Source organism: Acinetobacter sp. ACIN00229 (genome assembly GCF_016106645.1).
In the GTDB taxonomy this organism is placed as follows: Bacteria; Pseudomonadota; Gammaproteobacteria; order Pseudomonadales; family Moraxellaceae; genus Acinetobacter; species Acinetobacter oleivorans.
In genome coordinates, this window is record NZ_JADWOM010000028.1 from 1 (window position 1) to 40,646 (window position 40,646).

The following is a 40,646-nucleotide window of genomic DNA, read 5'->3' on the forward strand; positions in this document are numbered from 1 at the left end:
GAACAGTTCAACGTGAATCGTGCAGATCAGGACCAGTTTGCCTTGGTGAGCCAACAACGCACCGCAAGCGCGCAAGCCAAAGGCTTTTTTTCTAAAGAAATCGTGGCAGTTGAGATCCCTCAGCGTAAGGGTGATGCTGTTGTGATTGATACCGATGAACATCCACGTGCATCAACCACCCTTGAAGCTTTAAACAAACTTAAACCTGTGGTTAAAGCAGATGGTTCTGTGACTGCGGGGAATGCTTCAGGTATTAATGATGGTGCAGCGGCTCTATTGATTGCTTCCGATGAGGCAGTTCAGGCCTACAATCTAAAACCACGTGCCAAGATCATTGCTTCAACAGCAGTTGGTGTAGAACCACGCATTATGGGTTTTGCTCCGGCACCAGCGATTAAAAAATTACTGAAACAAGCTAATCTGACTTTAGATCAGATGGATGTGATTGAGCTCAATGAAGCCTTTGCTGCCCAAGCTTTAGCCGTGACACGTGATTTAGGTTTGCCAGACAACTCTGACAAGGTAAATCCAAACGGTGGTGCAATTGCTTTGGGTCATCCACTTGGTGCATCAGGTGCACGCTTAGTGACTACAGCCCTAAACCAGCTTGAGCAAACAGGTGGTCGTTACGCCTTGTGCTCAATGTGTATTGGTGTAGGCCAAGGCATCGCATTGATTATTGAGAGAGTCTAATCATGAGCCAGTTATATGCCAGCTTGTTTTATCAAAAAGACGTCACTGACATCTTTAGTGACTCATCTTTAATCACATATATGATTCAGGTTGAAGTTGCGTTAGCTCAAGCACAGGCAAAAGTTGGCGTGATTCCTCAAAGTGCGGCTAATACCATTGCTCAAGTAGCTGAACAGGCAATAGAAAAGTTTGATTTTCCAGCGTTGGCTGTAGCAACTGGCTTAGCTGGAAATATCGCAATTCCCTTTGTAAAGCAGCTTACAGCAATTGTTAAAGATGTGGATGAAGATGCTTCACGTTATGTGCATTGGGGCGCAACAAGTCAGGATATTTTAGACACAGCTTGTATTTTGCAATGTCGCGATGCGTTAAATATTGTGGAAGCACGACTTCAACACTGCTACACCACTGCATTACAACAAGCTAAGCAATATCGTCATCAAGTCATGATTGGACGTACATGGTTACAGCAAGCTTTACCAATTACTTTAGGGCATAAACTCGCTCGTTGGGCTTCTGCATTTAAGCGTGATTTAGATCGTATACAAGCTATGAAATCACGTGTACTCACTGCTCAGTTAGGTGGTGCTGTGGGTTCATTAGCTTCTTTGCAAGATCAAGGTTCACTTGTGGTCAGTGCATTTGCTCAGCAGCTGAATCTGACTGTACCGACAAGCACATGGCATGGTGAGCGCGACCGTATTGTAGAAATCGCAAGTGTGCTTGGCATGATTGTTGGGAATACAGGCAAGATGGCACGTGATTGGTCACTCATGATGCAAACTGAAATTGCCGAATTGTTTGAACCAACTGCAAAGGGCCGTGGTGGTTCATCAACCATGCCTCATAAGCGGAATCCAGTTGCAGCAGCTTCAGTACTTGCAGCAGCAAATCGTGTACCAGCACTTATGTCTAGCATCTATCAAAGCATGGTGCAGGAACATGAGCGTAGCTTAGGCGCATGGCATGCAGAATGGCTGGCAATCCCTGAAATTTTTCAGCTTTGTGCTGGAGCATTAACTCGTACTGGTGAAGTTTTACAAGGTTTTGAAGTTAATGCTGAGCATATGCAGCAGAACCTTGACTGTACCAACGGGCTGATTATGGCCGAAGCTGTGATGATGGCACTTGCTCCAAAAATTGGACGTTTAAATGCTCATCATGTTGTTGAAGCAGCTTGTAAAACAGCCGTGGCTCAAAAGCAGCATTTATCTGAGGTTGTTAGTCAGTTAGATGAAGTAAAAGAACATTTTAGTCAAACAGAAATTTTGGAAATATTTAAAGCAGAAAACTATTTGGGCAACATTCAAGCTCAAATTGATGCTGTTCTGCAAGAAGCACAAGGAGGAGACATAAAGTGAAACAGCTTATAACCAATCGACAAGGTAAACAGCTCGCTGTATATACCGATGGATTAAAAGATGCTCCAGCACTTGTGTTATCTAACTCGTTAGGAACAGATCATGGAATGTGGCAGCCGCAAGTAGATGAGCTTAAAAGTCATTTTAATGTCATTACATACGACACACGTGGTCATGGCGAAAGTGATGTGATCGCTGAAACATCTTTACAAAATTTAGGTGAAGATGTTGCTGATATTTTAGATGCCTTAAATATTGAAAAAGCTCATTTTTGTGGCATTTCAATGGGCGGAATTACAGGGCTTTGGTTAGCTATCCATTACCCAGAGCGCTTTCTAAGCATTACTGTCGCAAATTCGGCGGCAAAAATTGGACAGGCTGAGGCGTGGTTGAGTCGCGCAGAATCAGTAGAACAAAATGGACTGGCTGAATTGGTTAAAACTACGCATACACGTTGGTTTAGTGAAAAATTCGACTATCAACATAATGTGGTTGCACAAACGACGATTCAAAGTCTGGCAAACACACCAGCACAAGGTTATGCCAATGCGTGTCGTGCTTTAGCACATGCTGATTTAAGAGATGAAATTGCACAAATCCAGATCCCGGTATTGCTGGTTGCAGGGACATATGATCCGGTAACTACAGTAGCAGATGCTGAGTTTATGCAGAATGCTATTAAGAACAGTCAAATTGCTAAATTGGAAGCATCTCATCTTTCTAATATCGAGCAACCGCAAAGATTTACTCAGGAATTGACTAGGTTTATTCAGCAAATCTAATAGCTTAGTAGTTTAAAAGGAATTGGCCTTAAGGAGGCAAACATGGCGTCTCAGGATTACGCTGCACCAAATAAAAGTATCGATGCTCAAGCATTAATTAATGATGCTCCACTCAGTAAGTATCAATGGATGATTGCAATCATCTGTTTCTTAATTATTTTTACTGATGGTATCGATACTGCTGCAATGGGTTTTATCGCTCCAGCTTTGGCTCAAGACTGGGGTGTTGATCGCTCTCAGTTAGGCCCAGTGATGAGTGCTGCACTTGGTGGAATGATTATTGGAGCTTTGGTTTCTGGCCCAACAGCTGACCGTTTTGGTCGAAAAATCGTTTTAGCTTTTTCGATGCTTGTGTTTGGTGGTTTTACTTTAGCATCTGCTTATGCAACCAACTTAGATAGCCTTGTCGTTTTACGCTTTTTGACAGGTATTGGTTTGGGTGCAGCGATGCCAAATGCCACCACATTATTCTCTGAATACTGTCCAACACGCATTCGTTCACTGCTGGTGACATGTATGTTCTGTGGCTACAACCTAGGTATGGCAACAGGTGGCTTTATTAGTAGCTGGCTCATCCCGACCTACGGTTGGCACAGTCTATTTTTACTTGGCGGCTGGTCACCTTTGATCTTAATGGTTTTAGTGATTTTTGTCTTACCTGAGTCTTACCGCTTTTTAATTGTTAAAGGTAAAAACCCTGAAAAAGTACGCAAGATTTTAAATCATATCGCGCCAACTCAAGTTCAAAATGCGACTGCATTCCATGTACCTGAAGAGAAAACTGAAACAGCTCAAAAGAAAAATGTCTTTGGAATTATGTTTTCTAAACCATATGCAAAAGGAACACTTTTACTTTGGTTGACCTATTTCATGGGCTTAGTGGTTGTTTACTTGCTTACAAGCTGGTTACCAACACTCATGCGTGAAACAGGTGCTTCAATGGAGCGTGCTGCATTTATTGGTGGATTGTTCCAGTTTGGTGGTGTGGTAAGTGCATTGTTCATCGGTTGGGCGATGGATAAATTTAACCCGAACCGAGTTATTGCCATTTTCTACTTTGCTGCGGGTCTATTTGCGATTGCTGTTGGTCAAAGCTTAGGAAATTCAACATTACTTGCTGTATTGGTTCTTTGTGCAGGTATCGCAATTAACGGTGCGCAATCTTCAATGCCAGCTTTAAGTGCTCGTTTTTATCCAACGCAGTGCCGTGCAACAGGTGTGTCTTGGATGACGGGTATTGGTCGTTTCGGCGCAGTATTTGGTGCTTGGATTGGAGCTGTGCTACTCGGTAATGATTGGTCGTTTACTGCCATTCTCAGTTTATTACTAATTCCAGCGACTGCTGCGGCTGTTGCTGTATTTGTTAAATCACTTGTTGCGCATACCGATGCAACTTAATAGAGGTCTATCACAATGAATGATGAACAACGCTATAAACAAGGCATTGAGGTGCGGACTGAAGTTTTGGGTGAAAAGCATGTTGGTCGGTCTTTGCAAAACTTAAATGACTTTAACCAAGATTTTCAAAACTTTATTAGCCGTTACGCATGGGGTGAGGTGTGGTCTCGTCCGGGCCTACCGCGTCATACACGTAGTTTAGTGACGATCGCAATTTTATTGGCGCTTGGCCGCGAAGATGAACTACGCATGCATTTACGTGCTTGTTTCAACAATGGTGTAACTAAAGAAGATTTAAAAGAGTTGATCTTACATAGCTCGCTCTATGCAGGTTTACCTGCTGCAAATGCTGCAATGCATATGGCCGAAGAAGTCTTTAAAGAGTTGGGAATAGAAGTCAACTCAGTTGCAGCAAAAGAACAGGATTAAGGAGATAAAGATGTCACAACATAGCTGGGGTGCTTACGCCCAACGTAATACAGAAGACCATCCACCTGCATATGCAGAAGGTTATAAGACAAGTGTTTTACGTTCGCCAAAAAATGCATTGATTTCTATTAATGAGACTTTAACTGAAGTTACTTCACCGCATTTTTCTTCAAATTTGTTTGGCCCAAAAGATAACGATTTGATTTTGAACTATGCCAAAGATGGTTTACCAATTGGTGAGCGTGTCATTGTTCATGGTTATGTCCGTGACCAGTTTGGTCGTCCTGTTAAAAATGCACTTTTAGAAGTATGGCAAGCCAATGCTTCTGGTCGTTATCGCCATCCAAACGATAAGTTTATTGGTGCAATGGACCCTAACTTCGGTGGTTGTGGTCGTACATTAACTGACGAAAATGGTTTTTATATTTTCCGTACCATTAAACCAGGTCCATATCCGTGGCGTAACCGTATTAATGAATGGCGCCCAGCTCATATTCACTTCTCTTTAATTGCTGATGGTTGGGCTCAGCGCCTAATTTCGCAGTTTTATTTTGAAGGCGATACGCTCATTGACACTTGCCCGATTTTAAAAACGATTCCTTCTGAAGATCAACGTCGTGCATTGATTGCACTAGAAGATAAAAACAACTTTATCGAAGCAGATAGCCGTTGTTACCGTTTTGACATCACTTTACGTGGTCGTCGAGCGACTTACTTCGAAAATGATTTGACTTAATCGGGAGCACGAGCATGAATAACTGGAATTTTCAGGAATTAAAAGAAACTCCATCTCAAACAGGTGGTCCTTACGTCCACATTGGTTTATTGCCACAACAAGCAAATATTGAAGTGTTTGAAAACAACTTTAATAACCAGTTAGTACAAGACCAAACCAAAGGCGAGCGTATTCGTCTTGAAGGTCAGGTATTTGACGGATTAGGTTTACCGCTGCGCGATGTGCTGATCGAAATTTGGCAAGCTGATGCGAATGGTATTTACCCAAGTCAGGCAGATACGCGTGAGCAAAAAGCTGATCCTGCATTTCAGGGTTGGGGACGTACTGGCGCTGACTTTGAAACAGGCGTTTGGAGCTTTAATACAATTAAGCCAGGTGCTACAGCCGGTCGTAAAGGTTCAACTCAAGCACCGCATATTGCATTAGTCATTTTCGCTCGCGGTATTAACTTAGGTCTTCATACACGTGTTTATTTTGAAGATGAAGCCGAGGCAAATGGCAATGACCCAATTTTAAATAGCATTGAGTGGGCACCGCGTCGCCAAACGCTTATTGCAAAACGTTTTGAAGAAAATGGTGAAATTGTTTACCGCTTTGATATTCGTATTCAAGGCGATAACGAAACAGTATTTTTTGATATTTAAGAAACACCTAAGGCTACACATGATTGTCCATGGATGCGTGTAGCCTTTTTAAAGGATGGTATGACAGAGATGAAAATGAAAACATTATTAAGCTTAAGTTTGCTTGCACTCCCATTTTTTACAGCACAGGTGAATGCTGAACCTGTTGCTTTAGCTACTCAAACACAACCTGCGACTACAGCAGTTAAAACAATTGTTCCAATTACAGCAAAGACCAAAGAACAAGCTTTAGCGCAAGCTCAAGTGATTGCAAATACAGCAGATGCTGATTTGGCAGAGTTCCGTATCGACTTACTCAGTTTTGCGAGTGATACGAAACAAGTGATTGCATTGGGGCATGAATTAAAAAAGATTTTAGGTAATAAGCCGCTAATCGCCACAATTCGCACTAAAAATGAAGGTGGTCAGCTTGAAATTAGCGATGTTGATTATGGTAAGACTTATCAGGCTTATTTAAAAAATCCGTTCATGGACTGGTTAGATGTTGAAATGTTCCGTGATCAAAAAGTAGTTTCAGATATTGTTCAAAAAGCACATCAAAAGAAAGTGCTGATTGTGATGTCTAATCATGACTTCCAAAAAACGCCAAGCCAAGATGAAATTGAAAAACGCCTGTTAAAACAAGATCAAATGGGCGCAGATATTCTAAAAATTGCCGTAATGCCAAAATCTAAACAAGACGTTTTCACTTTAATGAACGCAACTTTAAAAGTAAGTCAGCAAACCACTAAACAATTGTTAACGATGTCAATGGGACAACTTGGTACGATTTCTCGTGTTGCGACTGCCAATATGGGTGGAAGTTATAGCTTTGGCATGATTGGGCAGGCTTCTGCACCAGGACAAATTGATGTGACTAAGCTCAAACAGATTTTAAAAACCGTTCAACCAACAAACCCATAAATCATAAGGATATGATGAAATGAATACATTACGTTTAACTACTCTTGCATTAGGTTTGATGGTTTCAGGAATAACTGCAGCACAAACTTATGTTGTTGATCGTTATCAAGACGATAGCAATAAAGGCTCTTTACGCTGGGCAATTGAACAAGCCAATGCAAACCCAAGCGAAGCTAGCGAGATCTTGATTCAGGCGGTAGGCAAAGCGCCTTATGCGATTAAATTAAATAGTGCACTTCCTGAAATTAAAGCACCCATCAAAATTATTGGTACACAGTGGGATAAAACTGGCGAATACATCGCAATTGATGGTTCAAACTATATTAAAGGCGAAGGTGCAAAAGCTTGTCCCGGTGCAAACCCTGAGCAGTACGGCACCAATGTACGTACTATGACTTTACCGGGATTGGTACTACGTGACGTCAACAATGTCACTTTAAAAGGTTTAGACATTCATCGTTTCTGTATTGGTGTTTTGGTTAACCGTTCAAGCAATAACCTTATTCAACATAACCGTATTAGTAATAACTATGGTGGTGCCGGTGTCATGCTTACTGGTGATGACGGGCAAGGCAACCCAACGGCAACCACGACCAATAACAACAAAGTTTTAGACAATATTTTCCAAGACAATGGTGATGGTTTAGAACTGACACGTGGTGCTGCGTTTAACTTAATTGCAAATAACCATTTTGTTTCAACGAAAGCGAACCCAGAGCCATCACAAGGTATTGAAATTTTATGGGGTAATGACAATGCCGTAGTCGGTAATAAATTCGAAAACTATTCGGATGGCTTACAGATTAACTGGGGCAAGCGTAACTATATTGCCTACAACGAAATGACCAATAACTCGATTGGCTTCAACATGACAGGCGATGGCAACATTCTTGATAGCAATAGGGTGCATGGTAACCGTATTGGTGTTGCTATTCGTTCGGAAAAAGATGCAAATGCAAAAATTACATTGACTAAAAACCTGATTTGGGACAATGGTAAAGATATTAAACGCTGTGAAGCAGGTGGTTCATGTGTACCAAATCAGCGTTTAGGTGCAATTGTATTTGGTGTACCTGCACTTGAACACGAAGGTTTTGTCGGTTCTCGTGGTGGTGGCGTAGTGGTTGATCCATCTAAGCAACAAAAAACATGTACTCAACCAAATCAACAAAACTGTAATGCTCAGCCGAATCAGGGCATTAAAGCACCTAAGTTAACCGTTAATAAAGGTTCAGTTGCTGTAGAAATTAATGGATTACCAAACCAACGCTATCAAGTTGAGTTCTTTGGAAATCAAAATGCGGCATCAAAAGAAGCTGAGCAATATTTAGGAGCGGTTACCGTTGCCACAGATGCTGAAGGCAATGCAAAAGCGAATTGGAAGCCAACTCTCAAAGTTGCTTCAATTACAGCGAATGTAACTGATCGTTTTGGCGCGACGTCTGAACTTAGTTCGGCCGTACAAACTAAATAATAACAATAAGGGAAGCGCCTCAAACCGAGGCGCAGCATAGAAATATAGAAATGATAAAAGGGACTTGAAATGCCAAATATAATGAAACTGAGTGTGTTAACAATCGCTGTATTAGGCAGTCAACTTGCGCTTGCTAATGAGCCTTGGTCACAAGATCGTCAATGGTTGCTAGGCGACTGGAATGGTGAGCGCCAACAGCTAGAGCAACAAGGCTATAAATTTACAGCTTCTATCATGAGCCAAAGTGCCACAAATTTAGATGGTGGTTACAACGACAGCAATACTTTTGAAAATGCTGCGCAACTTTCTTTAGGTGCAAACTTCGATTTAGAAAAGATTGCTGGGTGGAAAGATACAACAGCGAACCTAGTCGTGACTAAACGTGACGGGAATGCGCTTACTTTGGAGCGTATTAAAGACCCGCGTTCTAGCCAATTAGGTAATGCTCAAGAGATTTATGGTCGCGGTAAAATCTGGCGTCTGTCTCAAGCATGGGTAAAGAAAGGCTTTGTTGATAATACTATACAGGCCAAAGTTGGCCGTATGGGCATGTCAGAAGACTTTAATAGTTCTCAATGTGAGTTTCAGAACTTATTGCTTTGCGGTGGGCAGCTAGGAAAATCAATTGGTTCAATTTGGTACAACTCACCAGTTGGTGTTTGGGCTGCAAACGTTAAATATCAGTTTGCGCCTGAGTGGACTTTAGGTGTCGGTGTTTATGAAGTAAATCCAGACAACATTAAAACCGAATCAAATAGTGATGGTTTTAATCTGGATATGAACAACGTGAAGGGTGCAACCATACCTGTTGAGCTCGCATGGAAACCAAAACTTGCTGCTTTTAATGGTTTACCGGGTGAATATAAAGTAGGTGCGCTGTACTCAACCGCAGAAGCGAATGATATTAAAACCGCGGGTAAAGTTCATGATGGAAAACAAAGTTTCTGGATTAATGCACAACAACAACTGACGAATAACGGCCAAGATCCGAAACGCGGTTTATATGTAAGTTTTAATGGCGTTGTAAATGATAAGGCAACGACCTTTGTTCAAAGCACCCAACAACTTGCTCTTTGGTATAAAGGGCCATTTGATAGCCGTCCAAATGATTCGATTGGTTTTGGTATTGCCAATTATTTGGTCAATGATCGTGCTAAAGATAAGCAAATCGCAACAAACGAAAGCCGTGGATATTATAGCTATGATGCGATTGCATCTGACTATATTCCAATTCAAGACGACGAGCTAAATGTCGAATTGAACTATACCTATCAATGGTCTCCGGCCGTTATGTTACGTCCAAACATTCAATATATCCATCAACCTGCTGGTGTAAAAGCGGTCGATGATGCTTGGGTGGCGGGCTTAAGCGTTAAAGTCAATTTTTAACAATGTTGATGGCTGGTTAGACATAGTTTAACTGGCCCAAATGCTTGAACTATTGTGTTCAGTATATGTGGAGTAGGATCTATGTCTGAGTCAGATTCTAAGTTTCATATCTTATTCAAAATATGGTGTTTTCTATTAGGCCTAGTTTTATTGGCTACTGGTGTTTTTTACATCGTTGGCGGTGGCAAGCTAGTTTCATTAGGTGGGTCTTGGTATTTCCTAGTCGCAGGACTGTTAATTACCATTTCTGCATTTAGTATTTTTCGTAAAAAGGCACTTGGTGTCTGGATTTTTGCGGCTGTTTTTGTTGGCACAGTCATTTGGTCATTTGTTGATGCAGGATGGGAATTCTGGCCGTTATTTTCGCGGTTAATGTTTCCTGCTGGTCTTTTTGCCGCATTGTTATTTACCTTGCCTTCAATTCGACGTTACCAATTTCAAACTAGCTTGGCATCTTCATCTTATGCAGTGGGTGGGTTAGTTGTTGTTGGTATGTTGATTGCGTTCTATCAAATGTTCCAACCGCATCCAACAGTAGCAAGTTCAGGTGAAAAGCTGCCTTTAGTACCAGTTGACCCTGCAAAAAAACAGGTGAATTGGGAAAATTATGGAAATGATGCAGGTGGTAGTCGCTTTGTTGCTCTCGATCAAATTAACCGAGATAACGTTCATAAACTAAAAGAAGCTTGGCGTTTTAGAACAGGTGATTTTACAACTGGCAGTGGTAATGGTGCTGAAGACCAAATGACTCCGCTACAAGTTGGAAATAAAGTTTTTTTATGTACGCCACATAACAACATTTTTGCGATAGATGCTGACTCGGGTAAACAACTCTGGAAAGCTGAAGTGAACTCTAAAGCTGATGCTTGGGAACGTTGCCGTGGGGTTGCATACTTTGATTCGACCAAGCCACTTGTACAACCAACTTTGGCTGGTGCAAATGCAGTAACCACAGTTGCAACCAATACAGCATGTCCGCGTCGTTTATATACCAATACACCTGATGGTCGTTTAATTGCAGTGAATGCAGATAACGGTCAGCGCTGTGCTGATTTTGGTGTAAATGGAACAGTTGATCTGTTAGAAGGTCTGGGAGCTGGAACTAAAGCTCCACGTTTTGAAGTGACTTCTGCACCGACTATTGCTGGAACAACCATTGTAGTGGGTAGCCGTATTGCCGATAACGTAGCAGCAGATATGCCGGGTGGTGTTATCCGCGGTTATGACGTCATTACTGGTAAACTTCGTTGGGCATTTGACGCACGTAATCCAGATCCTAACTATGTTCTTAAACCGGGTGAAACTTATAAACGTAGTTCTGCAAACTCATGGGCTGCAATGTCATATGACCCGCAAATGAATACGGTATTCTTACCTATGGGTAGCTCATCTGTCGACATTTGGGGGGGTAACCGTAATCCGTTAGATCATAAATACAATACTTCTGTTTTGGCGCTTGATGCGACAACAGGTAAAGAAAAGTGGGTATATCAAACTGTTCATAACGATTTATGGGACTTCGATTTACCAATGCAACCAAGTCTAGTTGATTTCCCATTGAAAGATGGTACGACTAAACCTGCTGTTGTGATTGGAACCAAATCAGGTCAATTCTTTGTGCTTGACCGTGTAACTGGTAAACCACTGACTAAAGTAATTGAACAGCCAGTTAAGCCTGCCAATATTCCGGGTGAGCAATATAGTGCAACTCAACCACGTTCAGTTGAAATGCCTCAAATTGGTAATCAGACTTTAACTGAATCAGATATGTGGGGTGCAACACCGTTTGATCAGCTCATGTGCCGTATTAACTTCAAGTCAATGCGTTACGAAGGTCTATTTACTGCACCGGGTACTGACGTTTCATTAAGCTTCCCAGGTTCTTTGGGTGGCATGAACTGGGGTAGCATTGCTTTTGATCCGACTCATCGTTATATGTTCGTCAACGATATGCGCCTTGGCTTATGGGTTCAATTAATGGAACAAACACCTGAAGATATTAAGATTCAGGCGAGTGGCGGTGAAAAAGTAAATACAGGTATGGGTGCTGTACCAATGAAAGGTACACCATATAAAGTGAATAAAAACCGCTTTATGTCTGCCTTAAGTATTCCTTGTCAGAAACCACCATTTGGTACTATGACTGCAATTGACATGAAAACTCGTCAAGTCGCATGGCAAGTACCACTGGGTACGGTTGAAGACACTGGACCTATGGGCATCAAAATGGGCTTAAAAGCACCGATCGGTATGCCAACAATTGGCGGGCCGATGGCAACTCAAGGTGGCTTGGTTTTCTTTGCAGCAACACAGGACTACTATTTACGTGCATTTGATTCATCTACAGGTAAGGAACTGTGGAAATCACGCATGCCAGTGGGTAGCCAAGGAACTCCAATAAGCTATGTTTCACCGAAAACAGGTAAACAATTTGTGGTTGTTACGGCAGGCGGAGCTCGTCAGTCTCCTGATCATGGTGATTATGTAATCGCTTATAGCTTAGAACAATAATTAAATAAGGCAAAAGAGAGCAATTCTCTTTTGCCTTTAATTTTAATATGTTTTTTATATTAAAGTACTGTGGTAAATTCTATTGTTTTAATTAGATAGATTTACCAAATAGTAAAAAAGTGCTTTAACTCATTGCAAAACCTAAAATATTCTTAAGATTGAGAATACTTGAACCATAGATGTGGCCGAATGATTAGATATTTTTCACAATGTTTTACCTATAAATAAAACTGATTTGTTTATTAAGTTTTGTTTAACTTAAGGTTGTGAATTTTAATTAGAAATAAACATTATTGTCTTTTTAGTCCTTAAAAGTCGGATTTTTTTGCTGGAAAAACCAGCGTAAATATATATTTATATTATATTTATATAATTTATAGCATTACGTTAGAATGGTCATCGCAGGTTATTACTACCCAGTAATAATTTGTATTTCAGGAATTTAAGCTTTTATTGGCTTAAGGCTCATCGCAAGATGGGCCTTTTTTTATGCTCTTTCGATCATAACATCTAATTATTATAAAAATAGCCTAAGCAATAAGCTGTATGAATTGATGAAAACAATCACAAAAAATAGTCTTTAATGACAAGAAGTGTATGATTTGATAAATTAAAGCCACTTGATAATAATAGGTGATACGATGAGATTTTTGGTTCTTGCAACTTTATCTGGTTTAGCTTTGATGGGTTGTGCTTCTGTTCAGCAAGCACCGAATACACAAGAGACAATTCGTTATGCTTCTAGTCCATGCTTTGGCGCATGTCCAATCTATTCTGTAGAAGTAACGCCTACAGGTTTAATTCGTTTTGAAGGCAAGCAATACACTAAAGCTATCGGTGTTAAAGAAATTCAAGGTAGCGTAAAAGACTATAAAAAACTTGCAGATGATCTAAAAGCTTATCGTCCTGAAACAGGTACACAATCTAAAACTGCTGGTTGTCAGCAAACGGCAACCGACATGTCTAGCTATTACATTTCATGGATTCAACCAAATGGCACGGAAACAAAATTAAGCCATTACACAGGTTGTATCTCCCCGGCAAATACTAGATTGAATAAGGTCATGGAAAAACTGCCTGAACAATTAGGCATTAAAGATCTAATTTAATGACAAAAGCCCCAAAATTTTGGGGCTTTTTCTTGTTAAGAAGAATTATAAACTCAAAAGTTTTATATTAAGTATTTCTAAAAGAATCAGCGTATAATACATATTATAAAAACATATATTGTTAAGAGTGGTTATATGTCAAATATTGTCTATGCCTTTTTGGGTGGTTTATTACTCGGCATCGCAACAGTTGGATATTTATATATAAATGGTCGTATAGCAGGAATTAGTGGATTGCTTGCTCAAGTCATTAATCCTACTAAAGATACTTTTAAAAGTTCTGCATTCTGGTTCATTGCAGGACTTGTGATTACACCTTTCATATATGGCTATTTTTATCAGCCTGAAATTGAAATTAAAGCCAATACATTTGCACTTATTTTAGCAGGTGTACTTGTTGGTTTTGGAACACGACTAGGCTCTGGATGTACAAGCGGCCATGGCATTTGTGGTATGAGCAGGCTATCAAAACGCTCGATGATAGCAACAGTAGTTTTTATGTTTGCTGGTATGTTAACCGTTTATATCATTCGTCATGTATTGGGGTAATCCTATGAAAAACATTTTTGCTTTTATATTTGGTGGTTTGTTTTCATTAGGCTTAATGATTTCGGGCATGTCGAATCCAGAAAAGGTATTAGGTTTTTTAGATATCTTTGGGCAGTGGGATATCAGCTTAATGTTTGTGATGTTAGGTGCGATTGCTGTGGCATTTATTCCATTTCAAAAGGCTATAAGAAGTCCTAAAACGCTTTTTAATGAGAAAATTCAATTACCAATGAATACACAGATTGACCAAAGGTTAATTGTAGGTGCTTTTATTTTCGGTATAGGCTGGGGAATAGCAGGGATATGTCCAGCGCCCGCTTTAACACTTATTGGATTAGGACATTTTGAAGCGCTTTATTTTATTGTGGCAATGTTATTAGGAATGTTTATTTACCGAGTCTTAAATAAAGGAAATTAAACCTATGCAACAACCTCTAGTAAAAGATTTTTTTGATGAAAACACCAATACTTTTAGCTATGTTGTTGCAGATTTAGCGACTCGTCAATGCGCGATTATTGATAGTGTGCTTGACTACGACGCAGCTTCAGCAACTACAAAAACAACCAATGCTGATTTAATTATCGATTATGTCTTGGCGCAAAACTTTAAAGTGCAATGGATTTTAGAAACCCATGTCCACGCCGACCATATGACTGCTGCCCAATATCTAAAATCTAAATTGGGCGGTGATATTGCAATTAGTCAAAAGATTTCAATCGTCCAAGAAACATTTTCCGCTATTTATAATTTTGATTTTAAGAAATTTAATGAAAATCAGCCTTTTGATTATTTGTTTGAAGATCATGAACATTTCAAAATAGGCGATATAGAAGCCTATAACATCCCTACACCAGGGCATACACCCGCTTGCTTGAGTTATGTGATTGCCGATGCTGTTTTTGTGGGAGATACTCTATTTATGCCCGATTATGGCTCAGCGAGATGCGATTTTCCTAAAGGAAGTGCAGCTGCACTTTATGATTCGGTACAAAAGCTTTATACACTTCCTGACAACATGCGCATGTTTTTATGCCATGACTATAAACCCGAAGGCCGTGATAAATATGTCTGTCAAACAGATATAAAAACTCAAAAGCAAAGCAATATTCATTTAAATCGACGCGTTTCCAAAGAGTCATTCATAAAAATGCGCCAAGAACGAGATGCAACTTTGGCAATGCCAAAATTAATTCTGCCTTCAATTCAAATTAATATGAACGGTGGAAACTTTCCGGAGCCTGAATCGAATGGCATCCGCTATTTAAAAATTCCTTTCAACTACTTCTAAAAATAGCCTAAGCATTTATTTTGGATCTTTTTTATGTTCTAAATAGCCTAAGCAAGATTTAAAGAACTTGTCTTAAGTCCCGCGAAGTCTCTTGCAATAAAGGCAAAATGTGTTGGATTAAATATTCTTCAGTTGTTTTCATAGTTGGAGAAACAATATTTAAAGCTGCAACCACTTTAAAGTCTTGTCCATAAATGGGTACGGCGAGCGCATGAACACCTAATTCGTGTTCTTCACGTGAATAACACCAATCTTGCTCTCGAATTTCTTTTAGTAACTCTAAAAATTTATCATTTTCGACATGCGTATATTTGGTTAGACGCTGAAGAGGATATTTTTGAAGCCAGTCTAATTGTTCTTGCTGGCTTAAATGTGCCAGTAAAATTTTACCCGCAGATGTCGCATGAGCAGGTAAGCGATTACCCAAGTGCAAACCATATGGATTTACACGGTCAGTTTGTTGGTGGGCGGCACTACGGGCAATGGTAATGGCCTCATAACCATCAAGCACCATCACTGAATAAATGAGAGAAGTTTGGTTAGTTAACAGATTTAATAAAGGCTGAGATACTTTTGGAAGTTGAGCTGCACCTAAATAAGCTCCTGAAAATTTAAGAACTTTCGGAGTTAAATAGTAATAGTGACCATCTGACTCAAGATAGCCTAAATATTCTAAAGTTAATAAATGACGTCTTGCTGCTGCTCGGGTAAGTCCGGTTTTTTCGGCCGCCATGGAAATATTTAAACGGTGTTGATTACTACTAAAGCTATCTAAAATCGCCATGCCTTTACCGATGCCAGCAATGTAATCTTCATGACGAATCGTTTTTTTGTTGTCCTGATTCTGGATTATCCGTTCATCTTTACTCATTACTGGTCCTTGTACGATAGAAGCTTAGTAGATCAATTTGCTTTACTGAAAAAGTTTAATAATTTCATGTCGCAAAAATTGATGTCTTAAATTATCCCTTAAATCTTCGTGCCAAAACATACCCATTTTAATATTGGTTATCTGAAAAGGCATAGAATGTAAGCAAATTTCAGGACTATAAGATAAATGCTGCAAAATCATACGAGGCATGGTCAGGATTGCGTTGGCTTGAGCTGCCAGAACTTGTAATGCCGTTGAGTAGTTTTGACAGCGCATAAATACATTTCTTGAAATTTTTTGATGCTGGTTTAAATAAATATCTTCAAGCAAAGCGCCCGTACGGCGTGATGAAACACCAATGTGTCGTCCATTAATATAACGAGATAAATCGACTTCTTTAAGTTGGCTGCAAATGACGAACTCATCTGTTACCAAATGATCAAAGGTAATTTTTGGAGATAAATATTGTTCTAGGTCAATCACGAAATCGAGCTGCTGCGTCGCCAAGTCCGCCATAATATGTTTTCGATCTAGCTTCATACTGACAAACTGCAAATCTAAATTAAGATTTTGAAAATGTTGAGCAAGCCTTGGAAGAATAATCGGTTCAATCTCATCATGAACGGCGATTTTTAAGCTTTTTAAACTGGTTGGATCAAAGACATGTTTCTGTTGGCTAATATTTTGAATCGTTAAAAGTGCTTGCTTAACAGTTGGATAAATCTGTTCTGTAAAAGGCGTTGCAGACATTTTATTGCCTACTCGTATGAATACATCATCTTCAAGTTGCTGACGTAAACGCTGCAAAGCATGACTTGCTGCTGACTGTGTAATATTGAGACTGCTTGCCGCATTTGAAATACTTTTTTGCTCATAAATTGCGATAAATAGCGGATATAAATTGATATCAATTCGATGGAAAAAACTTAAGTCTAGGCCATGCAGGTTATGAATATTATTCATGAGGTGTTATTTAATAAAATCATTTCATTCATATTAAGTTTCAAGTTATGTTGATGTAAAGACCAGATAATGATGTAAAGGAAAAAGAATGTTTGAACTCTCCAAGAAAGCTCAGGATTTTACTGAGCGAACAAGAAAATTTATTTTAGAAGAAATAGAACCTGTCGAAGCAAAATTTTGGGAAGAAGTTCATGAATTAAATCCAGATGGAAACTGGAAAAAGTGGCAGTGGCCCGAGCTTTTAGAAACTCTGAAATCCAAAGCTAAACAAGCTGGTCTTTGGAATATGTTTTTACCTGATGAAAAGCTGGGTGCAGGGTTAACTGTTCAAGAATATGCGCACATAGCTGAATTAACTGGCCGTAGTTTATTGGCACCAACCGTTTTTAACTGTAATGCACCAGATACAGGAAATATGGAATTGTTATGGCGCTATGGCAGTGAACAGCAAAAACAACAATGGTTACAGCCTTTATTGGACGGAAAAATTCGTTCGGTTTTTTGCATGACTGAACCCGATGTTGCGTCAAGCGATGCAACCAATATGCAAGCGACTGCACTCATTGATGGTAATGAAATTGTTTTAAATGGCAAAAAGTGGTGGTCGTCTGGCTTAGGTGACCCAAATGCTAAAGTCATTATTTTTATGGCACATACTCCAGATGAAACTAAAGACCGCCATCATCAACACTCTATGGTTTTAGTACCGATTGACACGGCTGGTGTCGAAATTCAACGGATGTTACCTGTGTTTGGTGACTACGATGCACCACATGGACATGGTGAGGTTCATTTTAATAATGTTCGAGTACCTATTGAAAACTTTATTGGTGGAGCGGGCCAAGGTTTTGAAATTGCACAAGGGCGTTTAGGGCCAGGGCGTATTCATCATTGCATGCGCTGTATTGGAGCTGCAGAAAAAGCTCTAGAGCTTATGATTGATAGAGGCATGTCTAGAACAGCGTTTGGTAAAGAAATTTTAAAACTCGGTGGAAACCTTGAACGTGTAGCCGATGCACGGGTAGCCATAGATCAAGCTAGACTTTTAACCTTGTATGCTGCTTATAAAATGGATACTTTAGGAAATATGGCTGCTTTAACAGAGATATCTGCAATTAAAGTAGTGGCTCCGAGTGTTTTAGAAAAAGTAGTCGACATGGCGATTCAGCTACATGGCGGTGCGGGCCTTTCAAGAGATACACCATTAACAGGTTTCTTTGCTCAAGCACGCAGTTTACGTTTAGCTGATGGTCCAGATGAAGTACATAAAGGCATGATTGCCAAATTAGAGTTGGCCAAACGTGGTTATTTCGGTCGTCATAAGAAAGTATAAGTTTAAAGGAAGTGAATATGTCGGTAATTGATGTAGGCGGTGAAGTACGTGAAGGTGAAGAGCTTGATATTGGGGCAGTTGAAAACTGGTTAAAAAACCAAGGCGTTGATTTGGTTGGCCCAGCAGTCGTTACTCAATATACTGGTGGGGCGTCGAATTGGACTTATCGTTTAAAGTATGAAAATACCGATTTAATTTTACGTCGTCCTCCAAAAGGAACTAAAGCGAAGTCGGCCCACGATATGACCCGTGAATATATGGTGCAAAAAAATCTTGCGCCTTATTATCCGGTGCTTCCTAAAATGGTGGCACTTTGTCAGGATGAGTTGGTCATTGGCTGTGATTTTTATGTCATGGAACGCATTGAAGGCATTATTCCTCGTGCAAAATTGCCACCTGAGCTTGGTTTTAATGAAGAAAATGTTCATGAGCTTTGTATAAATGTTATTGATAAGTTGATTGAGCTACATCAAGTTCCTTATGAGAACACAGCTTTAGCTGAACTAGGTAAAGGTACAGGATATTGCCGTAGACAAGTTGAAGGTTGGGATAAACGCTATGAAAAAGTCCGCACAATCAATGTTCCTTCATTTAAATATGTTCGAAAATGGCTAAACGATAATATTCCTCAAGACTCTACGACTTGTATTATTCACAATGATTGGCGTTTTGATAATGTGATTTTAGATCCAGAGCATCCAACAGAAGTGATTGGTGTATTGGATTGGGAAATGGCAACTTTGGGTGATCCATTAATGGATTTAGGTAGCGCTTTGGCCTATTGGGTTGAGCCTACGGATAATATGATTTTTAGATCAACACGCCGTCAGCCTACTCACTTAAAGGGAATGTTCTCTCGTAAGGAAGTCGTTGAGTATTATTTGCAAAAAACAGGATTGGAGCCTCAAAACTGGGCTTTTTATGAAGTGTTTGGTGTATTCCGTTTAGCAGTGATTGCCCAGCAAATCTATTACCGTTATTACCATAAACAAACTCGAAACCCTGCATTTAAAGATTTCTGGATCGTGATTCATGCGCTATATATCCGAGCTTTAAAACTTATCGCACAGCAAAAATTGCAAGAATCTGAATTTGCTCAGCAATCTCTACAGAAAATACAGGGTATTTTAAGAAAATGACCACAATTTATCTGGTAAGACACGGACAGGCATCGTTTGGTAAAAGTAACTATGATGAGCTGTCTGAAAATGGTGAGGCTCAGGCGACTTTGTTAGGTCGTTATTTTAAGCAAATATTGAAAGAACAACCGTATGTGGTTGCTGGAACTATGCAGCGCCATGAGCAGACTGCAAAGCTTGCACTTAATGAATGCTTTCCAGATGCGCTGATTCATCATAATAATTTATGGAATGAGTTTAACCATCAACAGGTTTTTGCACGCTATGAGCCGCGTTTTGAACAGCCTGAACTGCTAAAAGCTGACGTAGCACAAGAACAAAACCCACGCGCGTATCTTGCCAAAATATTTGAAGGTGCCATTGGGCGATGGACCGATGGCGATTTTCATCATGAGTATGATGAGTCTTGGCCGCATTTTAAAAATAGAGTCGAAATGGCATTACAGCAACTTTGTGATGAGTTAGCAAAAACTAAACCTCGTTATGCAGTCGTTTTTACTTCTGGCGGTGTGATTTCTGTAGCCATTGGCAAACTACTTGAACTCAGTCCCAATCGAACTTTTGCCCTGAACTGGGCAATTACCAATACAAGTCTCACCACTTTACGTTTAGTTGGAAATGAAGCTCAGGTTTTAAGTTTAAATGAACATCATTTTATAAAAGCTGAGCGTCCAGATTTACTGACATGGATTTAAAAATAAGGATAAAAGCATGGCAAAGACAATTTTAATTACAGGTGCAAGTTCTGGATTGGGCGCGGGTATGGCGCATGAATTTGCAGCCAAAGGCTATAACTTAGCGATTTGTGCACGCCGTTTAGACAGATTGGAAACTTTAAAAACTGAACTTGAAAATCAGTACGGTATTAAAGTCATTGCAAAAAGTCTGGATGTAACTAATTACGATCAGGTTTTTGAAGTATTTCGCGCATTTAAACAAGAATTTGGCTATTTAGACCGAATTATTGTAAATGCGGGAGTCGGAAATGGTCGCCGTATTGGTAAAGGTAATTTTGAAATTAACAGAGCCACAGCTGAAACAAACTTTATTTCTGCTTTAGCACAGTGTGAAGCAGCAGTTGAAATTTTTAGAGAGCAAAATGCAGGTCATTTGGTGGTGATGTCATCCATGAGTGCGATGCGTGGATTACCAAAACACTTATCGACTTATGCGGCAAGTAAAGCTGCGGTCGCTCACTTGGCCGAGGGTATTCGTGCTGAATTATTGGATACGCCAATTAAAGTTTCAACCATTTTCCCAGGCTACATTCGTACTGAAATAAATGAGGGTGCTAAACATCTACCTTTTGAGGTAGATGCCAAAACAGGATGTAAAGCTTTGGTCAAAGCTATTGAAAAACAACCTGTAAAAGCTTATGTGCCGCAGTGGCCATGGTTACCAATGAGTATTGCCATGAAGGTTTTACCATTAAAGTTGGTCAATAAATTAGGATAAAAAATTACCCCCTAAGATTTAGGGGGTATTTTTTAATTAGAACTTTTTGGTGTAATTGACAAATAAACGGTCTTCACCAAAGTCATTGCCGTGTTTTACGTTGTAATCAATCCGAATATATTGCAGGGCAACGCCTTTTAAGAAAGGCTGCTGAAATGCGTAGTTTAAAATCACATTAGACTCAGTTTCATGGTTTTTTTCACCATTGGCTGCCTTGAAATCATTTCCGTAAACATATTTCACCATCGCATTTAGGCCTGGCACATAATCTTTAAAGTCGTAGCCATACATGACATGGTAAGACTTTTCATCTTCTTTAAAGAAGCCCGTAGCATTCCAGTTAATAAAATAAGTTTCTGGTAAGAAACCATCTGGTAATGGGTAAGCTGATTCACCAATAATCTGTTGGTAACCCAAGCCAAATGTGTGGTTTTTTACTTTAACGGTTTCAAGTAATCCAATGTTCTGCGCATCAATATCAAAAGTATGGCCGTCATCTTTTGCATTAAAGTACTTAAACTTAGAGGTAAGAGCAAAAGTTGGCTGCTTCCAATTATGCTCAAGGCCAACATAGTGTTTGTTGTAGAGATCTTCTAAATTACCAAAATAATATTCACCCTTTAAAGACGGCGTAAATTGATAGCGCAGGTCAATATAATTTAACCCATCAGATTCTTTAGTAACCCCATTTGATGTGAAAGAAAACTTTTTAAAGTCTTCTTCATTTCGTGGAGACACTTTTTCCACTCGGCCAATTTCAGCATAAAGCTGATCTGAAAGTTGTGACTTTAAGTTGGTTCCCCAATACGAAGTGAGTAACTGACGACTAGCATCTACGGCAGTTACAGGTAAATCTAGCCAAAGTTCACCGACACTTAAAAGTGTTTTGTCATAACCTAGCTTTAAAGTCGCGCCGTATTTTAAATAGTCGGACGCCTGAGATCGCGTTTCTTTATTAAAAGGCAAAACTGTGTCAGCGACATGTTTGTCTGAACTCAAGCGCACGGCGTATTGAACCGATGCATCGGCCCCAATCGTGATGGGTTTGTCTGCTATAACTAGTGGGGTGTCATGCATTTTCGATTTATAAAATAATGACGCTGCCTGAGACCAACTGCCAGTATCTTTAAGTGCATCATTATCAAAATCCCGGTTGATATAGGCATTCTTTAAAGTGAATTTCCATTCATCTTCAGTTTGCTGATTCGGATTTGCGGCCCATGAGTTGCTGCACATCAGTAATAAAGTGGTAACGGCTAAAGTGTGTGGTTTAAAACGGTGAAATAATTCCATAATCCATTTCCCAGATGTATGCCAGTCCTCGGCACTACGTAATTTTGAATATTTCGGTACTCTCTAAGCGTTTGGTTAGAGAGTATATTTTGGCAATTGGTAAGATCTATTAATTTAATTTTTCAAGCTTCATACTTTCACTAAAGAATTTGCAGCCTTTAAAAAGCAGAATTAGAGCCAGTACACACGACAGACCACCTACAATAGATAAAGAAGAACCCACCATTAACGGACTACCAAAAACTTTATCTGTGATAATGGCCACCAATGTTGTACCAATACCGAGTCCAATTAAGTTGCTCACTAAAAGGAATAGGGCAGAAAGACGTGCTCTAAATTGGTTTGGGGCTAACATTTGCAGAGCAGTTGCTGAAATTACTAGAGGGAAAGATGCAAAGAACATTGCAGGAATCAGTAAGCTTACTGAAAGCCATAGCTGATCTGTTTGGGTAAAAAATGCAATTGGAATAATCAGGCCAACAATCCCAATCACACCAGTGAACATCGGTGCATCTTGGCGTCCTTTTTTAATAAACCAATCATTTAACCAACCTGCACAAAACACACCTAAGGTATTTGCGACTAACAGAATTGTGCCGAGCATGTAACCTGTTTCAGTCGGTGCGAGTTGAAACTTTCGAATATAAAATGCAGGTGTCCAGCTAGTTAGGCTGTAGAGTGCCATTGCATAAAAGGTAAAACCTAAATAATGACATGTAAATGTTTTCGAATGTTTTTTAATAAACTGAAGACATTGTGAGAATTTGACTTGGTCAACTTGTCCATTTTGATTGAGCTGTTGGCCTTTACGTGCAGGGTCTTTAACGGTCAGAATAAATAGCATACCAATAATGATGCCGGGTAAACCTACTACAAAAAAGGCAATTTGCCATGCTTTAAGTGCGCCTAATAGTGGAACTTCAATGAGTGTCACGCCTTTAAGCAAGTTAATGACATAACCGCCAACTAAAAAGGCGATACCACCACCTAAAAAAGCGCCAATTGAATAGATCCCGACAGCACGTCCTAGTTTGTCCTTACTAAACATGTCGCTGAACATTGAATAAGCGGCTGGAGATAAAGCCGCTTCACCTACACCGACCGCCATACGGCTTAAAAACAGTTGGATAAAGTTTTTACTTAAACCACAAGTGGCCGTTGCTAAACTCCAAACAATAATCCCGATTGAAATCAATTTTGGTCGTGAAAAACGATCAGCAATATAGGCTAAGGGTAAACCCATAACCGCATAAAACAGTGAGAAGGCAAGGCCATGTAACAGGCTAAATTGTGTATCTGAAAGTTGGAGATCTGCTTTGATGGGTTCAATCATCAGCGCCAGAATTTGGCGGTCAATAAATGAAAATATATATGCCAACATACAAAGTGTGACGACATACCATGCATAAGCATTGCTTTTCTTTTGTGTCCTTTCAACAGCGATATTACTTTGGTTCATACACTTAATCCTTATGTATAAAACGCTTAAAGAAATTGATATCTAACTTTTATTATTCCTCTGAAGTTTTCGATATTTCCCCCTTTTAGATAAGAATAATAAATAGGCTAGAAATGAGTAATTTGGTCTCGTACAGACCGGAAGAGTGTGTCTAAACCCAATTAGGAGTTAATGGGTTTTTAAAGATCATGGAATTATTATTTTCTTTTTATATGTAAAATTCCATTACTTATTGAGTATGTTAGAATACCTAAAAAGTATATTAAGTAAACAAATAGTAATAATTTATAGAATTAAAGACCTGATTTTTATTTGTTTTTTAGTATTAAAACTTGTTTTATAAAGAGCAGCGAGAAAAGAGGAACTGTTTCATACTGCTCTTGAGCGTATTGAACCCGATATCAAGTCAAATAATCAACTTGATGGCATGAGGTCAAATAATTTTTTTAACTGGTGATTTAAATTGTGCAGCTCATCTTCTGAAAAGGCATTTAGGATGCCCGCTAAGGTGACCACACTAATTTGATTAATCTGTTCAACCAGCTCAACACCTTTGGCCGTTAATTTCACCATCGAGATGCGTTCATCGGTGGTAGAAGAGTAGACCTCGACAATTCCATCTTCTACTAAGCGATATACAGCTTTTGTTGCCGTAGTTAACTTTAAGGTAGAAAGATTAGCGATATCGGTAATACTGGCTTCACCCAAAGCATTAGTACTTAAAATGATTTTACGGCGTGTATTATCAATACCTAGTTTTTTTATTGATTTTTCAATGAGTTGTGAATATTTTCCGTTAACTTGAGAAACCCAAAAAAAAGGGAAGTTTTGAATACTCGACGGTTCTTTATTAGGAAGAAATTGTTCTAAATGATCAAGCATAGCTAAGCAATAACTTAGTGAAAAAAGGGTAATCCTATTATAAACAAAATTTTGGATATTTCCTTGGGAACAAATTATAAAAAATACTTGACAATTCCATTAAATTTTCCGATATTTTAATTAATGAGTAAAAATACATGGAAAAGTGAATGAATATTGTTAGCCAAAGCGTGCACAAAGGAAGTGGCAAGCTCAAGGTGATGGTCAAGGACACAATTGATATTCAAGGTCTAAAAACCATTGCTGGTAGTCGAGCTTTATTAAATGTTGAACCTGCTCAAGATGATGCTGAGGTGGTTAAAAACATTTTAAAAGCTGACTGTGAAATTATTGCGAAAACAAATTTGCACGAATTGGCTTTTGGTATTACAGGCATTAACCACGCTTTTGGTACACCTGTTAATCCCAAATATTCTGAACTTATTCCAGGCGGCTCTTCGAGTGGTTCGGCTGCGGCAGTTGCAGCAAAACAAGCTGACTTTACTTTAGGTACCGACACGGGTGGTTCTATTCGTATGCCCGCTGCGTGCTGCGGAGTTTTTGGTTTAAAACCAACTTTTGGCCGTGTCAGCAGAAAAGGCATATATCCACCATCTAGCTCTTTAGATTGCGTTGGTCCTTTTGCAAATTCAGTCGAGATGATTGAAAAGGCGATGCAAATTATTGATCCAACTTTCAAACCTACTGAATTTACTCGTACACCAAAACTTGCTGTTCTCGATGTAAAAGCAGATGAGGTTGTTTGGAACTGTATTCATCAAGCAATTCAAAAAGCCAATTTACAGACCACTTCAGAAAAAGTTGAACATTTTGAAGCGGCTTATGACGCAGGCATGCAGATTATTAATTATGAAAATTGGCAAGCTTTTGGTGAGTTAACTCAAACCGGCTTAATTGGTTCTGATGTAAATGGTCGTTTATTAAAAGCTGCCGCAACAACTTTAGAGCAAGTGAAACAAGCAGAAGTTGTGGGAGCACAGCTGACCCAAGAACTCGATGCTTTATTAGAAAAATATGATGCATTGGTTCTACCGACACTTCCGCAAATTCCACCAAAAGTTTCTGAAGCTGAAAACACGGTCGCTTTTTTGAATCTTACCAGTTTAGTTCGACCATTTAATTTATCAGGACATCCAGGTATTTCAGTGCCACTTGAAACCAGTGAAGGTTTGCCTGTGGGCTTACAGATCGTATCAAAGCATCAAAAAGATGAGCAATTATGCGCAATAGCTAAATTTTGTGTTGATGCAATGCAATAAATTACAAGGAGTTAGATGATGAATAAATTGTCTAAAATGGAGTTTGCTTCTCAAGACAAAGCAGTTGACTTAGATGCTTTGTGCCAAGAAATCCGTGAGCGTGCCTGTACAGGTGAATTTGATAATCAGGCCTATGTGAGCCAAGACGTTATTGAAAAGCTTAAGCAAATCGGTGTTTACCGTGCTTTGGTTCCGAAACGTTTTGGCGGTGAAGAATGGTCTCCACGGCAGTTTTGCGAGTTAATCGAAACTTTATCTAAAGCTGACGGTTCAGTGGGTTGGGTGGCAAGTTTCGGTATGAGTCCTGCGTATTTGGGAAGTTTGCCTGAAGATACACTTAAAGAGTTGTACCAAAACGGACCAGATGTGGTGTTTGCCGGAGGTATTTTCCCACCACAACCTGCTGAAATTACAGATGAAGGTGTAGTGGTTCGTGGACGTTGGAAATTCTCAAGTGGCTGTATGGGCGCTGACATTGTTGGTGTGGGGATTTCACCGCTTAAAAACAATGAAATGCAAGGCTTACCACGCATGGCAGTGATGCCTGCGAAAAAAGCCAAAATTGAAATGACATGGGACACCGTTGGTCTAAAAGGTACGGGAAGCCATGATTTAGTCGTTGAAGATGTATTGGTTGAAAAGAAATGGACCTTTGTACGTGGTGAACCCTCAAAACTCAGCGAGCCATTTTTTAAATATCCGTCACTGTCTTTAGCGACTCAAGTATTAACCGTGGTGGGTATTGGTGTTGCAGCTGCCGCATTAGAAGAATTTGAAAAATTAGCACCGGGTAAAGCGTCCATTACAGGCGGGTCAGAAATTGCCAACCGCCCAGTGACTCAATATGAGTTCGCTCAAGCTGATGCAGAGTTTCAGGCTGCAAAATCTTGGTTTTATCAAACCATGGATATTGTCTGGAATGAAATTATTACTGGGCGTGAAGCAACTGCTGAACAAATTAGCGATATGCGTCTGGCATGTACTCATGCAGCGCGAGTTTGCGCCAAAGTCACCCGAAAAATACAAATGCTCGCGGGTATGACAGCAATTTATACCAACAATCCATTTAGCCGTTTTGTGAATGACACCAACGTGGTGACTCAGCATGCTTTTATGGGCGATGCGACCTTACAAAATGCAGGCTCAATCAGTTTCGGGTTAAAGCCAACCCCAGGTTATTTATAAGTTTAATTTTTAAAAGGATATTGAGATGGAAGCTAAAAAATCATTACGCGTTTTGTTCTGCATGGGTATTAACCAAAACTTTTTTGACGCAGAACCTGCTGAAGCAAAAGCAGTTTGGGCAGCGTTTGGTGAAATGTGGAATGGCATTCATGACTTACCGGGTGTACATGTTTTTGGAAATCTTGATGATGACCAAAGCATGGTTGGCCCAAGTGCTGGCTGGCCTTGGACTACGTACTTGCTTGCAGATGTACCAGATATTGAAACAGTACATGCGGCTTGTAATTTGTTTAGAACGACGGTAGTGGGTGAAGGGCCATACAAACTTTGGAAATATTGCAAAGTTGAAGCTCGTGTTGGGCGCGAATTAATTATCCAACGTTAAGGCGATGGCAATGAATGACAAAGTGAATTTTGCAGAAATCATAGAACGACTAGAACAGTTAGAAGCGCACAACGCCATTCGTAATTGTCTGAACCGTTATATGGAAATCTGTGATGAGCTTAATGCAAATACTGATCTTGACGAGTTGATGAATCTTTTTGATCAAGACTGTATTTGGGAAGGTATTGGCGAGAAATATGCCAAATCCTTTGGCCGTTATGATTCTTGGCAGTCGATTTACGACATGTTTAAAAGCTATACGCAAAAAGAATCTCACTTTGTTATGAATGCACACTTTGTAAATTCAGAACAAATTTATGTAAATCAAAATGATGCAAATGCTTCATGGCTGATGTTGCAAACTTCAACGTTTAAAGATGGCCGTAGTCACTTAAATACAGCAAAGCTCAACGTGAAGTTTCAAAAGCAAGCAGATGGAACATGGAAGATTAAACATTTCCAGACACAGAATATTTTCAGTCGTCCCGTATCGCATTGGCATAGTGAAGCCGAACTGCCAGTACCTTCCCAGGAATGACCCAGGACATATTTAAAAGGACTATTGATATGAACAGTATTATCCCAACGCATAACATTGGCACTGATTACGATACTTTGGTTCAAAGTGACCGTGCCCATACTTCTCTTTATAAAGATGAACGCATTTTTGATGAAGAAATGGAAAAAATCTTCTATAGCACTTGGGTGTGGGTTGCGCATGCCAGCGAAATTCCAGAAGGTGGAAACTATAAAACCATTAACATTGGTAAACAGCCTGTTGTTGCAGTGCGTGACCGTAAAAAGAAAGTCCATGTACTTTTAAACCGTTGCCGTCACCGTGCAGCAACCGTATGCGAACATAAAAAAGGAAAAACTAATAGTTTTGTATGTCCGTACCACGGTTGGAGTTATGCACTTGATGGCAGTTTACGTGGTGTGCCATCTCCGGAAAGTTACGGCGATTGTTTAGATAAGTCTGAATTACCACTGGTGAGTCTACGTGTAGAAGAATATAACGGCATGATCTTCGCTTCATTTAAAGAAGATATTCAACCGCTTGAAGAGTTCCTTGGACCTGCAAAAAAATGGATTGACCTGTTTATGAAACAAGGCGCGGGTTATCCAATTAAAGTGCTAGGTGAACACCGCTTCCGTTTCCCGGGTAACTGGAAAATCCAGCTTGAAAATACCACCGATGCCTATCACTTCCCATTGGTACACAAGTCATTCTTGAGTTCTGTCGATGAAAAAACCGAAGAACTCTTTAACTTCGAAAATCAGCCGGGGTTTGTTGAAGACTTAGGGAATGGTCACAGTGTCATGGTGATGATTCCTGAACTGGTTGATTTAGACGAAGAGCTCATGGAGCGTCCAATTCAAGAACGTTTTGAAGACTTGGCTCAAGCTTTGCGCGACGAAGGTCATGAAGAGTTAGAAGTACGTCGTATTGTTCGTGCAGTCGGTGGTTCTGGCTTTAACTTAAATTTATTCCCGAATATTGCATGTTCGATGGCGTTCTTCCGTGTATTACAGCCAATTTCAGTTGCTGAAACAGAAATTCATCACTCGGTGATTACGATGGACGGCGGTCCACAAATTGCCAACCAATATCGCTTACGTTTGCATGAACATTTCCAAGGTCCATTTGGTTTTGGTACGCCAGATGACTCGGAAGCTTGGGAACGCGTACAACATGGTGCCAATGCGGGTAATGATTTATGGATCATGCTGAACCGTGGTTTACCAGGCGAAGTCAAAACCGAAGATGGCTTAAAAAGTGATGTCAGTGCTGAAACTGGTATGCGTGCAGCATATCAGCAGTGGAAAAAGATGATGACGGCTTAAGGAGAGAGCAATGAATATGAATCTGCAATTATTAAATGAAGTCACTGCTTTCATCTGGGCTGAAGCAGATATGTTAGACCATAGTGAATACCGTGAATGGCTCAATTTATGGAATGAAAAGGGTGTTTATATCATTCCGATTGACCCAAACCTTACTGACTACGAAAACAACTTAAATTATGCCTATGACGATAATCATATGCGCACTTTGCGTGTAGAGCGTCTGGAAAATGGTGAAGCGATTTCTACAGCACCTAAAGCCAATACTGTGCGTAGCATTTCTCGTGTACGAGTGATTCAAGATCAGGATGATGAAATCGTTTTGCGTTGTGCTCAAAATTTACGTGAATTTCGTAAAGAAAACCTCAAGCATTACACAGCTGATATTACTTACCATTTGACTCGTGATGCGGCTACAGGCTTTAAGATTAACCGTAAAATCATTAACTTGGTTAACTCAACCGATACCTTAGCTGGTATTAGCTACATTCTTTAGGAGCGGTAACATGAAACAAGTTGTTTTAGTGACAGGTGCTGCTTCTGGACTCGGTAATGTGATTGCTGAATATTTTGCGAGCCAAGGCCATCAAGTGATTTTGTCAGCGAGTACGTTTGAAAAAGCCGAAAATGCCAAGGTACAAAGTCAATATGCACAAAATATGTTTCCCTTGAAATTAGATATTTCTGTCGAAGCAGATTTTCATGCTGCCGTGCAATGGATTGAAGAGAAATTTTCTAAACTTGATGTGTTAATTAACAATGCCACCGTTACCAAAGCAACGCCCGTATTAGAAATTACTGCAGCCGATTTTGATTGGGTGACCCAAGTTAACCAACGCGGCACCTTTCAAGCTTGTCAAATTATTGGTCAATATATGGCTAAAAAAGGCTATGGACGCATCATTAATATGGCCTCGTTAGCGGGACAAAATGGCGGTACTGCAACGGGTGCACACTATGCGGCAACCAAAGGTGCGATTGTGACGTTAACCAAAATTTTTGCCAAAGAGTTTGCGGCAAAAGGGGTGACGGTCAATGCGGTTGCACCGGGTCCAATGGAATCACCAATCGTTCATAGCGTGGTGTCAGATGAAAAAATGGAACAGTTCATCCAGAATATTCCGGTTAAAGCCTTAGGAAGTATGCATTTTATTGCTGAAACTTGTGGGTTGCTTGCGAGTCCAAATGCGGGGTTTGTGACTGGTGCAACATGGGATATTAACGGTGGTTTATTCATGCGTTAAGCCAATCGCTTAACCATGAAAAGGGAGTTAAATCATGACTACACTTTATGATGTTGTCGTTAAAAATCGCCATGTGGAAGGTGGAAATATTGCAGTCATGGAATTTGAATCTGCAACTTCTACAACATTGCCAAAAGTTGAAGCGGGTGCGCATATTGATGTGCACTTACCGAATGGCATGGTGCGTCAATATTCACTTTGTCAAAATCCAAATGACGAAGGAAAGTTCCGCCTTGGAATTTTACGTGACCCTGAATCACGTGGTGGCTCAGTCTCGGCTTTTGATGAAATTAAAGATGGCATGCAAATTCAGGTCAGTGAACCAAAAAATTTATTTCCACTTTTAAAAGCCAAACACAGTGTATTGATTGGCGGTGGTATCGGGATTACACCGTTAATCACGATGGCCTATCAACTTGCACACGAAGGCGAATCATTTGAGCTTCATTACTGTGGTGCTAGCGCTGAGAACTGTGCTTTTGTTGATGAAATTAAAAAGGGTGAGTTAGCAAAATATACAACCTTCCATTTTAAATCCGAAGGTGCAAGCCACCGAGCATTTTTTGAATCTGCCATTAAAGATATTGACTCGGAAAGCCATATTTACACGTGTGGTCCAGTCGGTTTCATGGACTGGGTGATTAACCTTGCCACGACTCACGATTTTCCTGAACAGCAAATCCACAAAGAATATTTCCAAGTTGAAACAGATACTTCAGGAGATTCATTTGAGGTGGTGGCTGAGCGTAGTGGAAAAATCATTATGGTTGAGGCTGGCGAAACCATTTTGCAAGCTTTAGCTAAAGAAGGGATCGACATTGAAATGTCTTGCGAGCAAGGCGTATGCGGAACCTGTATGTGCGATGTAATTGAAGGCGAACCTGACCATCGAGATGTTTATTTTACTGATGAAGAAAAAGCCAGCAATGAACAAATATTGGTGTGCTGTTCGCGCTCGAAAACACCGAGATTAGTTTTAGATATCTAATGCTCTCCCGATTTATATGGATGTAAGAGAAGGTTTAGGAGAAAGATGATGAATGTATTACAACAAATAGATGAGTTTACGGTCGATCCATTACAGTTCCGACGAGCATTAGGAAATTTTGCAACAGGCGTTACCATTGTTACCGCACAAAATGCACAAGGTGAGAAAGTCGGTGTAACCGCAAATAGTTTTAACTCGGTGTCACTCGATCCACCGCTTATTTTGTGGAGTATTGATAAAAAGTCTTCAAGTTTTTCAGTGTTTGAAGAGGCGACACATTTTGCAGTCAATATTTTATCGGGTACCCAAATTGAGCTGTCTAATAAGTTTTCGAGACGCAATATTGATAAATTTGCCGACACCAATTTTCAACTTGGTGCAGGACGCGCACCTATTTTAGAAAATTGTTCTGCGGTGTTTGAGTGCGAACGCTATCAAGTGATTGAGGGTGGTGACCACTGGATTATTGTTGGTAAAGTGGTTCGTTTCCATGACCAAGGTCGAAGCCCGCTGGTTTACCATCAAGGCGCATATTCTTGTGTCATGCCGCATCCAAGTCTTCAAGTTAAGCAAACTGGACAGAACGGCGTAGACCAAACACATTATGGGCACTTATATAATAATGTTTGCTATTTGATGAGTCGTGCTTTTAAAGCTTATCAAACCGACTATATTCCTAAGCAAATGGCTTCAGGGTTCCGTACCAGTGAATCACGTCTTTTGCTCGTTTTAGCCAGTGGTACTGCTTCAAGTAAGGAAGATTTACCGCGTGATATTGCTATGCCAATGCAAGAAGTTGAACGGTCGGCTGAAATTCTAAAATTTGAAGGATTATTGGTTGATCATGATAATTTATATGCACTAACGGAAAAGGGTAAACAAACGGCACAGTATTTGTTTGATATTGCTGATAGCCACCAAAATGAGGTGTTTAAAAAGTATTCTGAGGAACAAAAGAATATTTTTATTACCATGCTGCGAGATTTTGCAGGAGTAGCATAAGTCCCATTAAGCTGATAAATTGAATTGATTTATCAGCTTCTTTACATCTAGCTGACTATCATCAAAACAATTCCAAGGATAAGGAATTTTTGGCACACAATTTGTTTATTAATAAAACAAGATTGCAAATAAGCCAAGACAGTGCACCACCACAAACGCAAAATCTTGAACGGTGGCACATGTATAGAGAGGTAAGGGATGAACCAATATGTAAGCGATGCATTACTCACATGGACGCACCATATTAAAAGTGTGTGCGGCAATTTTGAAACCGATTTTGACGGAACCCGTAATTTATTCATTGGTGAAGTTCAGTGCTTTTTATTGGGTGATACCGAAATAGCTTTTATCAAAAACAATGCCAATAAGATTGTCCGGAAAGCCGATGAAATTGATCGAGTGAATAATCGCTTTTGTTTTTTGATTTTGCAGTATTCGGGAAAAATGCTGCTCGAGTATAAAAATGAAACTCTTAGCCTAAATGAAGGAGATATTGTGTTGGTCGACCCAGTCGAAACCATTTCAATGTATCCGCAAGGTTTAGTAAGTCAGATTTCAGTCCATCTGTCGCGTGAAAAATTACTGAAAGAAAATATTAGTACCGAATATTTTGGAAAACTGATTACGCAAAATATGAGTGGTTTTTTACTCAAGAATATTTTGAAAAATATGTCTGCTGAAAACATCAAACTTTGGTACGCAACTGAAGATGGTAATGCTTTTGAAGATGCATTGATTGCCTTAATCAAACCGACAATTAATTATAAAAATATTAATAGCTCAAATAACCTCATGGAAAAAGCTGAGCGTTATATTATAGAAAACTTAGCAAAACCCGATTTAACACCTAAATTAATTGCAGAGCATATTGGGGTATCTCTACGTCATCTTTACCGTCTATTTCTTCAAGAAAAATTATCGATTAACAAATATATACAGCTCAAACGTCTAGAAAAAGTCAAAGCAGATTTGCTTGATAAAAGAAATAAACAAAGCTCAATTACCCAAATTGCCTTGAAATGGGGTTTTTGGGATGGGGCGCATTTCTCAAAGATCTTTAAAAAGACTTATGGTATCTCCCCTAAAGAATTTAGAGAGGGTATGTCGGTTTAAATCTTTCATCTAACAATGTCATTTTTAGACAAGTTCGACGTCATTCTTGAACAAGCTAGCCCTATGTAACTGTGTTGAAATTAAATTCATTAGAGCAGGCTAGATAAGCTTAATAATCATAAAACTATTAAGTTAATCTAATTAATTTCACTCACAGGAAAGTGCATTTTAACTGTCTGATTCAGATAGTTCAGGGATAGACCAAAAGGATGAAACCAATGCGTAAACAACGATTATTGAATGACATACAAAAAATACTGGCACTTAACTTATCAATCGCTGCAAGCTTTTGGGGACTCAATACTCAAGCGTTTGCGCATGGTGGCAAGGCCGAAATGGTCTCACTTTATCAAAACATGAGTGAGCAAGGCGCTAAAGTTGTCAAAGATGATTTTACCAATACTTATATGATCACCAAAGGTTCTATGGTGGTTCGAGCTAAACCCAATTCAGATCAGGTTTTGGTGAACGGCAAACCTTTCAAGCTCAGCGTGCCTTTACTAATCAAAGATGGTAAGCCTGTTATTGGAAAAGACTTTTTTAATGAAGTATTCCAGTCTGGTTTAGATCAAACTTTTAAAATTGAAAATACGTTTCACCCGCTCAATAGCCTAAACTCTGACGAAATTAAAAAGACCTTTGATGTGATTAATCGCTCGAAATACGCCTATAAAAATATGCGTTTTGCCGAGTTAAAGCTTAAAGAACCTGAAAAAGCCAAAGTCTGGGATTACTTTATTAATCACAAAGAATTTAAAGAAGATCGTATTGCCTCATTTATTTTATTAAAGGGGAGTCAAGCGATTGAAGGTGAAGTTAACCTTAACACTCAACAAGTCACCAAATGGAATGTACTTAAAGACACTCATGGAATGGTGCTGCTTGATAATTTTGAAGCTGTACAGCGCGTAATTGAGACAAGTAAAGAATATCAAGACGCGTTACGCAAACGCGGCATTTCCGATGTGAAGAAAGTGATTGCTACTCCACTAACTGTTGGATATTTTGGCGGTAAAGATGGTCTAGACAAACAACTCAATATATTAAAAGTTGTTGCTTACCTCGATGTCGGCGATGGCAATTATTGGGCGCATCCTATTGAGAACCTAGTTGCTGTAGTCGATTTAGATAAAGAAAAAATTATCAAGATTGAAGAAGGTGCGATCATTCCTGTGCCGATGGCAAATCGACCTTATATGTCGAATAAGCCCGTAGCAAGTAAGCTAAAACCACTCAATATTTCTGAACCTGAGGGTAAGAACTTTAGCATTACAGGTCAAACCATACATTGGGGGAACTGGTGTTTGCATGTAGCGTTAGATTCTCGTGTTGGCTTACAGCTTTCAACCGTGACCTATAAAGATAAAGGCGTTAAGCGTAAAGTCATGTATGAAGGGAACTTGGGTGGAATGGTAGTTCCATATGGTGACCCTGATATTGGTTGGTACTTCAAATCTTATTTGGACTCTGGCGAATATGGTATGGGAACCCTTACCTCATCTATTCTTCCGGGAACAGATGCACCCGACAACGCTGTTTTACTTGATGCCGTGATTGCAGACTATAAAGGCCAGCCACAAGTGATTCCAAATGCCATTGCCGTGTTTGAACGTTATGCTGGGCCTGAATATAAACATCACGAAATTTTTGGTAACCAAGATGCGAGTGAAGCCCGCCGTGAACTTGTTGTGCGCTGGATTAGTACAGTGGGGAACTATGATTACATGTTTGACTGGGTATTTGCCCAAAATGGTGTAATTGGGATTAATGCGGGTGCAACAGGTATTGAAGCTGTTAAAGGTGTTAAATCACGCACCATGCATGACAGTACCGCAAAAGAAGACACTAAATATGGAACTTTAATTGACCATAATATTGTGGGTACAACGCATCAGCACATCTATAATTTCCGTTTAGACATGGACGTAGATGGGGAAAACAACAGCTTTATGCATATGGACCCTGTGGTGAAAGCTAATGACAAAGGTGGTGTTCGTACAAGCTCAATGCAAATTGATAGTAAAGTCATTACGAATGAGCAAAATGCGGCTGAAAAATTTGATCCGTCTACCATTCGCTTACTCACGAATTTCAACAAGGAAAATAAATTAGGTAATCCAGTTTCTTACCAACTCATTCCGTTTGCAGGTGGAACACACCCTGTGGCGAAAGGAGCCAATTTTTCTAAAGATGAATGGTTATTTAAACGTTTGAACTTTATGGATAAGCAAATTTGGGTGACTCAGTACAATCCAGACGAACGCTATCCTGAAGGGAAATATTCAAACCGTTCAACTCATGATACAGGCTTAGGACAATTCATTGGCAACAATGAAAATATTGAAAATAAAGACCTTGTGGTGTGGATGACAACAGGTACAACGCATGTGGCACGTGCTGAAGAGTGGCCAATCATGCCAACAGAATGGGTAAATACACTCATCAAACCTTGGAACTTCTTTGACAACACGCCGACTTTAAACTTGGGTGAAGACGAGCAAAACACACAGCACGACCATCATTAAACAGGTGCATGATCTAGGGTGGGTAACGAATCGGTTACCCATCCTTGAGCACGGTTAGGCCGTTCGCAAAAAAGGAATTTCTCAATGAAAAATTTATTTTCTCAGGTTGTGAGAGGGACTCTCTTTGTCTCATTTTTTTCAACTGTGCATGCTGGTGAGCTTGAAATTAAGCCAACTTTTGAAGCAACTTTTGGGGCTTTTAGTAGCGGCAAAAGCTATAACGGCGAAAACCTAGATGATGAAAGAGTCAATTGGCAAGAAGGTCATCTTAAATATGGTGCGAAGGGAAACTACACCTTTAAAAACAATCAGCTCTATGCAAGCTTGAGCGGTATTAGCTCGGCAACATTTGGTGATGGTGACGCCGGCCAAAATAGTAATGGCAAAGAACGTAAAACAGATGTGAATGAATGGATCATTGGTTTTAAAGACGGCACCAATAAAGATGAGTTAACGACCTATGATTTAAGTATCGGTCGACAAATTATCATGATTGGTGATGGGTTCTTCATTGCGGGTGATGCGTTAAATCTTGGTAAAGCGCCTGCGGATGGCACCCTAGATCGGGGCGGAGCATATTATCTGGCAGCACGACGCAGCTTTGATTTTACAAGTTTGCTTCAATACAAACCGCAAGAGAATACAACGCTAAAGCTGGCTTATTTAAAATCGGACAATAAAGCACAATTTTCACCTGAACTATTTTTGACTGATCTGATGTATCAGCTTAAAGATAAGGGCGTTGGGTTTACCTATTTAAACGTATTAGATCTTAAAGATGCTGAACAGGTTTCAGGACGTCAGGATCTTAAGAATTATGCCTTACGCTTGAATTATCAACCTTTACCAGAGCTACAAGTTAAAACTGAGTTTGTGGTGCAAGATAAAAAAGATAGCCACGAAAATGCTGGCTACTTAGCGCTGAACTATAACTTTTTATCTTCAAAATATACCCCCTCATTAGGCTATCGTTTTAGTCATTTTTCAGACCAATACGACCCTATGTTTTATGGAAATACAGTCGGGTTTGGTACATGGTTTCAGGGCGAAGTTGCCGGAAACTATGCTGGTCCATTTAATAAAAATGCAGATATTCATCAAGTCTCTTACATGATGAACTTGAAAGAAAATTTTATGTTGGGTGCTTTGGCCTATAAGTTCAAAACAGTAAATAAGTCTTTAACTAATGTAGACGGACATGAGCTGGATGTATTTTCGGTCTGGTCGGTTAATAAAAAATTCAACGTTATTCCTTTAGTGGGACTCTATAAACCAAAACACGATATCCATAGTGGTGGTACTCAAAACTACGATGACAAGACCAATGTATATGCGCAGTTGATTCTGCAATACATCTATTAATAGATCCTTTTTAATGAATTGAGAGAAATAAAATGAGTGAAGTTCAGATTTTACAAAGCGTACAGCAATTTATGGCACGTCAACATGGACACTTTATTGATGGAAAGTTAGTTGCTGCCGAGCATTTAGACAAAGTGGATATTGTAAATCCATCGACTGAACAAGTTGTTGCTCAAATTAGTATTGGTAGTCAACACGATGTCGAAAATGCGGTGAAAAGTGCTGAACATGCTTTTCAAAATGCTTGGGCTGAAACTACGCCGTATGAACGTGGCGTTAAACTGAACAAGCTAGCAGATTTAATTGAGCAATATGGTGAAGAGCTTGCACAGCTCGAGTCGTTGTCTACTGGAAAACTTATCAATATTTCAAGACATCTTGAAGTCGCACAATCTGTTATTTTCTTAAGATATTTTGCGGGTTGGGCAACTAAAATTAATGGTCAAACCATGCAACCCTCTATTCCGTCTATGCAAGGTGAGAAATATACGGCCTTTACTTTAAGACAACCGATTGGTGTGGTTGCAGGGATTGTGCCTTGGAATTTTTCGCTGATGATTGGTGTTTGGAAAATCGGCTCAGCTTTAACAACTGGCTGTACCATTGTGCTTAAACCAAGTGAGTTTGCCAGCTTATCTTTATTACGTTTAGCTGAACTTGCCATTGAGGCAGGTATTCCAGCGGGTGTAATTAATGTGGTTACGGGTAAGGGGGAGACAGGACAATATTTAATTGAATCATCGCTGGTTAAGAAAGTCTCTTTTACAGGTTCAGTGCCCACAGGTATTGCGATTGGTAAACTTGCGATGAGCAGTGATTTAACTCGGGTAAGTCTAGAGTTGGGCGGTAAAAATGCTATAGCCGTCTTGGCTGATGCAAATATTGATGAGATTTTACCGACTTTGCTCCAAGCAACTTTTGTACATCAAGGTCAAGTTTGTGCATCGCCAGAGCGGTTTTTTGTACACCATACAAAATATGATGAATTGGTCGAAAAGCTATCCAAAGCACTCTCTGGTTTCAAAATTGGATCGGCTATGGATGAGGGAAGTATGTTTGGGCCACTGTCTAATCAGCCACACTTTCATAAAGTGAAACATTATTTAGATATGGCAAAAGCAAACAACCAGATTATTGCAGGGGGGGAAGCTTTAGATCATACAGGATATTTTGTACAGCCGACTTTGATTTCCTTTAAAAATACCGATGATCCTTTATTTTCAGAGGAAACTTTTGGTCCAGTGGTTGGGGTAATGCCATTCGAAACTGATGAAGAACTCGTTCAACTGATGAATCAGTCGCGCTTTGGTTTAACCGCAAGTATCTGGACAAATGACTTATCTAAAGCTTTACGTTTAATTCCTAAGATTGAAGCAGGCACCTTGTGGGTCAATATGCATACGTTCTTAGATCCATCAGTTCCATTTGGCGGGGTAAAAGCTTCAGGAATTGGCAGAGAGTTTTCAGATGCATTTATTGAAGATTACACCGAATTAAAATCGGTCATGATTCGGTATTAAGTTTAAAGATTCCATGAGATATAAAAAATGGCCTTTATAGGCCATTTCTTTTGAGCCATTAAAATTAACCTAATAAAAAATCTTTTAGAATTTTATTAAAAGCTTCTGGCTGCTCGATATTGGAAATATGAGAGGCATCTATTTCTGCAAGCTTTGATTGAGGAATGCGTTGTTGCATAAATTCACCATCTGCAACAGTTGTTACAGGGTCTTGAGTTCCAGCAATCACTAATACTGGAACTTTGATGTCTTTTAACTGCTCACGGACATCCGCTTTAGCCAAAGCCTCACAACAATTGGCATAACCCATTGCGCTGCCAGCACTTAAGTCGTTACATAGGTTGTTGACAATTGAAGGATGACTTTGGATAAAGGGATCTGTAAACCATCGCGAAGCTGCTGTAGCTGCGATCGGTTGTAAACCTTGCTCACGTACTAATTTTGCACGGTCAAGCCATGCCTGTTCTTGTCCAATTTTAGCGGCAGTATTTGCCACAACCACATGACTAAAACGGTCAGGGTAGTGAATTGCCAGCCATTGACCGGTTAAACCACCCATAGAAATTCCACAAAAAGCAGCTTTGCTAATATTCAGATGATCCAGTAAACGGACAACATCTTCACCTAATTGCTCTACAGTATATGGACCGTCAGGCGTAGATGATGAACCGTGACCACGAGTGTCATAGGAGATCACAAAAAATTGATCTTTTAACTCATTAAACTGTTTTTGCCACATACCATAATTGGCGCCCAAAGAATTGGAAAACACCAGAGCAGGGGACGACGGTTCGCCAAAAGTTTGATAGTTAATTTGTGCATCGGCAGATTGAAAAGATGGCATTTGTTTCTCCTTAAAGTGCTTCAACACGTTCAATAATCAATGCGATGCCTTGGCCTACGCCAATACACATTGAACATAAGGCATAACGACCACCTGTCTGTTCAAGCTGGTTTAGGGCTGTAGTCACTAAGCGTGCACCTGATGCACCAAGTGGATGACCTAATGCAATTGCACCACCGTTTGGATTTACCTTGTTGCTATCATCTGGTAAACCTAAATCACGGGTCACTGCTAAAGCTTGTGCAGCAAAGGCTTCATTCAGCTCAATCACATCCATCTGATCTAAAGTCAGGTTGGCTTGTTTCAGTAGTTTTTTAATGGCTGGTGCTGGAGCAAAACCCATAATGCGTGGTTCTACACCTACAGCTGTTGAAGCAATGATCTTGGCACGTGGTTTGAGGTTGTAAGCTTGAACTGCCTCATCAGAAGCAATCAGTAGAGCTGCTGCACCATCATTAATGCCTGAAGCATTACCCGCAGTCACAGACCCATCTGCTTTTACAACAGGCTTAAGTTTGCTTAAACCTTCAAGTGTAGTTGATGCACGTGGATGTTCATCGGTATCAATCACAACAGCATCACCCTTACGCTGAGGGATTTCAACTGCCACGATTTCTTTAGAAAAAAAGCCTTTGGCTTGCGCGCTTGCGGTGCGTTGTTGGCTCACCAAGGCAAACTGGTCCTGATCTGCACGATTCACGTTAAACTGTTT

At 39.8% G+C, this 40,646-nt stretch carries 39 protein-coding genes; 32 read left to right on the forward strand and 7 right to left on the reverse strand.

The window, feature by feature from the left end:
* The 15 genes from I7H67_RS18290 to I7H67_RS18360 form a co-directional block, all read left to right on the forward strand.
* A partial coding sequence (locus tag I7H67_RS18290) for an acetyl-CoA C-acyltransferase (protein WP_198308528.1) occupies positions 1 to 693 on the forward strand: 693 nt, incomplete at its 5' end.
* Between the two features lie 2 nt (positions 694 to 695).
* Entirely contained in the window at positions 696 to 2,054 is a 1,359-nt protein-coding gene (gene pcaB, locus I7H67_RS18295; protein ID WP_198308529.1) for a 3-carboxy-cis,cis-muconate cycloisomerase, read from the forward strand.
* Positions 2,051 to 2,836 carry a 3-oxoadipate enol-lactonase gene (gene pcaD, locus I7H67_RS18300; protein WP_198308530.1) on the forward strand — a complete coding sequence of 262 codons (786 nt, stop codon included), beginning with the start codon at positions 2,051 to 2,053 and terminating at the stop codon, positions 2,834 to 2,836. Before pcaB ends, pcaD (I7H67_RS18300) begins: the two co-directional genes overlap by 4 nt.
* A 42-nt stretch (positions 2,837 to 2,878) precedes the next feature.
* Positions 2,879 to 4,234 carry an MFS transporter gene (locus I7H67_RS18305; protein ID WP_004792024.1) on the forward strand — a complete coding sequence of 452 codons (1,356 nt, stop codon included), beginning with the start codon at positions 2,879 to 2,881 and terminating at the stop codon, positions 4,232 to 4,234.
* Positions 4,235 to 4,249: 15 nt separating this feature from the next.
* On the forward strand, positions 4,250 to 4,663 hold the full coding sequence (gene pcaC / locus I7H67_RS18310) for a 4-carboxymuconolactone decarboxylase (protein WP_005306044.1): 414 nt from the start codon (positions 4,250 to 4,252) through the stop codon (positions 4,661 to 4,663).
* A 10-nt stretch (positions 4,664 to 4,673) separates the two neighbouring features.
* The gene (pcaH, locus tag I7H67_RS18315; RefSeq protein WP_016137964.1) at positions 4,674 to 5,399 is read left to right on the forward strand and encodes a protocatechuate 3,4-dioxygenase subunit beta; all 726 of its coding nucleotides are present in this window, start codon (positions 4,674 to 4,676) and stop codon (positions 5,397 to 5,399) included.
* Between the two features lie 14 nt (positions 5,400 to 5,413).
* Positions 5,414 to 6,043, forward strand: coding sequence for a protocatechuate 3,4-dioxygenase subunit alpha (gene pcaG / locus I7H67_RS18320; RefSeq protein ID WP_005306041.1), 630 nt, complete (start codon positions 5,414 to 5,416; stop codon positions 6,041 to 6,043).
* A gap of 75 nt (positions 6,044 to 6,118) precedes the next feature.
* Positions 6,119 to 6,946, forward strand: a complete 828-nt coding sequence (aroD, locus tag I7H67_RS18325; protein WP_198308531.1) for a type I 3-dehydroquinate dehydratase — start codon at positions 6,119 to 6,121, stop codon at positions 6,944 to 6,946.
* 19 nt (positions 6,947 to 6,965) lie between these two features.
* A complete protein-coding gene (locus I7H67_RS18330) occupies positions 6,966 to 8,420 on the forward strand; it encodes a nitrous oxide reductase family maturation protein NosD (protein ID WP_005306035.1) in 1,455 nt (484 codons plus the stop codon).
* Between the two features lie 69 nt (positions 8,421 to 8,489).
* A complete protein-coding gene (locus I7H67_RS18335) occupies positions 8,490 to 9,809 on the forward strand; it encodes a carbohydrate porin (protein WP_198308532.1) in 1,320 nt (439 codons plus the stop codon).
* A gap of 81 nt (positions 9,810 to 9,890) precedes the next feature.
* Complete coding sequence (locus tag I7H67_RS18340) at positions 9,891 to 12,320, forward strand: glucose/quinate/shikimate family membrane-bound PQQ-dependent dehydrogenase (RefSeq protein ID WP_049836835.1); 2,430 nt, start codon at positions 9,891 to 9,893, stop codon at positions 12,318 to 12,320.
* 650 nt (positions 12,321 to 12,970) lie between these two features.
* Positions 12,971 to 13,429, forward strand: coding sequence for a DUF6438 domain-containing protein (locus I7H67_RS18345; RefSeq protein ID WP_081399304.1), 459 nt, complete (start codon positions 12,971 to 12,973; stop codon positions 13,427 to 13,429).
* 135 nt (positions 13,430 to 13,564) lie between these two features.
* Positions 13,565 to 13,978 carry a YeeE/YedE family protein gene (locus I7H67_RS18350; protein WP_198308533.1) on the forward strand — a complete coding sequence of 138 codons (414 nt, stop codon included), beginning with the start codon at positions 13,565 to 13,567 and terminating at the stop codon, positions 13,976 to 13,978.
* Between the two features lie 4 nt (positions 13,979 to 13,982).
* Entirely contained in the window at positions 13,983 to 14,396 is a 414-nt protein-coding gene (locus tag I7H67_RS18355) for a DUF6691 family protein (RefSeq protein ID WP_034591164.1), read from the forward strand.
* A 4-nt stretch (positions 14,397 to 14,400) separates the two neighbouring features.
* Positions 14,401 to 15,267 carry an MBL fold metallo-hydrolase gene (locus I7H67_RS18360; protein ID WP_005306023.1) on the forward strand — a complete coding sequence of 289 codons (867 nt, stop codon included), beginning with the start codon at positions 14,401 to 14,403 and terminating at the stop codon, positions 15,265 to 15,267.
* Between the two features lie 58 nt (positions 15,268 to 15,325).
* Here the strand turns inward: I7H67_RS18360 and pcaU are convergent, their stop codons facing one another.
* Both pcaU and I7H67_RS18370 read right to left on the reverse strand, forming a co-directional pair.
* The gene (pcaU, locus tag I7H67_RS18365) at positions 15,326 to 16,138 is read right to left on the reverse strand and encodes an IclR family transcriptional regulator PcaU (RefSeq protein ID WP_004701378.1); all 813 of its coding nucleotides are present in this window, start codon (positions 16,136 to 16,138) and stop codon (positions 15,326 to 15,328) included.
* 42 nt (positions 16,139 to 16,180) lie between these two features.
* Complete coding sequence (locus I7H67_RS18370; protein ID WP_198308534.1) at positions 16,181 to 17,101, reverse strand: LysR family transcriptional regulator; 921 nt, start codon at positions 17,099 to 17,101, stop codon at positions 16,181 to 16,183.
* An 88-nt stretch (positions 17,102 to 17,189) separates the two neighbouring features.
* Here I7H67_RS18370 and I7H67_RS18375 point away from each other — a divergent pair, with 88 nt between their 5' ends.
* The 4 genes from I7H67_RS18375 to I7H67_RS18390 are packed head-to-tail and all read left to right on the forward strand — an operon-like array spanning position 17,190 to position 21,028.
* Entirely contained in the window at positions 17,190 to 18,434 is a 1,245-nt protein-coding gene (locus I7H67_RS18375) for an acyl-CoA dehydrogenase family protein (RefSeq protein ID WP_192835237.1), read from the forward strand.
* 17 nt (positions 18,435 to 18,451) lie between these two features.
* Positions 18,452 to 19,573, forward strand: coding sequence for a phosphotransferase family protein (locus I7H67_RS18380; protein ID WP_198308535.1), 1,122 nt, complete (start codon positions 18,452 to 18,454; stop codon positions 19,571 to 19,573).
* Positions 19,570 to 20,268, forward strand: coding sequence for a histidine phosphatase family protein (locus tag I7H67_RS18385; RefSeq protein WP_198308536.1), 699 nt, complete (start codon positions 19,570 to 19,572; stop codon positions 20,266 to 20,268). Before I7H67_RS18380 ends, I7H67_RS18385 begins: the two co-directional genes overlap by 4 nt.
* A 16-nt stretch (positions 20,269 to 20,284) precedes the next feature.
* Positions 20,285 to 21,028, forward strand: a complete 744-nt coding sequence (locus I7H67_RS18390; protein ID WP_013197683.1) for an SDR family oxidoreductase — start codon at positions 20,285 to 20,287, stop codon at positions 21,026 to 21,028.
* A 36-nt stretch (positions 21,029 to 21,064) separates the two neighbouring features.
* On the opposite strand, the gene I7H67_RS18395 is transcribed toward I7H67_RS18390, so the two are convergent.
* The 3 genes from I7H67_RS18395 to I7H67_RS18405 form a co-directional block, all read right to left on the reverse strand.
* Positions 21,065 to 22,321, reverse strand: a complete 1,257-nt coding sequence (locus I7H67_RS18395; RefSeq protein WP_198308537.1) for an OprD family outer membrane porin — start codon at positions 22,319 to 22,321, stop codon at positions 21,065 to 21,067.
* Positions 22,322 to 22,430: 109 nt separating this feature from the next.
* The gene (locus I7H67_RS18400) at positions 22,431 to 23,780 is read right to left on the reverse strand and encodes a spinster family MFS transporter (protein WP_198308538.1); all 1,350 of its coding nucleotides are present in this window, start codon (positions 23,778 to 23,780) and stop codon (positions 22,431 to 22,433) included.
* Positions 23,781 to 24,194: 414 nt separating this feature from the next.
* Positions 24,195 to 24,662 carry a MarR family winged helix-turn-helix transcriptional regulator gene (locus I7H67_RS18405; protein ID WP_009392094.1) on the reverse strand — a complete coding sequence of 156 codons (468 nt, stop codon included), beginning with the start codon at positions 24,660 to 24,662 and terminating at the stop codon, positions 24,195 to 24,197.
* A gap of 149 nt (positions 24,663 to 24,811) precedes the next feature.
* Between I7H67_RS18405 and I7H67_RS18410 the strand changes: the two genes are divergently transcribed.
* From I7H67_RS18410 to I7H67_RS18470, 13 genes are all read left to right on the forward strand, one after another.
* Positions 24,812 to 25,921 carry an amidase gene (locus I7H67_RS18410; RefSeq protein ID WP_198308539.1) on the forward strand — a complete coding sequence of 370 codons (1,110 nt, stop codon included), beginning with the start codon at positions 24,812 to 24,814 and terminating at the stop codon, positions 25,919 to 25,921.
* Between the two features lie 36 nt (positions 25,922 to 25,957).
* Positions 25,958 to 27,106: an acyl-CoA dehydrogenase family protein gene (locus I7H67_RS18415; RefSeq protein WP_198308549.1), complete on the forward strand. Its 1,149-nt coding sequence runs from the start codon at positions 25,958 to 25,960 to the stop codon at positions 27,104 to 27,106.
* 25 nt (positions 27,107 to 27,131) lie between these two features.
* Positions 27,132 to 27,491: a hypothetical protein gene (locus I7H67_RS18420; protein WP_000387554.1), complete on the forward strand. Its 360-nt coding sequence runs from the start codon at positions 27,132 to 27,134 to the stop codon at positions 27,489 to 27,491.
* A gap of 4 nt (positions 27,492 to 27,495) precedes the next feature.
* Positions 27,496 to 28,029 carry a nuclear transport factor 2 family protein gene (locus tag I7H67_RS18425; protein ID WP_192453914.1) on the forward strand — a complete coding sequence of 178 codons (534 nt, stop codon included), beginning with the start codon at positions 27,496 to 27,498 and terminating at the stop codon, positions 28,027 to 28,029.
* A 29-nt stretch (positions 28,030 to 28,058) separates the two neighbouring features.
* Entirely contained in the window at positions 28,059 to 29,336 is a 1,278-nt protein-coding gene (locus I7H67_RS18430; protein WP_198308540.1) for an aromatic ring-hydroxylating oxygenase subunit alpha, read from the forward strand.
* Positions 29,337 to 29,346: 10 nt separating this feature from the next.
* A complete protein-coding gene (locus I7H67_RS18435) occupies positions 29,347 to 29,832 on the forward strand; it encodes an aromatic-ring-hydroxylating dioxygenase subunit beta (protein ID WP_004701406.1) in 486 nt (161 codons plus the stop codon).
* Positions 29,833 to 29,842: 10 nt separating this feature from the next.
* Positions 29,843 to 30,580, forward strand: coding sequence for an SDR family NAD(P)-dependent oxidoreductase (locus tag I7H67_RS18440; protein ID WP_198308541.1), 738 nt, complete (start codon positions 29,843 to 29,845; stop codon positions 30,578 to 30,580).
* Positions 30,581 to 30,614: 34 nt separating this feature from the next.
* The gene (locus tag I7H67_RS18445; protein ID WP_198308542.1) at positions 30,615 to 31,568 is read left to right on the forward strand and encodes a PDR/VanB family oxidoreductase; all 954 of its coding nucleotides are present in this window, start codon (positions 30,615 to 30,617) and stop codon (positions 31,566 to 31,568) included.
* 45 nt (positions 31,569 to 31,613) lie between these two features.
* Positions 31,614 to 32,570 carry a p-hydroxyphenylacetate 3-hydroxylase reductase component gene (locus I7H67_RS18450; RefSeq protein WP_198308543.1) on the forward strand — a complete coding sequence of 319 codons (957 nt, stop codon included), beginning with the start codon at positions 31,614 to 31,616 and terminating at the stop codon, positions 32,568 to 32,570.
* Between the two features lie 198 nt (positions 32,571 to 32,768).
* Complete coding sequence (gene feaR, locus I7H67_RS18455) at positions 32,769 to 33,683, forward strand: transcriptional regulator FeaR (protein WP_198308544.1); 915 nt, start codon at positions 32,769 to 32,771, stop codon at positions 33,681 to 33,683.
* A 209-nt stretch (positions 33,684 to 33,892) separates the two neighbouring features.
* Positions 33,893 to 36,208: a primary-amine oxidase gene (gene tynA, locus I7H67_RS18460; RefSeq protein WP_198308545.1), complete on the forward strand. Its 2,316-nt coding sequence runs from the start codon at positions 33,893 to 33,895 to the stop codon at positions 36,206 to 36,208.
* 144 nt (positions 36,209 to 36,352) lie between these two features.
* Positions 36,353 to 37,570: a hypothetical protein gene (locus I7H67_RS18465; RefSeq protein ID WP_198308550.1), complete on the forward strand. Its 1,218-nt coding sequence runs from the start codon at positions 36,353 to 36,355 to the stop codon at positions 37,568 to 37,570.
* A 32-nt stretch (positions 37,571 to 37,602) separates the two neighbouring features.
* A complete protein-coding gene (locus tag I7H67_RS18470; RefSeq protein WP_198308546.1) occupies positions 37,603 to 39,090 on the forward strand; it encodes an NAD-dependent phenylacetaldehyde dehydrogenase in 1,488 nt (495 codons plus the stop codon).
* A gap of 64 nt (positions 39,091 to 39,154) precedes the next feature.
* Here I7H67_RS18470 and pcaD (I7H67_RS18475) read toward each other — a convergent pair whose 3' ends face one another.
* Together pcaD (I7H67_RS18475) and I7H67_RS18480 are read right to left on the reverse strand one after the other, a co-directional pair.
* Complete coding sequence (gene pcaD, locus I7H67_RS18475; protein WP_198308547.1) at positions 39,155 to 39,934, reverse strand: 3-oxoadipate enol-lactonase; 780 nt, start codon at positions 39,932 to 39,934, stop codon at positions 39,155 to 39,157.
* 10 nt (positions 39,935 to 39,944) lie between these two features.
* A partial coding sequence (locus tag I7H67_RS18480; protein WP_198308548.1) for an acetyl-CoA C-acyltransferase occupies positions 39,945 to 40,646 on the reverse strand: 702 nt, incomplete at its 5' end.

Bases quoted from the DNA above. Each gene is read 5' to 3' on its own strand.
- pcaB (WP_198308529.1), top strand. From the start codon at position 696: ATGAGCCAGTTATATGCCAGCTTGTTTTATCAAAAAGACGTCACTGAC.
- I7H67_RS18305 (WP_004792024.1), top strand. From the start codon at position 2,879: ATGGCGTCTCAGGATTACGCTGCACCAAATAAAAGTATCGATGCTCAA.
- pcaC (WP_005306044.1), top strand. From the start codon at position 4,250: ATGAATGATGAACAACGCTATAAACAAGGCATTGAGGTGCGGACTGAA.
- pcaH (WP_016137964.1), top strand. From the start codon at position 4,674: ATGTCACAACATAGCTGGGGTGCTTACGCCCAACGTAATACAGAAGAC.
- pcaG (WP_005306041.1), top strand. From the start codon at position 5,414: ATGAATAACTGGAATTTTCAGGAATTAAAAGAAACTCCATCTCAAACA.
- aroD (WP_198308531.1), top strand. From the start codon at position 6,119: ATGAAAACATTATTAAGCTTAAGTTTGCTTGCACTCCCATTTTTTACA.
- I7H67_RS18330 (WP_005306035.1), top strand. From the start codon at position 6,966: ATGAATACATTACGTTTAACTACTCTTGCATTAGGTTTGATGGTTTCA.
- I7H67_RS18335 (WP_198308532.1), top strand. From the start codon at position 8,490: ATGCCAAATATAATGAAACTGAGTGTGTTAACAATCGCTGTATTAGGC.
- I7H67_RS18340 (WP_049836835.1), top strand. From the start codon at position 9,891: ATGTCTGAGTCAGATTCTAAGTTTCATATCTTATTCAAAATATGGTGT.
- I7H67_RS18350 (WP_198308533.1), top strand. From the start codon at position 13,565: ATGTCAAATATTGTCTATGCCTTTTTGGGTGGTTTATTACTCGGCATC.
- I7H67_RS18355 (WP_034591164.1), top strand. From the start codon at position 13,983: ATGAAAAACATTTTTGCTTTTATATTTGGTGGTTTGTTTTCATTAGGC.
- I7H67_RS18360 (WP_005306023.1), top strand. From the start codon at position 14,401: ATGCAACAACCTCTAGTAAAAGATTTTTTTGATGAAAACACCAATACT.
- pcaU (WP_004701378.1), bottom strand. From the start codon at position 16,138: ATGAGTAAAGATGAACGGATAATCCAGAATCAGGACAACAAAAAAACG.
- I7H67_RS18370 (WP_198308534.1), bottom strand. From the start codon at position 17,101: ATGAATAATATTCATAACCTGCATGGCCTAGACTTAAGTTTTTTCCAT.
- I7H67_RS18375 (WP_192835237.1), top strand. From the start codon at position 17,190: ATGTTTGAACTCTCCAAGAAAGCTCAGGATTTTACTGAGCGAACAAGA.
- I7H67_RS18380 (WP_198308535.1), top strand. From the start codon at position 18,452: ATGTCGGTAATTGATGTAGGCGGTGAAGTACGTGAAGGTGAAGAGCTT.
- I7H67_RS18385 (WP_198308536.1), top strand. From the start codon at position 19,570: ATGACCACAATTTATCTGGTAAGACACGGACAGGCATCGTTTGGTAAA.
- I7H67_RS18390 (WP_013197683.1), top strand. From the start codon at position 20,285: ATGGCAAAGACAATTTTAATTACAGGTGCAAGTTCTGGATTGGGCGCG.
- I7H67_RS18395 (WP_198308537.1), bottom strand. From the start codon at position 22,321: ATGGAATTATTTCACCGTTTTAAACCACACACTTTAGCCGTTACCACT.
- I7H67_RS18400 (WP_198308538.1), bottom strand. From the start codon at position 23,780: ATGAACCAAAGTAATATCGCTGTTGAAAGGACACAAAAGAAAAGCAAT.
- I7H67_RS18405 (WP_009392094.1), bottom strand. From the start codon at position 24,662: ATGCTTGATCATTTAGAACAATTTCTTCCTAATAAAGAACCGTCGAGT.
- I7H67_RS18410 (WP_198308539.1), top strand. From the start codon at position 24,812: ATGAATATTGTTAGCCAAAGCGTGCACAAAGGAAGTGGCAAGCTCAAG.
- I7H67_RS18415 (WP_198308549.1), top strand. From the start codon at position 25,958: ATGGAGTTTGCTTCTCAAGACAAAGCAGTTGACTTAGATGCTTTGTGC.
- I7H67_RS18420 (WP_000387554.1), top strand. From the start codon at position 27,132: ATGGAAGCTAAAAAATCATTACGCGTTTTGTTCTGCATGGGTATTAAC.
- I7H67_RS18425 (WP_192453914.1), top strand. From the start codon at position 27,496: ATGGCAATGAATGACAAAGTGAATTTTGCAGAAATCATAGAACGACTA.
- I7H67_RS18430 (WP_198308540.1), top strand. From the start codon at position 28,059: ATGAACAGTATTATCCCAACGCATAACATTGGCACTGATTACGATACT.
- I7H67_RS18435 (WP_004701406.1), top strand. From the start codon at position 29,347: ATGAATATGAATCTGCAATTATTAAATGAAGTCACTGCTTTCATCTGG.
- I7H67_RS18440 (WP_198308541.1), top strand. From the start codon at position 29,843: ATGAAACAAGTTGTTTTAGTGACAGGTGCTGCTTCTGGACTCGGTAAT.
- I7H67_RS18445 (WP_198308542.1), top strand. From the start codon at position 30,615: ATGACTACACTTTATGATGTTGTCGTTAAAAATCGCCATGTGGAAGGT.
- I7H67_RS18450 (WP_198308543.1), top strand. From the start codon at position 31,614: ATGATGAATGTATTACAACAAATAGATGAGTTTACGGTCGATCCATTA.
- feaR (WP_198308544.1), top strand. From the start codon at position 32,769: ATGAACCAATATGTAAGCGATGCATTACTCACATGGACGCACCATATT.
- tynA (WP_198308545.1), top strand. From the start codon at position 33,893: ATGAAACCAATGCGTAAACAACGATTATTGAATGACATACAAAAAATA.
- I7H67_RS18470 (WP_198308546.1), top strand. From the start codon at position 37,603: ATGAGTGAAGTTCAGATTTTACAAAGCGTACAGCAATTTATGGCACGT.
- pcaD (WP_198308547.1), bottom strand. From the start codon at position 39,934: ATGCCATCTTTTCAATCTGCCGATGCACAAATTAACTATCAAACTTTT.